General features: G+C 55.6%; 51 protein-coding genes and 1 pseudogene. 36 read left to right on the plus strand and 16 right to left on the minus strand.

Annotated elements, in window-relative coordinates; genetic code table 11:
- Window positions 1–121 precede the first annotated feature (121 nt).
- From ENI00_RS15825 to ENI00_RS15845, 5 genes are all read right to left on the minus strand, one after another.
- Entirely contained in the window at window positions 122–928 is an 807-nt protein-coding gene (locus ENI00_RS15825) for a peptidylprolyl isomerase (protein ID WP_304104468.1), read from the minus strand.
- A gap of 81 nt (window positions 929–1,009) precedes the next feature.
- Complete coding sequence (gene narI / locus ENI00_RS15830) at window positions 1,010–1,687, minus strand: respiratory nitrate reductase subunit gamma (RefSeq protein ID WP_304104564.1); 678 nt, start codon at window positions 1,685–1,687, stop codon at window positions 1,010–1,012.
- Window positions 1,688–1,713: 26 nt separating this feature from the next.
- Window positions 1,714–2,466: a nitrate reductase molybdenum cofactor assembly chaperone gene (gene narJ, locus ENI00_RS15835; protein WP_304104470.1), complete on the minus strand. Its 753-nt coding sequence runs from the start codon at window positions 2,464–2,466 to the stop codon at window positions 1,714–1,716.
- A 12-nt stretch (window positions 2,467–2,478) separates the two neighbouring features.
- Window positions 2,479–4,038, minus strand: a complete 1,560-nt coding sequence (gene narH, locus ENI00_RS15840) for a nitrate reductase subunit beta (RefSeq protein WP_304104472.1) — start codon at window positions 4,036–4,038, stop codon at window positions 2,479–2,481.
- A complete protein-coding gene (locus ENI00_RS15845; protein WP_304104474.1) occupies window positions 4,035–7,775 on the minus strand; it encodes a nitrate reductase subunit alpha in 3,741 nt (1,246 codons plus the stop codon). The genes narH and ENI00_RS15845 overlap by 4 nt, the downstream gene beginning before the upstream one ends.
- A 426-nt stretch (window positions 7,776–8,201) precedes the next feature.
- Here ENI00_RS15845 and ENI00_RS15850 point away from each other — a divergent pair, with 426 nt between their 5' ends.
- The 3 genes from ENI00_RS15850 to ENI00_RS15860 all read left to right on the plus strand — a co-directional run bounded on the left by ENI00_RS15850 (window position 8,202) and on the right by ENI00_RS15860 (window position 11,119).
- Window positions 8,202–10,061, plus strand: coding sequence for a histidine kinase (locus ENI00_RS15850; protein ID WP_304104476.1), 1,860 nt, complete (start codon window positions 8,202–8,204; stop codon window positions 10,059–10,061).
- Window positions 10,062–10,161: 100 nt separating this feature from the next.
- Entirely contained in the window at window positions 10,162–10,821 is a 660-nt protein-coding gene (gene narL, locus ENI00_RS15855) for a two-component system response regulator NarL (protein ID WP_304104567.1), read from the plus strand.
- Window positions 10,822–10,954: 133 nt separating this feature from the next.
- Window positions 10,955–11,119 carry a hypothetical protein gene (locus tag ENI00_RS15860; protein WP_304104478.1) on the plus strand — a complete coding sequence of 55 codons (165 nt, stop codon included), beginning with the start codon at window positions 10,955–10,957 and terminating at the stop codon, window positions 11,117–11,119.
- Between the two features lie 132 nt (window positions 11,120–11,251).
- Here the strand turns inward: ENI00_RS15860 and ENI00_RS15865 are convergent, their stop codons facing one another.
- Complete coding sequence (locus ENI00_RS15865) at window positions 11,252–11,377, minus strand: hypothetical protein (RefSeq protein ID WP_304104480.1); 126 nt, start codon at window positions 11,375–11,377, stop codon at window positions 11,252–11,254.
- A 253-nt stretch (window positions 11,378–11,630) separates the two neighbouring features.
- Between ENI00_RS15865 and ENI00_RS15870 the strand changes: the two genes are divergently transcribed.
- Complete coding sequence (locus ENI00_RS15870; protein ID WP_304104482.1) at window positions 11,631–13,163, plus strand: cryptochrome/photolyase family protein; 1,533 nt, start codon at window positions 11,631–11,633, stop codon at window positions 13,161–13,163.
- Between the two features lie 111 nt (window positions 13,164–13,274).
- Window positions 13,275–14,513, plus strand: coding sequence for a substrate-binding periplasmic protein (locus tag ENI00_RS15875; RefSeq protein ID WP_304104484.1), 1,239 nt, complete (start codon window positions 13,275–13,277; stop codon window positions 14,511–14,513).
- Here the strand turns inward: ENI00_RS15875 and ENI00_RS15880 are convergent.
- Window positions 14,510–16,198, minus strand: coding sequence for an HAD family hydrolase (locus tag ENI00_RS15880; protein WP_304104487.1), 1,689 nt, complete (start codon window positions 16,196–16,198; stop codon window positions 14,510–14,512). The genes ENI00_RS15875 and ENI00_RS15880 overlap by 4 nt on opposite strands.
- 65 nt (window positions 16,199–16,263) lie before the next feature.
- Between ENI00_RS15880 and ENI00_RS15885 the strand changes: the two genes are divergently transcribed.
- The 5 genes from ENI00_RS15885 to ENI00_RS15905 all read left to right on the plus strand — a co-directional run bounded on the left by ENI00_RS15885 (window position 16,264) and on the right by ENI00_RS15905 (window position 20,254).
- Window positions 16,264–16,407 carry a DUF2256 domain-containing protein gene (locus ENI00_RS15885; RefSeq protein WP_304104489.1) on the plus strand — a complete coding sequence of 48 codons (144 nt, stop codon included), beginning with the start codon at window positions 16,264–16,266 and terminating at the stop codon, window positions 16,405–16,407.
- Between the two features lie 10 nt (window positions 16,408–16,417).
- Window positions 16,418–17,956 carry an FAD-binding domain-containing protein gene (locus ENI00_RS15890; protein ID WP_414674272.1) on the plus strand — a complete coding sequence of 513 codons (1,539 nt, stop codon included), beginning with the start codon at window positions 16,418–16,420 and terminating at the stop codon, window positions 17,954–17,956.
- Window positions 17,957–18,069: 113 nt separating this feature from the next.
- A complete protein-coding gene (locus ENI00_RS15895) occupies window positions 18,070–18,975 on the plus strand; it encodes a cation diffusion facilitator family transporter (protein WP_304104493.1) in 906 nt (301 codons plus the stop codon).
- Window positions 18,976–19,057: 82 nt separating this feature from the next.
- Window positions 19,058–19,522 carry a Cd(II)/Pb(II)-responsive transcriptional regulator gene (gene cadR, locus ENI00_RS15900; protein WP_304104496.1) on the plus strand — a complete coding sequence of 155 codons (465 nt, stop codon included), beginning with the start codon at window positions 19,058–19,060 and terminating at the stop codon, window positions 19,520–19,522.
- Between the two features lie 84 nt (window positions 19,523–19,606).
- Entirely contained in the window at window positions 19,607–20,254 is a 648-nt protein-coding gene (locus ENI00_RS15905) for a cation transporter (RefSeq protein ID WP_304104498.1), read from the plus strand.
- 45 nt (window positions 20,255–20,299) lie between these two features.
- Here ENI00_RS15905 and ENI00_RS15910 read toward each other — a convergent pair whose 3' ends face one another.
- A complete protein-coding gene (locus ENI00_RS15910; RefSeq protein WP_304104499.1) occupies window positions 20,300–21,217 on the minus strand; it encodes an AEC family transporter in 918 nt (305 codons plus the stop codon).
- Between the two features lie 212 nt (window positions 21,218–21,429).
- Here ENI00_RS15910 and ENI00_RS15915 point away from each other — a divergent pair, with 212 nt between their 5' ends.
- Window positions 21,430–22,131: a Crp/Fnr family transcriptional regulator gene (locus tag ENI00_RS15915; RefSeq protein ID WP_304104501.1), complete on the plus strand. Its 702-nt coding sequence runs from the start codon at window positions 21,430–21,432 to the stop codon at window positions 22,129–22,131.
- An 18-nt stretch (window positions 22,132–22,149) separates the two neighbouring features.
- Here ENI00_RS15915 and ENI00_RS15920 read toward each other — a convergent pair whose 3' ends face one another.
- Window positions 22,150–22,713: a Yip1 family protein gene (locus ENI00_RS15920; protein WP_304104503.1), complete on the minus strand. Its 564-nt coding sequence runs from the start codon at window positions 22,711–22,713 to the stop codon at window positions 22,150–22,152.
- A gap of 428 nt (window positions 22,714–23,141) precedes the next feature.
- On the opposite strand from ENI00_RS15920, the gene ENI00_RS15925 reads away from it, so the two are divergent.
- The 4 genes from ENI00_RS15925 to ENI00_RS15940 all read left to right on the plus strand — a co-directional run bounded on the left by ENI00_RS15925 (window position 23,142) and on the right by ENI00_RS15940 (window position 27,544).
- Window positions 23,142–24,734 carry an antiporter gene (locus ENI00_RS15925; protein ID WP_304104505.1) on the plus strand — a complete coding sequence of 531 codons (1,593 nt, stop codon included), beginning with the start codon at window positions 23,142–23,144 and terminating at the stop codon, window positions 24,732–24,734.
- Between the two features lie 67 nt (window positions 24,735–24,801).
- A complete protein-coding gene (locus ENI00_RS15930) occupies window positions 24,802–25,164 on the plus strand; it encodes an MFS transporter (RefSeq protein WP_304104507.1) in 363 nt (120 codons plus the stop codon).
- A 45-nt stretch (window positions 25,165–25,209) separates the two neighbouring features.
- Window positions 25,210–26,577, plus strand: a complete 1,368-nt coding sequence (locus tag ENI00_RS15935) for a GGDEF domain-containing protein (protein ID WP_304104509.1) — start codon at window positions 25,210–25,212, stop codon at window positions 26,575–26,577.
- Window positions 26,578–26,713: 136 nt separating this feature from the next.
- Complete coding sequence (locus ENI00_RS15940) at window positions 26,714–27,544, plus strand: ion transporter (RefSeq protein ID WP_304104511.1); 831 nt, start codon at window positions 26,714–26,716, stop codon at window positions 27,542–27,544.
- Between the two features lies 1 nt (window position 27,545).
- On the opposite strand, the pseudogene ENI00_RS15945 reads toward ENI00_RS15940, so the two are convergent.
- Window positions 27,546–28,004, minus strand: a pseudogene (locus ENI00_RS15945) (SirB2 family protein); the annotation flags it as partial.
- Between the two features lie 252 nt (window positions 28,005–28,256).
- Between ENI00_RS15945 and ENI00_RS15950 the strand changes: the two are divergent.
- From ENI00_RS15950 to ENI00_RS15970, 5 genes are all read left to right on the plus strand, one after another.
- On the plus strand, window positions 28,257–29,921 hold the full coding sequence (locus ENI00_RS15950; protein WP_304104512.1) for an AMP-binding protein: 1,665 nt from the start codon (window positions 28,257–28,259) through the stop codon (window positions 29,919–29,921).
- Between the two features lie 44 nt (window positions 29,922–29,965).
- Window positions 29,966–30,733: an SDR family NAD(P)-dependent oxidoreductase gene (locus ENI00_RS15955; protein WP_304104514.1), complete on the plus strand. Its 768-nt coding sequence runs from the start codon at window positions 29,966–29,968 to the stop codon at window positions 30,731–30,733.
- 32 nt (window positions 30,734–30,765) lie between these two features.
- Window positions 30,766–31,548 (plus strand): 2-ketocyclohexanecarboxyl-CoA hydrolase, encoded by a 783-nt coding sequence (gene badI / locus ENI00_RS15960; RefSeq protein WP_304104516.1) that lies wholly within the window; start codon window positions 30,766–30,768, stop codon window positions 31,546–31,548.
- A gap of 24 nt (window positions 31,549–31,572) precedes the next feature.
- Window positions 31,573–32,712, plus strand: coding sequence for a cyclohexanecarboxyl-CoA dehydrogenase (gene aliB, locus ENI00_RS15965; protein WP_304104518.1), 1,140 nt, complete (start codon window positions 31,573–31,575; stop codon window positions 32,710–32,712).
- Window positions 32,713–32,795: 83 nt separating this feature from the next.
- The gene (locus ENI00_RS15970; RefSeq protein WP_304104520.1) at window positions 32,796–33,275 is read left to right on the plus strand and encodes a MarR family winged helix-turn-helix transcriptional regulator; all 480 of its coding nucleotides are present in this window, start codon (window positions 32,796–32,798) and stop codon (window positions 33,273–33,275) included.
- Between the two features lie 38 nt (window positions 33,276–33,313).
- On the opposite strand, the gene ENI00_RS15975 is transcribed toward ENI00_RS15970, so the two are convergent.
- On the minus strand, window positions 33,314–33,691 hold the full coding sequence (locus ENI00_RS15975; RefSeq protein WP_304104521.1) for a SirB2 family protein: 378 nt from the start codon (window positions 33,689–33,691) through the stop codon (window positions 33,314–33,316).
- Window positions 33,692–33,817: 126 nt separating this feature from the next.
- Between ENI00_RS15975 and ENI00_RS15980 the strand changes: the two genes are divergently transcribed.
- From ENI00_RS15980 to fabB, 3 genes are all read left to right on the plus strand, one after another.
- Window positions 33,818–35,002 carry an NnrS family protein gene (locus ENI00_RS15980; protein ID WP_304104523.1) on the plus strand — a complete coding sequence of 395 codons (1,185 nt, stop codon included), beginning with the start codon at window positions 33,818–33,820 and terminating at the stop codon, window positions 35,000–35,002.
- A 206-nt stretch (window positions 35,003–35,208) separates the two neighbouring features.
- Entirely contained in the window at window positions 35,209–35,718 is a 510-nt protein-coding gene (gene fabA / locus ENI00_RS15985) for a bifunctional 3-hydroxydecanoyl-ACP dehydratase/trans-2-decenoyl-ACP isomerase (protein ID WP_304104526.1), read from the plus strand.
- Window positions 35,719–35,729: 11 nt separating this feature from the next.
- Window positions 35,730–36,941 carry a beta-ketoacyl-ACP synthase I gene (fabB, locus tag ENI00_RS15990; protein ID WP_304104528.1) on the plus strand — a complete coding sequence of 404 codons (1,212 nt, stop codon included), beginning with the start codon at window positions 35,730–35,732 and terminating at the stop codon, window positions 36,939–36,941.
- 6 nt (window positions 36,942–36,947) lie between these two features.
- Here fabB and ENI00_RS15995 read toward each other — a convergent pair whose 3' ends face one another.
- Window positions 36,948–37,304 carry a helix-turn-helix transcriptional regulator gene (locus tag ENI00_RS15995; protein ID WP_304104530.1) on the minus strand — a complete coding sequence of 119 codons (357 nt, stop codon included), beginning with the start codon at window positions 37,302–37,304 and terminating at the stop codon, window positions 36,948–36,950.
- 339 nt (window positions 37,305–37,643) lie between these two features.
- Between ENI00_RS15995 and sufB the strand changes: the two genes are divergently transcribed.
- From sufB to ENI00_RS16030, 7 genes are all read left to right on the plus strand, one after another.
- Window positions 37,644–39,092: a Fe-S cluster assembly protein SufB gene (gene sufB / locus ENI00_RS16000; protein ID WP_304104532.1), complete on the plus strand. Its 1,449-nt coding sequence runs from the start codon at window positions 37,644–37,646 to the stop codon at window positions 39,090–39,092.
- Between the two features lie 70 nt (window positions 39,093–39,162).
- Window positions 39,163–39,951: a Fe-S cluster assembly ATPase SufC gene (gene sufC / locus ENI00_RS16005; RefSeq protein ID WP_304104534.1), complete on the plus strand. Its 789-nt coding sequence runs from the start codon at window positions 39,163–39,165 to the stop codon at window positions 39,949–39,951.
- Between the two features lie 12 nt (window positions 39,952–39,963).
- A complete protein-coding gene (gene sufD / locus ENI00_RS16010; protein ID WP_304104536.1) occupies window positions 39,964–41,250 on the plus strand; it encodes a Fe-S cluster assembly protein SufD in 1,287 nt (428 codons plus the stop codon).
- A gap of 5 nt (window positions 41,251–41,255) precedes the next feature.
- Window positions 41,256–42,509: an aminotransferase class V-fold PLP-dependent enzyme gene (locus ENI00_RS16015; protein ID WP_304104537.1), complete on the plus strand. Its 1,254-nt coding sequence runs from the start codon at window positions 41,256–41,258 to the stop codon at window positions 42,507–42,509.
- 13 nt (window positions 42,510–42,522) lie between these two features.
- Window positions 42,523–42,876 carry a HesB/IscA family protein gene (locus tag ENI00_RS16020; RefSeq protein WP_304104539.1) on the plus strand — a complete coding sequence of 118 codons (354 nt, stop codon included), beginning with the start codon at window positions 42,523–42,525 and terminating at the stop codon, window positions 42,874–42,876.
- Between the two features lie 13 nt (window positions 42,877–42,889).
- The gene (sufT, locus tag ENI00_RS16025) at window positions 42,890–43,432 is read left to right on the plus strand and encodes a putative Fe-S cluster assembly protein SufT (protein WP_304104541.1); all 543 of its coding nucleotides are present in this window, start codon (window positions 42,890–42,892) and stop codon (window positions 43,430–43,432) included.
- Window positions 43,433–43,891, plus strand: a complete 459-nt coding sequence (locus ENI00_RS16030; RefSeq protein ID WP_304104543.1) for a SufE family protein — start codon at window positions 43,433–43,435, stop codon at window positions 43,889–43,891.
- A gap of 16 nt (window positions 43,892–43,907) precedes the next feature.
- Here ENI00_RS16030 and ENI00_RS16035 read toward each other — a convergent pair whose 3' ends face one another.
- Together ENI00_RS16035 and ENI00_RS16040 are read right to left on the minus strand one after the other, a co-directional pair.
- Window positions 43,908–45,068, minus strand: coding sequence for a flagellar assembly protein T N-terminal domain-containing protein (locus tag ENI00_RS16035; protein WP_304104545.1), 1,161 nt, complete (start codon window positions 45,066–45,068; stop codon window positions 43,908–43,910).
- Between the two features lie 151 nt (window positions 45,069–45,219).
- Window positions 45,220–45,762, minus strand: coding sequence for an LPP20 family lipoprotein (locus tag ENI00_RS16040; RefSeq protein WP_304104547.1), 543 nt, complete (start codon window positions 45,760–45,762; stop codon window positions 45,220–45,222).
- Window positions 45,763–46,021: 259 nt separating this feature from the next.
- Between ENI00_RS16040 and ENI00_RS16045 the strand changes: the two genes are divergently transcribed.
- From ENI00_RS16045 to trmL, 4 genes are all read left to right on the plus strand, one after another.
- On the plus strand, window positions 46,022–47,143 hold the full coding sequence (locus tag ENI00_RS16045) for a multifunctional CCA tRNA nucleotidyl transferase/2'3'-cyclic phosphodiesterase/2'nucleotidase/phosphatase (protein ID WP_304104549.1): 1,122 nt from the start codon (window positions 46,022–46,024) through the stop codon (window positions 47,141–47,143).
- 9 nt (window positions 47,144–47,152) lie between these two features.
- Window positions 47,153–47,899: a pteridine reductase gene (locus ENI00_RS16050; RefSeq protein WP_304104551.1), complete on the plus strand. Its 747-nt coding sequence runs from the start codon at window positions 47,153–47,155 to the stop codon at window positions 47,897–47,899.
- A gap of 104 nt (window positions 47,900–48,003) precedes the next feature.
- Complete coding sequence (locus ENI00_RS16055) at window positions 48,004–49,182, plus strand: acetyl-CoA C-acetyltransferase (protein ID WP_304104552.1); 1,179 nt, start codon at window positions 48,004–48,006, stop codon at window positions 49,180–49,182.
- Window positions 49,183–49,188: 6 nt separating this feature from the next.
- Window positions 49,189–49,674, plus strand: coding sequence for a tRNA (uridine(34)/cytosine(34)/5-carboxymethylaminomethyluridine(34)-2'-O)-methyltransferase TrmL (trmL, locus tag ENI00_RS16060; RefSeq protein WP_304104554.1), 486 nt, complete (start codon window positions 49,189–49,191; stop codon window positions 49,672–49,674).
- Between the two features lie 113 nt (window positions 49,675–49,787).
- Here trmL and secB read toward each other — a convergent pair whose 3' ends face one another.
- Together secB and ENI00_RS16070 are read right to left on the minus strand one after the other, a co-directional pair.
- Complete coding sequence (gene secB / locus ENI00_RS16065; RefSeq protein ID WP_304104557.1) at window positions 49,788–50,291, minus strand: protein-export chaperone SecB; 504 nt, start codon at window positions 50,289–50,291, stop codon at window positions 49,788–49,790.
- Window positions 50,292–50,446: 155 nt separating this feature from the next.
- Window positions 50,447–50,863 carry a rhodanese-like domain-containing protein gene (locus ENI00_RS16070; protein ID WP_304104559.1) on the minus strand — a complete coding sequence of 139 codons (417 nt, stop codon included), beginning with the start codon at window positions 50,861–50,863 and terminating at the stop codon, window positions 50,447–50,449.
- 159 nt (window positions 50,864–51,022) lie between these two features.
- On the opposite strand from ENI00_RS16070, the gene gpmI reads away from it, so the two are divergent.
- On the plus strand, window positions 51,023–52,570 hold the full coding sequence (gene gpmI / locus ENI00_RS16075) for a 2,3-bisphosphoglycerate-independent phosphoglycerate mutase (protein ID WP_304104560.1): 1,548 nt from the start codon (window positions 51,023–51,025) through the stop codon (window positions 52,568–52,570).
- 20 nt (window positions 52,571–52,590) lie between these two features.
- On the plus strand, window positions 52,591–53,013 hold the full coding sequence (locus ENI00_RS16080; protein ID WP_304104562.1) for a hypothetical protein: 423 nt from the start codon (window positions 52,591–52,593) through the stop codon (window positions 53,011–53,013).
- The last annotated feature ends 3 nt before the right edge of the window (window positions 53,014–53,016 follow it).

Raw genomic sequence — 53,016 nt, forward strand, 5'->3', positions numbered from 1 at the left:
CCGTACCCCCCTCTTAAATCATGTATTCAAAATAATTCTTTAATATATTATAGGGCTCCTCCAAAAAAATCGCCCCTCTTTGGAGGTATACCCGTGGGCTCTCAAATCAGCGCTATGCCAACTACTGCATAAGCGGCGAATCGGACAATTCGAGATCCACTCCTTCCACGCCCGTGTCTGCCGCCAGCACTTGCAGGTATTGGCGGAATGCCCGCCGGGTTACGCTCTCACTCAAATACTGGCGAATTTTCGGTTTTACATACTCGTACGGCAGTTGCTCGCCATCAACACGCTGATCCACACGCACAATATGCCAGCCGTATCGGCTCTCGATCAGCTCCGGATTGAGCCCTTCCTGAAGGGTCAGAACCGGGCGCTCGAATTCCTCCACCGTTTGGCCCTTGCTGATCTGGCCAAGGCTGCCGCCCTGATGACGCGATTCGCAAGCAGAGTACTGTTTGGCAAGCGGTACAAACTGGGCACGACCTTCCAGCAGCGACGACAATATCTGTCGCGCGGCTTCTTCCTGATGAATGCGCTCTTGCGGGTCGTCGGGCGGCGCGGCCAGCAGAATATGGCTGACCGCCATCAGCGTCTGGCTGCGAAAGCGACCCGGATTGGCGGCATGGAAACGCTCACAGTCTTCGTCGCTTGGGGTTGGCACTTCCAGTTCCTGCTCCAGCACGCGGGCGATGGTGGCCTCTTCATCCAGACCGGCTGGCAGCTTCAGGGCTTTGGCCTGCAGCAGCAGAAGCTCGCGGATAACGAGGCTCCTGGCCGCTTGATGCCAGGCTTGAGCGACTTCCTCTGCCGGGTGATGTTGCATTTCCCGGGCGATGTCCTCTTCGGTTATCACGGTGTCACCCACGTAAACTGGCGGAAACTGGTTTCTGGGTTGTTCGGCTTCACCGGTGGGGATCAGTTGCATGGTAAGTCTCCGTCTATGTGTTCAATGCTGCCCCCATTCCCCGACCTTCTCCCGCCGGGGCACAGGGGGTTCTTTTTTCAGCTACGCCCGCTTGCGCACAATCTGATATCTGCGCCCAAAGTACTCCAGCGGCACGCTCAGCATGTGAACCAGACGCGTAAACGGAAACAGTACAAAGATTGTCAGGCCCAGGAACATATGAAGCCTGTAGATCCAATGTACGCCCGTCATGTAGTCGGCTGCCCCGCCCTGGAAGGTTAGAATGCTTTGCGCCCAGCCTGCCAACTGCAGCATGGTGGCGCCATCAAGGTGGCCTAACGTTGGCAGAATGGTCGCCAGCCCCAACACCACCTGAACCACCAGCACAATGATGATCATGTTATCGGCGAAGGTGCTGCTGGCTTTGATTCTGGGGTCCGTCAACCTGCGGTGGGCCAACATGACCCCGCCAATCAGACACATCACGCCGGCAATACCACCCACCACAATCGCCAGTATCTGTTTGGTACCGGCGCTCATGAACGGCTCATACACAAAGTGTGGCGTCAGCAAACCAACAAGATGACCAAAGAAAATCACCAGAATGCCCACATGGAACAGCACGCTTGCCAGCACCATGTTTTTCTTGCGCAGCATCTGGCTGGATTGCGCCTTCCAGGTGAACTGCCCGTGGTCGTACCTTGCCCAGGTGCCAATAATCAGCACGGCTATGGCGATGTAAGGATAAATCCCGAAAATCAATGTGTTCAGATAAGACATCATCCTGGTCTCCCCCCCCTATGCCGTCAGGCGTCTCTCACGGCAGCGCGCGCCTGAGCCGGCGTCACATCCGTCATCAGGTGGTCACTGAGATGAATGGTCTGGGTCTGTTCCAGCTCACGGCGGCGCTGGCCAACAACGCCTCCGGTGCTGCACGAGCTACCCTGGTCATCCACGAACTTCACCATTTCCTCTTCCCACACCTTGTCCAGGGCTTCGGGCGTATCGTCACGCTCTTCCGAGGCCACTATCCGGGCCAACTCCTGGCGATCGGTTTTCCGCCCTGACAGCTCCAGAAGTGAGTCCATCGCGACATGGTAAAAGCTCTCGCGCTGGTACAATCGCTCCCCAAGCAGGCCAAGAATGTGGTGGATATCTTCCAGCCAGTTGCGGATTTCTTCCCAGGGCCGGGTAGACAGGTATTCCAGAAACAGCGGCAGGTAGTCCGGCAGTTCCTTGGCGTCTATTTCCAAACCGTTGGCCCGATACTGCTCCATCAAATCAACCATCGCCTGCCCGCGATCGCGGGATTCGCCGTGCACGTGTTCAAATAACAGCAGTGAGGTTGCGCGGCCTTTGTCGAAAATGCCTGTGTAGGCCTCTTCCAGCTCCAGCAGATCACCGTCACACAACCGATCAATACACTGGAGCAGTTGCTCCTTGTTCTTCCGTGGCAGCCGGCTGTCTTCAAGAACCGCTTCAACCATGGCGTCTTTGGCGGTTTGAAGTTCAGCGCAGGGGTACTCCAGAATTCGTGCCAGTACTTTTAAAAGTTGCATCGTATTACCTCCTTAATCCTGCAGCTGTTTCGGATCAACCTGTTTCACGGTCGTGAGCTTCTGCACCATGGTGGTGGTCTGGCTTCGACCGCCAAACATGTTGAATTTACTGTCGCTGCCGCTGCAGCCGTCACCAAAGCTGAAGCCACAGCCGCCGCGTTCAGCGAAGGCTTCCTTTGCCAGCTCACGATGGCTGGTGGGAATCACAAAGCGATCCTCGTAGTTGGCAATGGCCAGATACCGGTACATCTCATCCGCCTGGGCTTTGGTAAGGCCTACTTCTTCCAGTGCCCGAAGATCCTCTATGCCATCGACGGTTTCTGCCCGCTTGTAGAGGCGCATGGCCATGATGCGTTTGAGCGCCCGCACAATCGGTTTCTCATCGCCTGCGGTGAGCAGGTTGGCAAGGTATTTCACCGGGATTCGCAGGCTCTCGATTTTCGGCAGAACACCGTCAAACTCAACCTTGCCGGCTTCGGCAGCCGACTGAATTGGGCTCAGGGGCGGCACGTACCAAACCATCGGCAGGGTGCGATATTCCGGGTGCAGAGGCAGCGCCAGTTTCCAGTCCACCGCCATCTTGTAGACCGGGCTGCGCTGGGCCGCCTGAATAACGTTCATGGGAACGCCATCTTTGGTTGCCTGCTCGATCACTGCGGGATCGTTCGGATCGAGAAAGATTTCCAGCTGTTTTTCGTACAGTTCATGTTCGCCCGGGGTGCTGGCCACTTCTTCAATGCGGTCGGCATCGTAAAGCAGCACGCCCAGATAGCGGATGCGGCCAACGCAGGTCTCGGAGCACACGGTGGGCATACCGGCTTCAATTCGCGGGTAGCAGAAGATGCACTTTTCAGACTTGCCGGTTTTCCAGTTGAAGTAGATTTTCTTGTACGGGCAGCCGGACACACACATACGCCAACCGCGACACTTGTCCTGGTCGATCAGCACAATGCCGTCTTCTTCACGCTTGTAGATGGCGCCACTGGGGCAGCTCGCCACGCAGCTAGGATTCAGGCAGTGCTCGCACAGGCGCGGCAAGTACATCATGAACGTGTTTTCGAACTGGCCGTATATATCCGCCTGCACATTGTCGAAGTTTTTATCCTTCCGACGCTTGGCAAACTCGGTGCCCAGAATCTCTTCCCAGTTCGGGCCCCACTCGATTTTTTGCATGCGTTTGCCGGAGATTAGCGAACGCGGCCGCGCAACCGGTTGGTGCTTGCTGTCGCCGGCGGTGTGCAAATGCTGGTAGTCAAAATCGAACGGTTCGTAGTAGTCGTCAATTTCTGGCAAGTCCGGATTGGCGAAAATATTTGCCAGCACCCGGAAACGGCCGCCAATGCGGGGTCGTATTTTGCCACTGGGCTCGCGCATCCAGCCGCCTTTCCATTTGTCCTGGTTTTCCCATTCTTTCGGGTAGCCAATACCCGGCTTGGTTTCGACGTTGTTGAACCAGGCGTACTCCATGCCTTCGCGGCTGGTCCATACGTTTTTGCAGGTGACTGAGCAGGTGTGGCAACCAATGCACTTGTCCAGGTTCATCACCATGCCAACTTGGGAACGGATCTTCATTTTACAGCCTCCTGAACAGTGTCGTTGCCTTCGCCATCCAACCAGTCCACGTTGTGCATTTTGCGCACAACAACAAACTCGTCGCGGTTGGAACCTACCGGCCCGTAATAGTTAAAGCCGTAGGAAAACTGGGCATAACCGCCGATCATATGCGTGGGTTTCGGGCACACCCGGGTAACCGAATTGTGAATACCGCCACGGGTGCCGGTTACTTCTGAGCCCGGAATATTCACAATCCGCTCCTGGGCGTGATACATCATCACCATGCCAACTCTTACCCGCTGGCTTACCACGGCACGCGCAGCGACAGCGCCGTTAGCGTTAAACAGCTCGATCCAGTCGTTGTCTTCAATACCCAAATCTTTTGCGTCGTCTTCGCTCAGCCATACAATCGGCCCACCGCGAGACAGGGTAAGCATCATCAGGTTGTCACTGTAGGTGCTGTGAATGCCCCACTTCTGGTGCGGCGTCAGGAAGTTCAACGCTTTCTCGGGGTTGCCATTAGGCTTGGCGTTCAACAGCGGTGCGGCTGTTTTGGTGTTGATGGGCGGCCGGTACAGCACCAGGCTTTCGCCAAAGGCCCGCATCCACTCGTGATCAAGATAGAACTGTTGCCGACCGGTCAGAGTGCGCCAGGGAATCAGTTCGTGCACGTTGGTGTAGCCGGCATTGTAGGAGACGTGTTCATCTTCCAGGCCAGACCAGATCGGGCTGGAGATGATCTTGCGCGGCTGGGCCACAATGTCCCGGAAGCGGATTTTTTCGTCTTCCTTGTTCAACGCAAGGTGGGTGTGATCCAGACCGGTAAATTCGCCCAGCGCCGCCCAGGCCTTCACCGCCACCTGGCCGTTGGTTTCCGGGGCAAGTGCCAAAATCACTTCGGCGGCGTCTATGGCCGTGTCAATTTTGGGGCGGCCAATATTGGCACCCTCAAGATGCTTGTGGTTCAGTTGGCCCAGAAGTTCGATTTCCTTATCGGTATTCCAGTGAATCCCTTTACCGCCGTTGCCAAACTTGTCCAGCAGAGGGCCCAGTGAGGTGAAGCGGGCGTAGGTGTTGGGATAATCCCGCTCAACCGTTATGAATTTTGGTGCGGTCTTGCCGGGGATCAGGTCGCACTCGCCTTTCTTCCAGTCCTTCACATCAAACGGCTGGCCGAGTTCAGCCGGCTCGTCATGAAGCAGTGGCAGCGTGACAACATCTTTTTCCACACCAAGATGGCCTTCAGCCGCTTTGGAAAAGGACTTGGCAATGCCTTTGTAAATTTCCCAGTCGCTGCGGGACTCCCACGCGGGATCGGTGGCTGCGGTCAGTGGGTGAATGAACGGGTGCATGTCTGAGGTATTCAGATCGTTCTTTTCATACCACGTCGCCGTCGGCAAAACGATATCCGAATACAGGCAGGTGGTCGACATGCGGAAATCCAGCGTTACCAGCAGATCGAGCTTGCCTTCGGGCGCTTCGTCATGCCACTTCACCTCTTCAGGCTTTACACCATCGTCGCCCAGATCCTTGCCCTGCAAACCACTCTTGGTGCCAAGCATGTATTTCAACATGTACTCGTGGCCCTTGCCGGACGAACCCAACAGATTGGAGCGCCAGATAAACATATTGCGGGGATGGTTTTCCGGCGCCTCCGGGTCTTCTGAAGCAAACGCCAACGAGCCGTCTTTCAGGGATTGCGCCACATAGTCTGGCACCTCCATCCCGGCCGTTTCTGCCTCGGCCGCAATGCCCAGCGGGTTACGATTCAGTTGCGGGGCGGAGGGTAACCAGCCCATACGTTCAGCGCGAACGTTGTAATCGATCAGGCTGCCACCAAACTTTGATTTGTCTGCCAGCGGCGAGAGAATTTCGTCTACGCGCAGTTTCTCGTAGCGCCACTGGCCTGAGTGCGCATAGAAGAACGACGTACCGGCCATCTGCCGGGGCGGACGACACCAGTCCAGACCAAACGCCAGTGGCTGCCAGCCGGTTTGCGGGCGCAGCTTTTCCTGCCCCACATAGTGGCTCCAGCCACCACCACTCTGGCCCACACACCCACACATGATCAGCATGTTGATCAGGCCACGGTAGTTCATGTCCATGTGGTACCAGTGGTTCACACCGGCGCCCACAATCACCATTGAACGGCCTTTGGTTTTATGGGCGGTGTCGGCAAACTCCCGGGCAATACGAATCATCTGTTCAGCGGGTACGCTGGTGATTTTTTCCTGCCAGGCCGGCGTGTAAGGCTTGATCTGATCGTAAGACGTAGCGCCGTCGTCATCGCCAAGGCCCCGGCTGATGCCGTAGTTGGCAATCATCAGGTCATACACCGTCACCACATGGCCTGCCGTGCCGTTTGCCAGATCCACTTTCCGGCAACCCAGTTTATGGGTCAGCGTATCGCTGATTTCCACCGAGCTGAAATGCTCGTGTTCAATACCGCCAAAGTAAGGAAAGGCAACGTCGACTATGTGGTCGTGCTTATCATGCATCGACAGCTGAAGGCTTACATCATCACCGTTGGCTGTTTGCTTCAGGTTCCATTTACCCTTCTCACCCCAGCGATAGCCAACCGACCCGTTCGGTGCTGTGAGCTCCCCAGACGCTTCATTGATGGCAATGGTCTTCCACTCAGGGTTATTTTCCTCCCCAAGCCCGCCAACCAGATCACTGGCGCGCAGGAACCGGCCCGGCACATATCGGCCGTCGTCCCTTTTCTCCAGCATCACCAGATAAGGCATGTCGGTATAACGACGCACATAATCCGTGAAGTACGCGCTGGGGTTATCAATGTGAAACTCTTTGAGAATCACGTGCCCCATGGCCATGGCCAGCGCGGCATCTGTGCCCTGTTTGGGGCTTACCCATTCGTCAGATAATTTGGACACTTCGGCGAAGTCGGGGGTAATGGCAACCGTTTTGGTGCCCTTGTAACGAACCTCTGTAAAAAAGTGCGCATCCGGCGACCGGGTTTGGGGCACGTTAGAGCCCCACGCAATGATGTAGCTGGAGTTGTACCAGTCTGCGGATTCGGGAACGTCGGTTTGCTCACCCCAGGTTTGGGGCGAGGCCGGTGGCAAATCGCAATACCAGTCATAGAAACTGAGGCAGGTGCCGCCAATCAAAGACAGGTAGCGGGCACCGGACGCGTAGGAAACCATCGACATGGCCGGAATCGGAGAAAACCCGATGATTCGGTCCGGGCCGTGCTTTTTGGCCGTATACACGTTGGCCGCACCGATTAATTCATTTACTTCGTCCCAGCTGGAACGAACAAAGCCACCCATACCTCTGCGCGGTTTATACTCGGCGGTTTTCGTGGGGTCCTCAACAATAGACGCCCAGGCCTCTACCGGATCGTTAAATTGAACGCGGGCGGCACGCCAGAGTTTCATCAGATGCGTTCGCATCAGCGGGTATTTCAGGCGGTTGGCGCTGTACATATACCAGGAATAGCTGGCGCCACGGGGGCAGCCACGGGGTTCATGGTTGGGCAAGTCCGGGCGGGTACGGGGGTAGTCGGTTTGCTGGGTTTCCCAGGTGACCAGGCCGTTCTTGACGTAAATCTTCCAACTGCAGGAGCCGGTGCAATTTACGCCATGGGTGGAGCGCACAATTTTGTCGTGCTGCCAGCGCTGGCGATAGGTGTTTTCCCAGTCACGATTTTCTTCGTGGGTTTCGCCGTGGCCGTTCGCAAACGGTTCGCGCTTTTTGCTGAAATAGCTCAGCTTGTCGATCAAATGACTCATGGTCTCTCTCCCTCAGCCCGTCTACCGGATCGCTTTCCGATTCGGGACCATTGTGTGGGAGAAAAACCCTTAAATCTGCGGGGTTACTACCACATACCCGGGCTCTACCACCGAGGAGGTAGACCGCTTATATCTCTGGTTGGAGAAGCGCCTGGCGCCGGGCGCCACCTGCAGCTCAAACTGCGCGGCTGCGTTAATTATCCAAACAGAATCCTGCCTGAGATTTTGGTGCTCAGGTCCACAGAGGCATCTTCTGGCTCCGTAAGTAGCAACAGAAGCGCACATAAGCAGAAGAACAATTACGATCTTTCAGTGTCGGCTTTTACCCCGATTTGGATCAAAGACTATGAGGGGATATCAACCATTGGGGTAATTGACTATCCTCTAGGAGCTACCAAACCCTGGCGATTGCCTAAACGAGACGTCATGAAATCCAGAAGCCCTCTTGTTAAGCGGATTGCTATTATTGTCAGCGCTTTGGTGCTGATCTCCATTGTCAGCATGGCCGCAACGTATGCGGTTTCAAAAAGCATTGAAGGCAATGCCACCGCAATCAACCTGTCTGGCGCATTACGGATGGGCGCCTTCAGGCTGTTGGCTCAAGTGGCACAGCCTGCGGAAGGTAACGCGTCTGCTGGCAACATTAGCCGCCTTGCGGCCCGTTATGAATCCAACCTCACGAACAGCTTGATTACCCAGACGATTCCGAACACCGCCGATCATCCGCTGGCAAAGCAGTACAGTGCGATCCGCGCCTACTGGGACCAGACCTTACGACCACGCCTGGAGAACCACCCGCAAGGCACGCCGGTCGGCGCAGACATGCTTGCTGCCACCGAACGCTACGTGGATTCCGTCAGCCAGTTGGTGACCATGCTCGAACGGCGTACCGAAGCGCGAATCAGCCTGCTGCATCTTATTCAACTGACCAGCCTCGCGTTCTCCGTACTGATTATTATTGCGTTGATTATTGACCTGAAAAATCGGGTTCTCCGGCCGCTGCGCAAACTGGTCAGCATTGCAACCGCTGTTGGCGAACAGGACTTTTCCCGCAAGGCAAACTTGCAGGGTAACGACGAACTGGCGCAGTTGGGCTGCGCGTTTGATAAGATGAACAGCGAGCTCACACTGACCTATTCCAACCTTGAAGAGCGCGGGCGCAGCAAGACCGAGGAACTCGAAAAGAGCCACGCCGCCCTTCAGTTGCTCCATACTGCCAGCCGCAACCTGTTTGCCAACCACGATCTTTGCAATGGCGCGGTTCCCATGTTGCAGGAGCTGGAGCAGCTTTTGGGCATAGGCCCGATTTTGCTTTACCTTCACGACAAAGAGTCAACGGAACCCGTGCAGGCGGTTACGACAGCCTCAACGGCAAGGCCCTTTTACTGCCGGGACCACCACTGCAATGCCTGCCTGGTCACTCCGGAAGTCTATGACGAGCTGCCCATAGACGAATACGACGGTCGCCGGTTGTTGTTACCGATAAGAACGCAGAGCTTGCTCCTTGGCACACTGGAAGTGTGGTACCCAGCCGAAAAAGGCCTTTCGGACATGACTCGCCGCCTACTGGAAACACTCAGCGATCAACTGGCAACCGCCATTTTTCTGGAGCGCCAAATTACCGAAGAACAGCAGCTTACGCTGGCCGAAGAGCGCACGGTCATCGCCCGGGAACTGCACGACTCCCTGGCGCAGTCCCTGTCTTATCTGAAAATGCAGGTCGCCCGTTTGCGCCGGCTCGACATTCAGGGCGACCAGAAAAACGCCCATGTTGCGATACTGGACGAGCTGAGTACGGGGCTGAACAGTGCCTATCGCCAACTCCGGGAGTTACTGGCCACGTTCCGCTTGAAGCTCGATACGCCGGACCTGGCCGCCGCGCTGCGCAAAACCGTCGAAGAGTTTTCAGGGCAACTGGGTAAACCCGTGGGGCTGCATTACAATCTGCCACCCCAGGCACTGTCCCCCAACGAAGAGATTCACACGCTGCAGATTGTGCGAGAGGGCCTTGCCAACGCCGTCAAACATGCCGATGCCACAGAAATTTCCGTGGATGTGTTGTTTGAATCTCCCCAGGTAACGGCAAAAATACGAGATAATGGCAAGGGCTTACCGAAGGGCGATCAGCCGGTCAATCATTACGGCCTGATTATCATGCGGGATCGCGCCCGCACGCTGGGCGGTCAGGTTGCCGTGCAAAATCGCGATGAAGGCGGTGTTGAAGTTATCCTGACGTTCGTCCCAAAAAGCCGACACCTGATTCCATCAGAAATGTCGAGTACCTGATCACGACAAAAGCGGCAACCCTGCCGTGCCGCTACGCAACCGAGAGAGGGATCGAGGCATTATGTCTGAAATATCGTCTGAAACCGTGTCGAATAAAACAGTGTCGGATGAACCCGCTAGCATAGTGTTGATTGATGACCACCCGTTGCTGCGTCAAGGTATCAAGCAACTCGTAGAGATGGAGGATGACATTGCGGTGGTAGGCGAAGCCAGCAACGCCACTGACGGCATCCGGCTGGCCATCGAGCTTGAGCCTGACCTGATTCTGATGGACCTCAACATGCCGGAAATGAACGGCATTGAGGCACTGAAAAAACTGCGCGAACTGAACGTAAGCTCACGAATCATCATGTTCACCGTGTCTGATCAGGAAGACGACGTTGTTGCGGCCCTGCGCGCTGGCGCCGACGGCTATCTGCTGAAAGACATGGAGCCGGAGGACATGATCACCCAACTGCACCAGGCTGCAGTGGGTAAAATGGTGATCAGCAACCGGCTAACCACGCTGCTTGCAGAGGCCTTGCGTTCCAACAAGCCGCAACAGACGTCCCGACCGGATTTCGACAGCCTGACACCGCGGGAGAAAGACATCCTGCGGCTGATTGCAGAGGGCCTTTCCAACAAGATGATCGGTCGCAAGCTGGACATCAGTGACGGCACGGTAAAAGTACACGTAAAACATCTGCTGAAAAAGCTCGGCCTGCGCTCGCGAGTGGAGGTCGCCGTATGGGCGGTGGAAGGCGGCCTGCATAAGGCCTGAGGCGGTCCAGTCGGAATTGGCAAATCAGTTGACCAATCACCCAGCGTCGCAAACGGTCGTCCCGGCTCAGGTTTAGGCCTTTGGTAATCGCCAGCTCGCCGGCGTCTATGGACGCCTCCCAAGCAGGCAGATCGTGGTTGTTCTGAAAGTAGGCGTCGTCAGTCTGGCCGATGGCAGACACCCCCAGCGACACCAGATCGCAATCCGAGTGGGTGGTGTAGCCTTGGAAGTTCCGGTGCAGGCGGCCGGCGCGCTGCGCCACGGCAAGGCTGTCATCCGGTTTGGCAAGTGCGCATAGCTGAATACCGACAGCCTGTCTGGCAACATTTCAATCACCGCTTTGCAGGTTGAACAGCTCGGCGTAGCCTTCCATCAGTTCCTGCATCACAGCCTTGGGCAGCCAGGTGGGCGTACCGCCGCCCCGGTGCAACTATTTTACCGGGCGTTCGGCGCCAAAGAATTTTGACTGCAAGGCCGCTTCCTTCAGCAGCCGCTCAACATAGGGCATCGCATTGTCGCGCTTCTTGGTAATCACCTTGCTGCGCGCTGAGGTCATAACGTTTGATCAGCGCATCATCCCAGATGAATTCCGGAAGGGTGGATTCGGCAGTCTGCGGTGCGGGATTGGAAACCATAGTAAAAACTCTGAGCGTGTAATGTGATGCGGGCCATCTTCGCGGATATCCACATTTTATCAGCCCGGTGCCTGAACCACCCTTGTGCACAAGGCGTATCCTCACTATCTGCTTTGGGTAAATGCCTGCATGACCCCAGGGGCACAATCCGCCACACACCGGAGCTCACCGTTCATGGCAAATCTGATACTGATTCTTGGTGATCAGCTGACAACCGACATCAGCGCGCTTGAGGGAGCTGATGTCGGGCGCGACAGAATCGTTATGGCGGAGGTTCATGAGGAGGCCAGCTACACCAACCACCACAAGAAAAAGCTGATTTTGCTGTTCAGCGCCATGCGCCACTTTGCCCGGCAGTTGGAAAAAGACGGCTGGCAAGTTCACTACCAGCGCTACCACCCGGACAACGCCCAACAAAGCCTCGAAGGCGTTGTATCAAGCGTGATGGCAGACGTTCGCCCGGATCGAATCGTTACAACAGAATGTGGAGAATGGCGCCTCCACGATCAGATCAGCCAGTGGCGACAGCGCCTGGACGTTCCTGTAGACATTCGCACCGACACCCGCTTTATTGCCAGCAAGCAGGAATTTTCCGATTGGGCGGAGGGACGCAAGCAGTTGCGCATGGAGTACTTTTATCGGGAAATGCGCCGCAAGACCGGCCTGATGATGACACCCGATGGCAAACCTGAAGGTGGCAACTGGAATTTCGACGGGGACAACCGGGAAAAATGGGCCGGCAAACCGCCGGCTCCCGCGCCGTTCAGAATAGAGCCGGATGCCATAACCCGCGAGGTTATTGAGCTGATTGAACAACACTTCGCTGACCATTTCGGCACCTCCGACGATTTTCACTTCGCGGTGACGCCGGCGGATGCGCAAGAAGCGCTGGATTATTTTATCGAGTTCGCCCTGCCTTGTTTTGGCGATTATCAGGACGCCATGTCCGACAACGAAGACTGGCTGTTCCACTCCATTCTTTCGCCCTACATTAACTGCGGCCTTCTGGACCCCCTCGCCGTATGTGAAGCGGCTGCCAGAGCCTGGTACGCCGGGCAGGCGCCGATTAATGCGGTAGAAGGTTTTATTCGCCAGATCGTTGGCTGGCGGGAGTTCGTGCGGGGCATCTATTGGTTACACATGCCGGGCTACGCCAAGGAAAACCGTCTTGGCAATACCCGCACCCTGCCCTGGTTCTACTGGACCGGCGATACCAAAATGCGCTGTATGCACAAAGCGATCGATGCCACCCGGCGCAACGCCTACGCCCATCACATTCAGAGGCTGATGGTTACGGGTAACTTTGCTTTGCTCACAGGCGTAAAACCGGAAGAAATCTGCGATTGGTATCTTGCGGTCTATGCCGACGCCTACGACTGGGTAGAGCTGCCCAACGTGCTGGGCATGGTGATGCACGCCGATGGCGGCTACCTGGGCTCAAAGCCTTACGCCGCCAGCGGCAAATACATACACCGCATGTCTGACCACTGCGCCAACTGCCACTACAACGTTAACAAAAGCACAGAGCCAGATGCCTGCCCGTTCAACTCACTTTACTGGCACTTCATTGATCGGCACCGGGCTGACTTCGAGCGCAACCCGCGCATGGGCATGATGTACCGGAACTGGGAAAAGCAGAAGCCCGAAAGGCGCGAAGCTCTGCTCGCCAGGGCCAACGATGTTTTGGCGCAGCTGGAACACCTTTGACATGACGGCTGTGTGTACGCATCAAAACCGGAGGAAAAAAACCATTTCAACTGCTAGTCTCGTATATCGTTATACTCCGAATCTCGCTGACGAATGGAATGAACGGTCACCATGGGATACCGACCACTTGTGCTTGGCGCGCTAGCGTCGTTTATGTTCCAAGTCTGTCAGGCACAGCCCTCCGACCTGGACCTCGTAACCTTTGAAGCCCCGCCCTATCAGACCACTATGCTCAACGGGCGTGAAAAGGCACGCATAGAGGGTGAGACGGTTGAAACCGTCACCTGTGCAGCAAAGCAGGCTGGACGGCCAGTGCACGTCACCCCTGCACCCCAGAAAAGAGCGATGTACTCGCTCGAACAGAACAGCGTAGACGGCTATTTTGCAGTGGGCCCCTCCGCAGAGCTGGATGCCATCGCCACCCGCAGCGATCCCGTGGCCCTGGAGCAGTGGTATTTCTTCATGCTTGACCCGCAGATCAGGCCAGACCAGGCCAGAATAGGGGCCGTTGACGGCAGTAACGAAGAAGCCTGGCTCGAAGCAAACGGCTACGACATCTACCTGCGTGTTACCTCACCCGGCCAATTGGCTGCACTGCTTGAGCGCGGACGAATTGATATGGCGTTGATGGACAAGCGAGTGATGGACGGATTAAATACCACAAACAAAACCAACACAGACCGCCTGCATTCGCTTTTCCTTCGCTACGCCCCGCTGTACTTGTATATGAGTAAAACCTTTCAGGAAAACCATCCCGAATTCCTGCCCGCATTCAATCACGCTCTCCCGGCTTGCACGAAAAAAACGTTGACACTTAACACCTGGGAACGGAGCCATATTGAAGCGCTGACTAACCGATTATTAGCGGAACTGACGCTGCGGCTAGACCTGCAACGCGCTTTGAACGCAGGGCCGCAGCCAAAAACTCTCGCCGAGGTGCTGGCAATCGACAGCAAGTGGCAGGCCTCAGCACCCATGACAGCGCCGCCGTTGGCGGCGCATATCCTGTCACTCCCCGCATCACACATCCTGAAAACCTGGCAGCAATCCCATCAAGGCCTGGTCACCGAAGTTCTGCTGATCAATAAAATGGGAACAATCGCCGCCATGAGCCAGCTCACCTCGGATTTCTGGCAGGGTGACGAGCCAAAGTTTCTGAACGTTATTGGCAGCGAACCGTCGGACGACCCACAGCTGCGGAAAACATTGTTTATTTCGCCCATTCGTTACGATCAATCAACCGCACGGTTCCAGGTGATCGTCAGCGTGCCGGTTTTTCCCGACGACGGCGACGCAGCCATCGGAGTGATTGCAGTGGGGCTGGATATTGAGAAGGCCATAGACCTTTAGGGCGGGCCCACCTCACAGGCAAGCACAAGCGCCCAGAATTCCGAGAAATCATTCACCACCACATCGGGTTTGTCCGGATGCTTGTGGGTGGCCGGAAATATCTGGTTCAACCATGGCTGATCCCACTGCGCACCGTTAAAAAACACTGAGGTCATGCCAGCCCTTTTAGCCGCAATCACATCGGTGGTGCTGTCACCCACGTACCAGACGCTGGGGTCAGGCGGGTAGTCGAGTTTCTGCACCGCCAGCAAAAGCTGATCCGGGTGGGGTTTACGCAGTGGTGTGTCGTCGCCACAAACATCTACATCAAACAGGTCCACCCAGCCGGTGCTTTCAACTGCGGCCAGCTCATGTTCGAAAAACTCCCGGTCGCGGTTGGTAATCACGCCTACCTGAATGTTCAGGCGTCGCAAACCTTCCAGCACCGCGCGAACGTTTGCTTCAAACGCTTTTACTGTGCCGTAGTGATTACGGTAGTGGTGATTGAACGCCTTGTGCGCAACCTGCTTTGCTTCCTGATCCTCACCGAACAGCACTTCAAAAATATCCGTGCGCGAGATCTTCCGATCGGCCTTCACCTTGGGATGAAGTTGGGCAAACTCGCGCACGTAGGCCACCAGTTTTGCGTCTTCCGGCGTTTTGCTGTCTTCCGGCGCGACCATTCGCGGCATCAGCCCGAGTTTGTGGAAGTCCGGGAACATGTCATCCGCCGCGTGATACATGGCATCGAGCGTATCCACAAGCGTTGCGTGCCAGTCGAACAGCACCACGTGCGGGCGTATAAGCCTGACCACAGCCGGGTGCCAATCAGGCTCTATTCTGGGCTCCGGTCGATCAGGCGCAGGGAAAGGGCGTGGGCGAGCTTCTGCCGGAGCGCATCGGAAAGCCTCTGGCTCATGGCGCTCTATCAACGCCAGAAGATCCATCAGCTCTTCAAAACTGTCCAGCACGGCCAGAGGCGCATCACGGTGGGAAAACCAGCTGCGTATGCGCTCCGCCTCCCATTGGGCACCGTTGTAAAAAATACCGGAAACCCCGGCGCGGCTCGCGGTGAGCATGTCTACGTAACTGTCACCGATATACCAGGCGTGGGCATCCGCCGGCAGGCCAAGCTTCTTCAGAACGCCGCTGATGACCTGCGGATCCGGCTTGTATTCCGTGACGTCGTCGGCGCACACGGTGGCGTCAAAAAGATGCTGCCAGCGTCCCTCATCAACGATTTTCAGTTCCTTCTCGAGAAACTCACGGTTTCTGTTCGTTGCGACCGCCAGGCGGATGCCCATTGCTCGTAGTGCACAGAGGTACTCGTAGGCCCCTGGCTGGAAGGGCCTCACTTGTCCAAAATACCGCCGATAAGCCTGGTTGTAAGCTTGATGAGCAATCAGCCTGGCCTCTTTGTTGTCACCAAAAATCGCGTTGAAAATGTCGGTTCGCGATACCCGCCGCTCCGCAAGAATGCGCGGGTGCAAACGCCGAAAAATGCGAATGTAGCGAACCAGCCTTGCGTCATCCGCATTGCGGCACTGGTGTTCCAACAGCAGGTGCTCCACTAGCCCGAGCTCTTCAAACTGTGGCAGCGTATCTTCCATGGCGCTGAACATGGCGTCGTGGGTGTCTACCAAGGTTCCGTGCCAATCAAAAATCAGCACAGAAGGCGCAGGCAAGCGGTCACTCACACGGTCCATAAACAGTCCTTTGGCGTTTCATCTACGTAAAAGCGGTATCAATCAGTTAAAACCATATTGGCCCAATGCACAAAAAACCGCACCTTCCCGAGAAAACATGCCCAGTTTGCCAGCGCCCTTTCGCCTGGCGTAAAAAGTGGGCGAAAGACTGGGAGAGTGTTCGCTACTGCAGCGAACACTGTCGGCGCAACCGGAGTACTGCCCCATGAGAGCAACGTTTTGAGTACCGTGGTCTGGTTCAAACGCGACCTTCGAGTGCGGGATCATGGCCCGCTGCACTATGCTGCGGAACTGGGTGAATCCGTTATTCCGCTGTACGTTATCGAGCCGGAATACTGGCAGTTGCCCGACACGTCCCAACGCCAGTGGCTGTTCATCGAAGAGTCTCTGGTGGAGCTGAATCGGGAGTTGAAAAAGCGCGGCAGCCGGCTGCTGATCTGGCACGGCAAGGTTACCGATGCGCTTGGGGCTTTGCGCGAACACTTCAACGTAAAGCGGGTAGCCTGTCATCAGGAAACCGGAGGCCAGTGGACCTATGAGCGTGACCTCGCCACGATCGACTGGTGTCAGGAGCACGGTGTTAAATTCCTCGAATGGCAGCAGTTTGGTGTGGTCCGGCGGCTGAAAGACCGTGATCTGTGGGACCACGCCTGGAACCAAATTATCAAAACCGATCAGCTTCGGGCTCCCGCAGTTGTGCCGTCTCTGGAGGGCTTTGCGGCGTTTCAGCCAGCTCAGGCAAGTAGCGGTGCGCCCAATGCCCGCGACGCTCGCCCCTGCCCTGATCGTCAAATCGGCGGCAGCCAACAAGGTGAAAAGCTACTGGCTTCGTTTCTGGAACGGCGCTGCGTGGGTTATCAGTACAACATTTCAAGCCCGAATACCGCGCCTCGAGCCTGCTCGCGCCTAAGCCCGCACATTGCTTACGGCACCCTGAGCCTGCGCGAAATATATCAGCAGGCGAAAGCCACGGGGCAGCACGGCAGCAGCCTGCCCCGCAAACAGAAAAGCCTCACCAGCTTTCGCTCCCGCCTGCACTGGCACTGCCACTTCATTCAAAAGCTTGAGGACGAGCCAGAGATGGAATTCCGCGCCATGCACCGGGAACTGGAAAACCTGAAATCGGGCACGGACAACACCGAAAGGCTGCAACGCTGGCAGGAGGGCCAAACCGGCTGGCCTCTGGTAGACGCCTGCATGCGCGCGCTGCACCACACCGGCTGGATCAACTTTCGCATGCGCGCCATGCTCATGGCGGTCGCCAGTTACCAACTGTGGCAACACTGGCGCGATCCGGCCTTGCATCTGGCAAAACTGTTTACCGATTTTGAACCGGGCATTCATTACCCCCAGGTTCAGATGCAGTCGGGCCTGACCGGTATAAACGCCCTGCGAATCTACAATCCGGAACTGCAGAGCCGCAAACTGGACCCTGAAGGGGAGTTTATCCGCCGTTGGATTCCCGAACTGGCTGGCCTGCCGGCAGACTGGATTCACACCCCCTGGCTGATGACCCGCGCCCAGCAAGAGCGATTTGGCGGCAACACCTACATCTCACCGGTTTGTGATCATGAGCAGGCGGCCCGCGTCGCGCGCAAGGCCATGGGTGATTTTCGCCAAGCACACGTCAGCCGTAACGAAACCAGCCGCGTGCTGGACAAACACGGCAGCCGCAAAGGCCCGATTCAAAAGCGCCCGCGCTCAGGCGCCGGCAAAAAGAACGCGAATGACAACCAGCTTTCTCTATTCGACAATTAGGCTGGTTGCCAGATTTGGCTGCCAGGTTTTATCGGAATTAATGCGGCTTGACCTTGTAGTTACTACAGGGCTTTTACTGCCCAACATTCATTTCACCCGTTCAGGGCACGTTTATGCACAACCATAGCCACGGTCACAACCACGCGGACCACTTCGATACGCACAACCGTGCGTTTGCCATTGCGGTTTTTCTAAACCTGGCATTCGTGCTTATCGAGGCCTTTTACGGCGTGCTGGCAGGCTCTCTGGCACTGCTGGCAGATGCCGGGCACAACCTTAGTGATGTTCTGGGGTTGGTTATGGCCTGGGCCGCAAGCTGGTTAGCGGGCCGCAAGACAACAGACCGTAATACCTACGGCCTCAAGAAAACCACCATTCTGGCGGCGCTGTTCAATGCCTTGTTTCTGATTGCCGCCGTGGGCGGTATCGCCTGGGAAGCCATTCGCCGGTTCAACGACCCTGCCAGCGTGGCGGGGTTAACGGTGATTGTTGTGGCAGGCATAGGCGTGCTGATCAACGGCGCTACCATGCTTCTGTTCATTAAAGGCCAGGAAGGCGATCTGAACATTCGCGGGGCGTTCATGCACATGGCGTCTGATACGCTGGTCTCCGTGGGCGTAGTGATTGCAGGCGCCGTCATCATGGTTACAGGTGTGCGCTGGATTGATCCGTTGGTCAGCCTTTTGATCGCCGTGGTGATTTTTATCGGCACCTGGCGACTGCTGAAAGACTCCGTCAGCCTTGCCGTAGACGCGGTACCCAAGGGTATAAACCCGACGGACGTTTATGAATACCTGCAATCATTGCCCGGCGTGGAGTCGGCGCATCACCTGCATATCTGGGCGCTCAGCACCACGGAAAATGCGCTAACTGTGCACCTGATAAAACCGGAATCAGGTGACGATGACCGAGTGATCGAACAGGCTACCCAAATGCTGAATCACGATTTCAACATCCAGCATGTGACCATTCAGTGGGAGCGGGCCGCGAGCGGCTGCCCGAATACCTCCGGATGTTAGCGCTCACAAAAACGACCGTGTATCTGTACGGAACCAAAACGATGCCATCCCAACACGATAATAACCAGGAAGAGCACATACGATGAAAATCGGCGAAATATCCAAAAGCTCTCTGGTGCCCGTGGAGACTATCCGTTACTACGAAAAAATCGGTTTGTTACCCAAGCCTGATCGCGACGCCAGCGGCTACCGGGCCTATCGAAACGTCCACCTTGATCGTCTGTTATTCATCAAACGCTGTCGCAATCTCGACATGGCTCAGGATGAGATTCGGGAACTGCTTCGGCTTTCCGAAAATCCCGAAGCTGACTGCCAAGAAGTCGATGCCCTTCTGGCCCGCCACCTGAACCACGTACGCGACCGGTTAACAGAACTCGCAAATCTGGAAAAAAACCTGCAGCAACTGCAAAAAGCCTGCTCGGATGCCGGCACCGTTCAGGACTGCGGTATTCTGGGCGGGCTCAGCTCCGAGTTGGACGATCTACACAACACGCGCAGCGACCACGGCAATCACGTGCCGGGAACCCACGGGCCAGGCAAAAGTTGAGATTGCGTTAAAGGCGCTTGTTTAACGTTGACACTGTAGTTACTACAGGGCTCTAAATACGAGCTCGTCTATGAAGGAGGATTTATGGCTTGCAGTTGCTCTGGCCCCGAACCACGTTCCCCGGCTCCGGGTTTTCGTCGCGCACTCTGGATTGCCCTGTGGGTGAACCTGGCCATGTTTTTTGTGGAGGGTGTTGCCAGCCTGCAGTCCGGCTCGGTTTCCTTGATGGCAGACGCCATCGACTTCTTTGGCGATAGCGCCAACTACATTCTGTCACTTTCGGTTCTGTCACTGGGCATGCTCTGGCGCGGCCGCGCGGCCATGGCGAAAGGCATTACCATGGCCGTCTTCGGCACCGTTGTCTGGGCACGCGCTTTGTGGGTAATGGAGCAAGGCATCACGCCCGAACCTTTTACTATGGGAACGATTGGCCTGCTGGCTCTGGTCGCTAATCTGGGCGTTGTGTTTGTGCTATTCACGTTTCGGGACGGTGACTCTGATATGCGCTCGGTATGGCTGTGCAGCCGGAACGACGCCATCAGCAATCTCGCCGTAATTGCAGCCGCTCTGGGCGTTTTCGGAACCGGTAGCGCCTGGCCGGATCTGATCGTCGCCGCTATTATGGGCACTCTGGCAATAACGGCGGGCGTCAGCGTGATGCGGCACGCCCGGAAAGACATTGATGAGGCAAAACAGGTATCAGTCGCCGGCGCCAGCCCGGAAATCCGATAACTCATACGGGCATTCGTCGTCGGCATCGTAAGATTGAGAAACGTGCTAGAAAGCCCATGAAACCATCACCGGAATAAACACCAGTGCAAAGAGCGTACTCAGCATTACCGTGCCTGCGGCCTGCCGGGGAGAGGTATCCAGCAAGGTCGCAATAACCACGGTATTGGCTGCGATGGGCGTAATTGAAATCAGGAAGATCGCCTTGTGTACCGCCGGCTCATAAACCCCCAGAACCTGAGAGTCCAGCCACCAAAAGGCGGTTGCAAGCAATGGCCAGGCTACGAACTTGCCGAAGAATGCCAGCGCGGTAAACCGCAGGTTGCCGACCAGCCCACGGAAGCTGCTAATACTCATGCCAATAATCATCATGCCCAGGATGCTGTAGGCACCGCGCAGATTGTCAAAAAGCGGCATAAACACATCTGGAATGCCGATGCCTGAAAGATTGAGCGCTACTGCCGCCAGAAATGCGTAAACCGAAGGTAACTTTGCAACCCGCCACAGAGATTCTTTCAGATCATGCCGGCCGCGAGCTGCCAGATAGTACCCCACCGAGCTTTCAAACAGGGTGACACCCAGCATGCACACAATATAAAGCGCCAAGCCTTCCTCACCGAACAGCAGCAGTGCTACCGGCACCCCGAAATAGCCCGTGTTGCCCGACCCCACACACAGCGGCATGATGCTGGCGCTGCCATCTGTGAGCACCCGCCGCGCCAGTCTCAACTGAACAATTGCCAGCACCGATGCAAACCCGAACACCAGAAACGGCAGGAAGATTACCTCGGGTGAAAGCGGCGCTGCCATCACCCCGGAGAACACCACTGAGGGCGTCACAATGTAGAGCATGATGCCTGCAATGTGCCGTCCACTCGCGTCCAGATAGCGTCCCGCCACCCAGCCGAGAGCGACCGTCACGTAGAGCGGAATCAGTTTGATAAACAACGCCAGCGCTGCGGCCATGGTGGCTCCGGGCATTCGGATTCAGAAAAGCAAGTCGGGGAGTCTACCACCTACCCCCCCAGAGGTAACTCCACGCGCCAACGAGACCACCCCAAAGTACAAAGTCTGTGTGCAACTCGATTACCCAGTAAAACACATATACTGTATATTGGTTAACTCAGCCGGTATTTCTGTTACGCTAATCCATACATTATTTTTGCAGCATCGACACCATGACCCGCATCGTAAGACCCAACGTGTCTTCCTCTCCCTGCATGCTGGGAGAAGCCAACCCGGACATTATCCAATACGAAACAGCGCCGCAATCAGTGGCCTTGCTCAACGGACTGAGCCGCGTATTCGGCATAAGGCTGACCGAAAAGCCAGACACGCCCGATACGAAATTTTTAACCGATTTGACGCATCTTTTTCGCCAGAAAAGAGTCGAAGCCGATGCCCCGATGGAAAAGCACGACACCCCCTGGGCCAACGTTTACCTGATTCAGTACGGCATCATGCGTTTGTTCCGTGAGTCGCCCGGCGGCAAGGTTGCCGTGCATCACTTTTTTACCGAAGGCGATATGGTCTGGCCGGTGTTTGGCCGCAGCCGCACAGTGCGCAACACGCTTTGCCTGACGGCCGTTACGCCCGCCACCGTTTGGGTTGCGGATTTTGCCGCTTTCCGCCTTGCTATTCAGTCTCACAGCGAAGGGCTCTGGCCACGATTTGCAATGGCCCTGACCGAAGAGCTGGCAGAACTGGCCAGCATGCGAGAATTCCGCAAACACACCCTGTCTGCAAAAGAACGTTATCAACTGCTGCTTGAAGAGTACCCGGAGCTTGTAAGACGAGTGCCGGACAACCAGCTAGCCTCTTGGCTGGGCGTAGTACCTGCGACCTTCTCCCGACTTAAAACCGGTGCCCTAAAGGATTGACTAACTGTCGAGCGGCTCTCAAAACGCCCAGACCATAGCCATCAGCACGCCCCAGGCGAGCAGAGACGCCGCCATAACCGTGTAAGTGACCGACATGGCGAGCACATCGTCGGGGCTGCGATGGCACAGTGATCTCAGGCCCTGATACACAAGGGTGCAAGAGAGCGCCATAGCGGCCAGAACCGCAATTAAACTGACTACAACGGCCGGCACGAGCAACGCCAGTGAAGATATCCAAAGTGGCAAAGGTGCAATCGCTGCCAGCAAGTAGGCGTTGTTATAGCTGATCTCCAGCTTATGGCTTTCGACCACCGCGTGAATCAACCACCCCATTACAAAAAACGTCAGCAGTTCCGCGAGGAAGAGAATGGTGGTGATGAAACGCCATTCCTTGCCTGCGAAGCCGGTAATGAAGTCATCGCCGTAATGGGTTCCGGCGTAATAAAGCAAAACCGGGGGCAGGAGCGACATGGGCACCACAACAAACCACGCAAGCACGGGTATGGATAGACCCCTGCGTTGCAGTTCGCCCCAGCCTCCATTGCTGGAAAACGGAAGTTTAAACAAACTTGAAACGTTCATGGTGAATCTCCTTGTTCTCTGACGAAGGCGTTTGCCTCTGGAGGCAGCGTCTGTTCTGTTATAATAACTCCTAATTACTCTTTTAGGCACACCTCGCCAAGCCGTCAACCAATCAGGATGATTTTGGACAGCTCCGGCGGGAGTGAAAGTGGTGCCAATCGCCGGAAATGAATGGCTACCTCTCCTGCGCCGGCTGCGGGAATGATTACCTCTTTAGTGATATCCCAACCGTATCTTATTGAAAAACATGAGCTAAAAAGCCCAAAACTCCGTTCGAACAAGACGTAATCAATACGCCTGCGCCTGCACAACCTCTATCTTGATAAATATCATGAATGAACACGTGCTCCACTTTGCACAATGACCTCAATAGGCCCAAAGGCCGCGCCCGATGCGGATCAAGGCACGCTAATGGAGGGAGCATTGTTATGGCGAAAACCAACGCCGATATCGAGCACTGGGATGTCGAAAGCGATGAATTCTGGGAGCAGGAAGGCAAGCATATTGCCTCCCGAAACCTGTGGATATCCATCCCCAGCCTGCTTTTGGGTTTTGCGGTATGGCTGATGTGGGGAATGATCACCACTCAGATGCAGAACCTGGGCTTCGCCTTCAGCATAGAGCAGCTTTTCTCGCTTTCAGCGATCGCCGGCCTGTCTGGTGCCACCTTGCGCATTCCTGCCTCGTTCATGATCAAGATTGCCGGGGGCCGCAATACTGTCTTCCTCACCACAGCCTTGTTGATGATTCCGGCGGCCGGCACCGGCATTGCCCTGATGAACCCCAATACGCCGTTCATTGTTTTCCAGGCGCTGGCGCTGCTCTCCGGTATTGGGGGCGGGAACTTCGCCTGCTCCATGAGCAACATCAGTTCATTCTATCCAAAGAGCAAACAGGGCTACGGCCTGGGGATGAACGCTGGTCTTGGTAATTTCGGCGTCACCACCATGCAGATTCTGATTCCGCTGGTGATGACCATGGGCGTTTTCGGCTTTCTGGCGGGCGACTCAATGCAATTGCAGAGCCCCAGCGGCACGCTGATCGGCCGTATTGAAGCAGGCACGGAAACCTGGATTCAGAACGCAGGCTTTATCTGGCTGGTGTTCCTGATCCCGCTGGCATTCGCGGGATGGTTCGGCGTGAACAACCTGAAAGTTGTTACCCCGAATCCGGGCACCCCTGCGTCGGCTTTCAGCAAGATACTCGGGCTTTACGGGGTTGGCATCTTTACGTCAGTAGTCGGGATCTGGGCTCTGAGCATTATGAACATGTGGCTCGCCCTGCCGCTGACCATTGTGCTCACGGTGGTTCTGCTACGCCTGATTCCGGGTGATATCAAACCCAACATCAAAAACCAGTTCACCATTTTCAGCAACAAGCACACCTGGTCCATGACCGTGCTTTACATCCTGACCTTCGGCTCATTCATTGGTTTTTCTGCCGCCTTGCCGCTGTCTATCAGCGTTATTTTCGGCAACATGATGGACGTTGCAGCCGACGGCACCGTTACCCGCGTTGTTAATCCGAACGCGCCCAGCGCTCTGACCTGGGCGTGGATGGGGCCATTCGTGGGAGCCCTGATTCGCCCAATCGGCGGCTGGATCTCTGACAAGATGGGCGGCTCTATTGTTACCCAGATCATTTCCGTGGTGATGGTGATTGCCTCCGTGGCAACCGGCTACGTCATGATGCTGGCCTACAACGCCACCGATCCGAACAGCTACTTCGCACTGTTCCTGATTCTGTTCATCCTCATGTTTGCCGCCAGCGGCATCGGCAATGGTTCCACCTTTCGCAGCATTGGCTATATTTTTGATCCACAGCAAAAGGGCCCGGTACTGGGCTGGACCAGCGCCATTGCCGCCTACGGTGCTTTCATTGCCCCCAAACTGCTGGGCCAGCAGATTCAGGCTGGCACCCCGGAATTGGCCATGTATGGCTTCGCCGTGTTTTACGCCCTGTGCCTGGTGGTGAACTGGTGGTTCTATTTGCGCAAAAACGCTTATATCAAGAACCCGTAATAACGCACGTCACGAACGCACGTTGTTCCTGTAAACGTGCCTATAAACGCAAACAGAGAACACTATCATGAGCACGCCAGCCAGATCGCAGCAACATCGTGCACTGGGCCTGTCCACATTGGCCTTTACAACATGTTTCGCTGTGTGGACAATTTTCTCCATCATTGGCATCCGCATTGCTGAAGACCTTGGGCTTTCGGATACCCAGCTTGGCCTGCTTATGGCCACACCCATTCTGACCGGCTCTATCAGCCGATTGTTCCTGGGCATCTGGACGGACCGGTACGGCGGGCGTTGGGTGTTCGGCATACTGATGCTGATCACCGCTGCCTGCGTTTATTTGCTCACCTATGCCACAACCTATCTGATGCTACTGGTTGGCGCTCTTGGTTCAGAGTCTCATTACTTGTATTTAATTGTATTTAATTGATGAGACCTGCTGTGATTCGCCGCCACACTGTCTATGAGTAAAATAATGCTGAATCTACCAGAATGGATCTTGGCCAATATGGAGGCTGTTCTTCAAGAATGGGAGGATAACGCCAAAGATCTTTTGCCCGATAAATCCGCCTCGAAAGTAGAGCGTCGCGATCACGCCAAAGCCATGCTGGTCACAATCGTTCGTGAAATAGAGCGACCCCGAGCTGAGCAGCAACGCGATGGTCAGGCAGCAACTGCGACGAATCCTTCTGAAACCAGCAAATCCGCGCGCGAGCACGGGCAGGAGCGCCGGAAGCTGGGCCTGGATATTGTCGACTTGGCGAGCGAGTTCTTTGCCCTGCGACGCAGCGTGGTTGAACTATGGACCAAGGGTGCTCAAGAGTTAACCCTTCCAGGTCTGAACGAACTGGTGTTGTTTGACCAGGCCATTGACCAGGCGCTTCTTGGGTCGATTGAGAGCTTCACCAAAGAAAAGGAAAAGCAGGAGCGGAGCTTCGTTTCCATGCTGTCCGAGTCTCCCGACCCCACCTATCTGGTCGACGTCAGCGGCCGTATCGTGTTCGCAAACATCGCTACCTCCGTTCTACTGGGTAAGCCTGTGGAGCAACTGCCGGGCGTTGCCCTGGCTGACTTGTGGCCAGAGGCGCATCACGATCTGCATAGTCAATTCGAGACCGTCATAGAAATGAAGAAAACCCTTCGCGGGGAAGTCACGGCTGGGACAGGGTCAGAAAAACACTGGTACGAATATATCTATTCACCGGTATTGGATGCGCGCGGTTCGGTTGAGGCCGTCGCCGGAGTGGCGCGGGATATTACCAAGCGACGCAACGCTGAGCTTGAGGTCTGGCACCATGCCAACTATGACCTTCTCACCGACCTGCCCAACAGACGACTGTTCCGCGACAGACTTGATCAGCAAACCCGGCACTCTGAGCGCACCGGCGCGCCTTTCACATTGCTCTTCATAGATCTGGACAATTTCAAGGAGGTCAATGATGTAATGGGGCATGAGGCGGGCGACCAGCTTTTGAAACAGGCTGCCAAACGCATTCTTGGCAGTGTGCGTGATGAAGACACAGTTGCCCGACTTAGTGGTGACGAGTTTACGGTTATCCTGCTGGATACAGCTGACCTCGGGCAGATAGAGCTGTTGGCTCAGGGGATCATCAATGAGTTGGCAAAACCTTATGATCTTGGCGGCGGCACTTCCCGGATCTCAGGCAGCATCGGTATCGCGCGGTACCCTCAGGACGGAGATAGACCCGATCAACTCCTTCTGCACGCTGATCAGGCTATGTATCGCGCAAAGAAAAATGGGCGGAATCAGGTTCACAGCTTCACCCAGACTCCGCCTCACCATCAAAAGCCGGATCTACCCCAATCTGTTACCAGCGCCTGAAAAGAAAAGAATCTCAAAGAGCCCTTTTTATTAATACTGGTCGAGGGCTCGGAGTTTTTTCTTACGTTTCTTGAGCGAAACGGGGGCCGGGCCATTAGAATCCACGCACCCGATTTCACTTGGAGCAGCAAACATCATGTCCCCGGAAATGTCCCCGGTTGCCGGTTTCAACCAATTACGCCGAATTGAAACCAGCACGCTCTTTCAGGGCGTGGTTATTGGCATTATCATTCTGTCTGCTCTGACCATAGGCGCTAAAACCTATGAGCTGCCGCCTCTTGTCGAGCAATCCCTGAGCGTTATGGATACGGCCATCACACTGTTTTTCTTGGTCGAAATTCTGTTCCGCTTTGCCGCCAGCCCCGTGAAACGGCGCTTTTTTCTGGACGGCTGGAACCTCTTTGACACGCTCGTTGTTGTTGGCAGCCTTATCCCTCTGGACAATTCTGAAGCCGTTCTGCTTGGGCGACTTTTGCGGGTATTCCGGGTGCTGCGTCTGGTTTCCGTGGTGCCTGAACTGCGCTTTCTGATCAATTCTCTGCTCAAAGCCATTCCGCGAATGGGCTATATCGCGCTTCTGATGTTTATCATTTTTTATATTTACGCCGCGATGGGGTCCATGTTCTTTGCCAGCGTTGACGAAAAGCTATGGGGCGATGTCGCCATTTCCATGCTCACACTTTTCCGAGTGGCTACGTTTGAAGACTGGACAGACGTGATGTACGCAACCATGGACCAGTACCCGTTGAGCTGGATCTACTACCTGACCTTTATTTTCCTCACCGCGTTTGTTTTTCTCAACATGATGATTGGCGCGATTCTGGATGTAATGAGCGAAGAGCAGAATGCCAAACAGGCCCAGCAAGCTCACGATGAGCGTGATGAGATTACCCGTCAGCTGCGGGATGTGCAGAGCCAATTGCAAGAGCTGAACCGGCAGCTGAAGCGTCGGGATTTACCGGACTGAGTCAGAACATAACGAGCTTGGTCATTGCCAGATGGAAGATAAACGAGACCTGAAACAGGGCCAGAACAGCCGCAATTATGCGAACGGGGCGCGCTACGGTGAGTTTCAAAGCGAACAGCCCGGCTGCGATATAGCCCAACAACCGCAATATTTTAGCCATCAGCCAACCTTGATCAAGCGGGTTCCAGCCTCCCACAAACAGGGGGCTGATGGCAGCGATCAGCAAGTCACACATCATCGCCAGCTCACAACCACCGCCTAGAGCCAAGCCGGCCACTGCAGCAATCACTGGCTTTTGGCACCTGGCCACTGATTCCCAATTGCTGAAATAAAACGCTCCATAGGCCCGCAAGAAGCTCAGTGCTTGCACCTCTGAAATATCGGCGCCAGCGGCAAACGCTTTGTCATTACCGGTGATCACGATGACACGAATGGCTTCGTCCGCTTCCAGTGTAGCGAGGGTCGCCGCTTCATACTTTTAAGGCAACATATTGCTATAAACCATAATTACCTCGACTAAAACACGGCTTATAATCCCTAAAAATCTCATTCTTAGAGCTTAATAGTAAAGGCAATTTATACCGATGTATTTTTTAAGGCAACATGTTGACATAATATTCTAGCAAGGCGTATCTTGAATGAGACGGAACAGCGGTCTGCCTCTTAAGGTCAGACATCCAACAACAAAAACCGGACACAACAGGTGAATCAGATGGATAAAGGCATCATTCTCAATCTGGAACGCCGCACAGCCATGATGGAAAGCGGCGCGTGGAACGACAAACTCATCACCGACTATCTGGATGAGGCGGTGACCAACACCCCGGACCTTGCAGCCATCGTCGGCTATCAGGTCACCAGCGATACCCGCACCGCACTTACCTATCGGGAACTGAATGACAAGGTCACCCGCATGGCTGCCGGCCTCGCAGGAATGGACATTGCAAAAGGTGACGTGGTGGCTTGCCAGTTACCCAACTGGTGGCAGACCACGGCTCTTCACTTGGCTTGCATTCGCATCGGCGCCATCCTTAATCCGATCATGCCTATTTTTCGCGAGCGGGAGCTAAGGTTCATGCTCAGCCACGGTGAAGCAAAGCTGCTGGTAATTCCAAAGGTGTTCCGTAACTTCGACTACGAGGCCATGGTCGATGGCATCCTGCCCGAACTGCCAAACCTGGAGACTCTGCTGGTGATCGGCGGTGAAGGAGATCGCAACTTTGAACACCGCTTGCTCAACACCGCGTGGGAAGAACAGCTCGATACCGGCGCCCTGTTCCGCGAGCGCCAGCTCAACGCTGATGACGTCATCCAGACCCTCTACACCTCCGGCACCACTGGCCAGCCCAAAGGCGTAATGCACACCTCCAACACGCTGCTTTCCAATGTGCGCCCATACGCCGACAGGTTGCATCTGACCGCAGCCGATAGCGTACTAATGGCTTCCCCTGTGGCTCATCAGACGGGCTTTCTTTACGGCATCATGATGCCGATTTATCTCGGCACTACAGTCGTTCTCCAGGACATATGGGATGCCGATTACGTGTGCAAGGTGATCGCCGCTGAGAAGCCCACCTTCACCATGGCGTCCACGCCATTTCTTGCGGACTTGGTGAAAACCGCTCCCAGACATGAAGGCGAACTGAATTCCCTTCGCATCTTCGTCTCCGCCGGGGCGCCAATACCCACTGCCGTGGCGGAACATGCGGGCCAGGCGCTGAACGCGAAAATCGTCTCCGCCTGGGGCATGACTGAAAACGGAGCGGTAACCATGACCTGCCCCGAAGACCCAATCGAGCGCGCCAGCCAATCCGACGGCAAGGCTCTGCCCTGGATGGAAGTCAAAATCACCGACTTCAATGACAACGATCTGCCTGCAGGAGAAGAGGGCAGCCTGATGGTTCGCGGTGCGAGCCTGTTTGTCGGCTATCTGAAATGCCCGGAACTCTACGGCGTGGATGAAGATGGCTGGTTCAACACCGGAGACCTCGCCCGCATGGATCGGGATGGCTATATACGCATCACCGGTCGCACCAAGGATGTCGTAATCCGCGGGGGCGAAAACATCCCCGTGGTCGAGGTGGAAAACCTGCTTTATAAATTCCCCGGCATCTCCGATGTAGCCTTGGTGGGCTGCCCGGACGAACGCCTGGGTGAGCGCCTATGTGCCTATGTAACGCTCGACGAAAACGCCACCAATGTGACTCTGAACGAGATCAAGGATTACCTGGCAAAACAGCAACTGTCCAAAATCTACCTGCCGGAATACCTGGAAGTAATCGAGGCCATGCCCCGCACCGCCTCCGGCAAAATCCAGAAATTCAAACTGCGCGAGCAGGCGAAAGAGGTACGTCTGGAGCCGACCAAACGCGGCTGACCCACTCATCAACACTATTCATCGAAAGGCAGGAGCTCATCATCATGAGAGGCCTTAACGGAAACACAGTCATCGTAACCGGCGGCGGTGGCGGAATTGGCCGCGCAGTGAGCCTTCGCTTCGCCGAAGAAGGCAGCCTGGTAGCTGTTCTGGATCGTGACGAAAGCGCGGCTCAGGCCACGGTTGACCTGATATCACAAGCCGGCGGCAAAGCCAAAGCCTACGCCGCCGACATTACCGATTACGCAGCGATCATCGACACGGTGTCCGCCATCGAGAGTGACTTGGGGGTGCCGACAGTGCTGGTCAACAATGCCGGTTTCGATCGTTTCATGCCGTTTCTCAAAACCGAACCGAAATTGTGGGATCAACTGATTGCGGTGAATCTGACCGGCGCCTTGAATATGCACCATGTGGTGCTGCCCAAAATGATCGCTGCCGGCGGTGGCAAGGTCATCAACGTGGCCTCCGATGCCGCCCGGGTCGGCTCGTCCGGTGAGGCGGTCTACGCAGCTTGTAAGGCCGGCCTGATAGGTTTCAGCAAAACTGTAGCCCGTGAACTTGCCACCAAGAACGTGTGCCTTAACGTCGTCTGCCCCGGCCCTACCGACACCGCGCTGCTCAAAGGGGTCGCGGACACCGCTCCGAATCCGGAAAAACTGCTGGAAGCGTTCCGTAACGCCGTGCCCATGAAGCGTCTGGCCCAGCCGGAAGACTACCCCGGCATCATCGCCCTGCTTGCCAGTGACGATGCCAATTTCATCACCGGCCAGGTCATCAGTGTATCTGGTGGTCTGACGATGGCTGGCTGATTGCCAACCCTAACGAACACGGAGAACACACCATGAATTACGAAGATATTCTGTACGACGAAACCGATGGTGTCGCCACCATCACCATCAACCGCCCAGACCGCTACAATGCCTTCCGTGGCCAAACCTGCATGGAGCTGCTGGATGCTTTCAATCGCGCTGGCTGGAACAAGGATATCGGCGTCATCGTATTTACTGGCGCCGGTGACAAGGCATTTTGTACCGGTGGCGACCAGAGTGCCCATGAAGGCCAATACGATGGTCGCGGCCTGATAGGCCTGCCCGTAGAAGAGCTGCAGCGGACAATCCGGGAAGTGCCCAAACCGGTGATCGCTCGGGTGAACGGTTTCGCCATCGGCGGCGGCCACGTGCTGCACGTGATCTGCGACCTGAGCATTGCCTCGGAAACCGCCGTCTTTGGTCAGGTGGGCCCGAAGGTTGGCTCCGTTGATCCCGGTTTCGGTACCGCCTACCTGGCACGGGTCGTGGGTGAGAAGCGTGCCCGGGAAATCTGGTACCTGTGCCGCAAATATTCCGCTCAGCAAGCGCTGGACTGGGGGCTGGTGAACGCTGTAGTCCCGCCCGAGCAACTGGATGAAGAAGTTCGTAAGTGGTGTGACGAAATCTTGGAGAAGAGCCCTACCGCCCTGACCATCGCTAAGCGTTCGTTCAATGCAGACAGCGATAACATTGCCGGTATTGGCGCCCTGGGCATGCAGGCCCTGAGCCTCTACTACGACACAGACGAATCCAAAGAAGGCGTAAATGCCTTCAAGGAAAAGCGCAAACCTGAATTCCGCAAATACTACAAGTAACGGCCTGTTTGCCCGGAGAACGCCATGAATTTCGCATTTAATGAGGAACAGAACGCGATCCGCGAAGCAGTGGCCCGTTTCAGCGCCGAAGTGCTGGCTCCGGGCTACCGCAAGCGGGATAAGGAAGGAATCATTGAAAAAGAGGTCATCCGCCAGCTTGGCGAGATGGGCCTGCTTGGCGGCGAACTGCCTGAGGAGTTCGGCGGCAGCGGCATGAACTGCATCACCAGCGGCCTGATCATCGAGGAGATTTCGAAAGGAGACTTCAACGTCGGTTACATCCCTCTGCTGACTTCTCTGAATGGCCAGATCATTGCCAGCCATGCTGCGCCGGACCTGGCGCAAAAATGGCTGCGCGGCATGACCAGCGGGCAGAAAGTGGCCTGCATTGCTTTAACGGAACCCCACGGCGGCTCCGACGCTGCCAACCTGCGCCTGAAAGCGGAGAAGAAAGACGACGTTTACGTACTTAATGGCGAAAAAACTTCCATCTCTATGGCCGATCAAGCCGATGTGGCGGTTGTATTTGCCCGCACGGGCACAGTGGAGCAGCGGGCTTCCGGCATAAGCGCCTTTCTGGTACCGATGAACACCCCGGGCATCACCACCACGCGTTTTGAAGACAACGGTCAGCGCGCCATTGGCCGTGGCTCCATCTTCTTCGACAATGTGGAGGTGGCTGCCAGCCACATGCTGGGTGACGAAGGCAAGGGATTCAAACAGGTGATGCAGGGCTTCGACTACAGCCGTGCGCTAATTGGCCTGCAATGTCTGGCAGTGGCTCAGCAATCTCTGGATGAAACTTGGCAATGGCTAACCGAACGCACTGCTTTCGGCCAAAACCTCTCGGCCTTCCAGGGCCTGACGCACCCACTGGCGGAATACCAAACGTACGTTCATGCTGCCCGCATGCAGTGCTACCATGCGCTCTGGCTAAAGGACAACAACCTGCCTCACAACGCCGAGGCCGCAATGAACAAATGGTGGTGCCCGAAACTGGCGTTCGACGTGGTCAAGCAATGTCTGCTGGCTCACGGCCATACCGGCTGGGGTGAGGATCTGCCCTTCGCCCAGCGTCTGCGTGATGTCTTGGGTCTGCAAATAGGTGACGGCACCGCTCAGATCATGAAAAATATCATCGCACGGGAATATCTACCTAAATGATGCGCGTCCTTTCCTCCGTGGTTCGGGGCGCTGTTGCCGAACCGCTCTTGACAGGGGGCGAGGCTGGCCAGACAGGAGTACAGATGATCGTCAACGAATCCGGAGGCATTCCGAACCGGCTATTTTTCCGCCTTTTCCAGACCGGAAACATCCTGCAGCGGCAGGTTCAGAACGAAATGGGTATCAGCGCTGTTCAGTGGGCAGTGCTTGGCGCACTGTCACGGGAGGGGCTTGAGGAGGGGACTTCGTTCTATCAGCTAAAGGAATACTTGTATGTGAGTCGTCAGAGCCTTGACGGCGTACTTAAGCGCATGGAGCGTGACGGCCATGTGGTGCGCATCGAAGATCCGAAAGATCGCCGGGCGCGATTGGTAAAACTTACAGATCAAGGTCGTGAATTCTGGGAGCAGCTCCAGATCACCATTGCCGAGTTCTATCAACAATCCCTGCAAGGTTTCAGTTTTGACGATGGCGTCAGCTTTTTACACTTGCTAAAGAAACTGCAACATGACATGACCGAGATATCCCTGCCTTCCAGGAACAGCGGCAATCAGGAGAGCTAGGCCGTCAAAAGTAAATGAGACAGGTTTGCCGGACTGAGTCAGAACAGAACGGGCTTGGTCATTGCCAGATGGAAGATAAACGAGACCTGAAACAGGGCCAGAACGGCCGCAATTATGCGAACGGGGCGCGCTACGGTGAGTTTCAAAGCGAACAGCCCGGCTGCGATATAGCCCAGCAACAGCAATATTTTAGCCATCAGCCAGCCTTGATCAAGCGGGTTCCAACCTCCCACAAACAGGAGGCTGATGGCAGCGATCAGCAGAACCGTGTCATTGGCGTGGGGAATCCAGCGCAACGGCGTTTGACGCCAGCCAGGCCGCCCAACAGCATCGAGCACCAGCCGCAACGTGAACAGGATGACCGTCAGGTAAGCTGTGGTCATGTGGAGGTGCTTCAGGATCACGTACGTACTCATAAATCATTCCATTGTGAATCAAAACGATAGCGGCATTGTACGCAAAAGTACCCCCTACCGGGTATGTTATTTGCAGCCGCAGGCGTTTAACATATACTTAACATATATGTATTAACAGGAATCAACATGCAGGCCACCCCCTCATCCGCTCAAGCCCATTCCGCCAGCGTCGGTCAACTATTTGACTACCCATTCCGCATTTTCTTTCTGTCGATGACGGTGATGACGCTGCTGGTCATCCCCCTGTGGGTACTGCAGGTAACCGGGGTGATCAGCCTGCCACTGGCTATGCCCGGGCTATTCTGGCACCAGCACGAGATGCTGTTCGGCTTTCTGTCTGCGGCCATAGCCGGCTTTTTGCTGACCGCTATCTGCGTATGGACGCAAACCGAGCGCACTCACGGCTTGCGGCTCGCCTTGCTGTGGGGTGTATGGCTGGCCGGCCGGTTGCTTCTGATGCTGGGCGCCGATTTGCCTTACTGGCTGGTTCAGGGTTTTAATCTGGCCTTTTTGCCGCTAGTGATACTGGATGCCGGGTGGCGCATCTGGCACGCAAAGCAGTGGCGCCAACTCATGATTTTGTTGGTGTTGAGCTTGTTGTGGCTGATGCAGATAGGATTTGTTGTCAGCCTGGACATGGCGTTCAGCCATGGGGCGTTGATTATGGCCATGGCATTGATCAGCATTATAGGCGGCCGCATCACGCCGGCATTCACCACTGGCTGGCTACGCCAGCGCGGGCTGGATGCCAACGCCGTTAAAACGTTTCCTGCGCTGGATACGGCCACGCTATTTTCCATGATCCTGCTTACCGCATCGCTGATTACCGGTTGGCAAACCGTTACCGGGGTTTTGGCGATCGTTGCGGGCACGCTCATGCTGGTTCGCCTGGCTAACTGGAAAGGCTGGCTGGTTCGCAAGGAACCGCTACTCTGGGTTCTGCACCTTTCCATTTTGTGGGTGCCCATCGCCCTGTACCTTCTTGCTGGCACTCTGTTTGCGGGCTGGCCATCCAACGCCTGGAGCCACGCGGCGGGAACAGGCGCCATCGGTTGCCTTATTCTGGGCGTCATCGCCCGTGTGACACTGGGCCATACCGGCCGACCGTTAGTGTTGCCCAAAGGCATGGTTATGGCATTCGTTGCCATCCAGTTGGCGGCGTTAATCCGCGTGCTTACGGCGTTTGATATTATTCCCTGGCACCCGGGAATCGGCAGTAGCAGCCTGCTTTGGGTTTTCGCCTACGGTATGTTTCTGGTGCGCTACACAAAAATTCTCGCAAGCCCCAGGCCAGACGGCCGAGCAGGCTGAACCACCGGGCTGTCTTTCCCGGTGCCGCCAAAAAGAGTAGGTTCGTACAGAACCTGCTCTTTTTTATTCCAAGTCGCATCAGGGAGGCAACAAGACACTTGCGTCCGCATGGTTTAAAAGTTAATCATCCACTAATGGTCAATAGCGACTCGCGAAATAACGGCTAGAGTACCCATAAATCATTTTGTAACAGAGACGACGGCACTATGAACCCGGATCATTTTGACAAAGAAGACCTGATTAAATGCGGTCATGGCAAACTTTTCCCGGGCGCCACGCGGCTGCCCATCGACGAGATGTTAATGGTTGACCGTGTAACCCACATAGGCACAGACGACGGCCTTTACGGTAACGGCAGCCTGATAGCGGAGCTGGACATCAATCCGGATCTCTGGTTTTTTAAAGTGCATTTTGTCGATGACCCCGTGATGCCTGGCTGCCTTGGCCTGGACGCCATGTGGCAATTGGTAGGTTTTTACCTGGCGTGGGGCGGCAGTGAAGGCAAAGGCCGCGCACTGGGCGCCGGAGAAGTGAAATTCACCGGTCAGGTTCTGCCTACCGCCAAAAAAGTACGCTATCAACTCGACATCAAACGAGTGATCCGTCGCAAACTTACGCTGGCCATTGCCGACGGGCGCATGGAAGTGGATGGCAAGGAAATCTACACGGCGAAAGACCTGCGGGTTGGCGTATTTACTTCCACCGATGATTTTTAGGAGCTAGCAAGATGCGGCGTGTTGTCATCACCGGTATGGGGATTGTCTCCAGCCTTGGCACCAATCAGAAAGAAGTAACTCGCTCCCTGAAGGAGTCCATACCTGGCATCGGTTTCAGTGAAGAAGCCCGTGATAACGGTTTGCGCAGCCACGTTTGTGGCCAGATTGACCTGAATCTGCCGGAATTGATTGATCGCAAACTTTTGCGCTTCATGTGTCCTGCTGCGGCTTACACGTATCTGGCAACCTGCGAAGCCATTGAACAAGCTGGCCTGAGCAAGGAACACCTCACGGCCAACAGCACCGGGGCGGTATTTGGCACGGGCGGCGCATCCACTGTCGAGCTACTGGATGCTATAGACACCCACCGTGAAAAAGGCATTCGCAGGGTTGGTCCATATCGCGTGCCCCGCACCATGGGCAGCTCCATAAATGCCACTATCACCACAGCATTTGGCATTACCGGCATTAACTATGGCATTACCTCGGCCTGCGCAACCAGTGCTCACGCCATCGGTCATGCGGCAGATCAGATCGCCCTCGGGCGCCAGGATGTCATGCTGGCGGGCGGCGGAGAGGATATCCACTGGACCCTGAGCCTGATGTTCGATGCCATGGGCGCGCTCTCTACCAAGTACAACGACACCCCGGGAATGGCATCGCGCACCTACGATAAAGATCGCGATGGCTTTGTTATCTCCGGCGGCGGCGGCACACTAGTGCTTGAAGCTCTGGAACATGCGGAAGCGCGTGGCGCGACCATTCTTGCGGAACTGGTTGGCTTTGGTGCCACCTCAGACGGCGCCGATATGGTTGCGCCCAGTGGCGAAGGCGCAGTGCGCTGCATGCAGCAAGCCATGAAACATCTCGATGGCGACATCAGCTACATCAATACCCACGGCACCAGCACCCCCGCCGGTGACGTGACCGAGCTGAAAGCACTGAAGCAGACCTTTGGCGATAAAATCCCGCCACTCAGCTCCACCAAGCCCCTGTGCGGTCACGCACTGGGCGCAGCCGGCGTGCACGAAGCCATCTACAGCATCATTATGCAGCGGGATGGTTTTATCGCACCGTCAGCCAATATCCAGAACCTGGATGAGGGCGCAGAGGGCTATCCGATCGTGCGCGAACGGATGGACAACCAGACGCTCGATCTCGTTATGAGCAACAGCTTCGGCTTTGGCGGAACCAACGCCACACTGGTGTTCAAGAAATGCTGATGACCGTCAGGAGCGCCTGATAGAGCGATATTCAGCCGGGGAAGTGCCCATCCAGCGCTTGAAAGCCCGGCTGAATGCGCTCAGTTCTGAAAACCCGAGCTGCTCGGCGATTTCTACCAGCGGCTTGGTTTTATCCTGCATATACGTCAACGCCTGCTTACGGCGCACATCTTCCAATAAGCGAGCAAAGGTTAAACCCTCTCGTTTCAGTTTCTTGTGAAGCGTGTAGCGACTCATATGTAACTGTGACGACACCACGTCAACGCCCACCTTGCCGCGGGCAAGTTGAATGCTGATCAGTGAACGCACCTTGTTACTCAATGAAACCCGCACCACCTCTGAGTCCAGAGGTTCTGATGCCATCTTACCGCTCTCCTCATTCATCAATGCCGACCCACTCTCTTCGGTTTACTTCGACTTGCAGCGTACACATGTTAGCTGAAAATAATCAAAAAGTCGTTTGGGCGGAATCAAGACCCTCGTACAAACTCGTATCCCAGGCGCGCTGCGCCCGTCAGGTTTGGCCTCGGCCGGTTGTATTACGTTATAATCAGCGTTCCCGCAATTTAATACCTGACTAATTTAGTCTGGTATTGTACAATCACGAACCAGAAGTAACATATCAGCCGCCGCGATCCCACAGGGTTGCCGGCAAACTAAAGGGCCTCAGAGCCCCCGATGAGAGAATACGGAGCGACGATCATGGCGACCACCGAACAAGAGGTGAACGAACTGATCAAACGGGAATACGAACACGGTTTTGTAACAGAAATCGAAACGGATACGTTCGAGCCTGGTTTGAATGAAGACGTTATCGCCCGCCTTTCTGCAATCAAGAAAGAGCCGGAATTCATGCTGGAGTGGCGCCTGAAAGCCTATCGTCGCTGGCTGGAAATGAAAGAGCCGAACTGGGCGCATGTGGGCTACCCGAAAATCGATTACAACTCGATTTCCTACTACTCAGCCCCCAAGCGCAAAGAAGACATGCCCCAGAGCCTCGACGATATTGATCCCGAGCTCCTCAGAACCTACGAAAAACTGGGCATTCCTTTGCATGAGCGCGCTCAGCTCGCAGGCGTGGCAGTAGACGCAGTATTTGATTCCGTTTCCGTAGCCACCACCTTCAAGGAACCGCTGGCAAAAGCCGGCGTTATTTTCTGCTCCATCTCCGAAGCCGTGCGCGATTATCCCGAGCTGGTTCAGAAATACCTGGGCTCGGTTGTGCCCCACACGGACAACTACTTCGCCGGGCTGAACGCCGCCGTCTTCTCCGACGGAACCTTTGTCTACGTTCCCAAAGGCGTGCGCTGCCCCATGGAACTGTCTACCTACTTCCGCATCAACGCGGCAAACACCGGCCAGTTCGAGCGCACGCTGATCATCGCCGACGAAGGCAGCTACGTCAGCTATCTCGAAGGCTGCACAGCACCCATGCGCGACGAAAACCAGCTGCACGCAGCGGTGGTCGAACTGGTCGCGTTGGACGATGCCCAGATCAAATACTCCACGGTACAGAACTGGTATCCGGGCGATGAAAACGGCAAAGGCGGCATCTTTAACTTTGTCACCAAACGCGCGGCCTGTATCGGCAAGAACTCCAAGGTGTCCTGGACGCAGGTTGAAACAGGTTCCGCAGTTACCTGGAAGTATCCCAGCTGCATCCTGCGCGGTGAAAACAGCGTTGGCGAGTTCTACTCAGTGGCACTCACCCACAATTACCAGCAAGCAGACACAGGCACCAAGATGATTCATCTGGGCAAAAACACGTCCAGCACCATCATCTCCAAGGGTATTTCAGCGGGCAAAAGCTCCAATACCTATCGCGGCCTGGTTAAATTTGGCCCCCGTGCCGAGGGCGCGCGTAACTTCACTCAGTGTGATTCGCTTTTGATTGGCGACCGCTGTGGCGCGCACACCTTCCCGTACATCGAGAGCTTGAATAAATCCGCGATCGTGGAACACGAGGCGACCACATCCAAGGTCAGCGACGAGCAGATGTTTCTGTGCCGGCAACGTGGTATCGATCCGGAACAGGCCGTTTCCATGATTGTGAACGGTTTCTGCAAAGAAGTTTTCAAGGAGCTTCCCATGGAGTTTGCGGTTGAAGCCGGCAAGCTACTGGAAGTGAGCCTGGAAGGTTCGGTCGGTTAACACCGAAGGAACCCGAAGCATCGCGCAAGCAAACAGAATTCAGACGGTTAAAAAAGAGAGAAGCCTACACATGCTGAGCATCAAAAACCTGCACGCATCCGTTGAGGGCAAAGAGATCCTCAAAGGCATCAACCTGGAGATCAACGCCGGGGAAGTCCATGCCATTATGGGCCCGAACGGCTCGGGCAAAAGTACGCTCGCCCAGGTGCTCGCAGGTAACGACGCATTTGACGTTACCTCAGGTGAGGTCACGCTGAACGGCGACAACCTGCTTGAAAAAGAAACCGAGGCGCGCGCCCGCGATGGCGTATTTCTGGCGTTTCAATACCCGGTCGAGATTCCCGGCGTCAGCAACTTGCAGTTCATGCGCACCGCAGTGAATTCCATGCGCCACCATAGAGGTGAGTCGGAAATGAACGCGGCTGAATTTATGAAGCTGGCCCGGGAAGTATCAAAGCAAGTAGACCTGGACCCCGCGTTTCTCAAGCGCGGCGTAAACGAAGGTTTTTCCGGCGGCGAGAAGAAGCGTAACGAAATCATGCAGGCCCTGTTGCTGCAGCCAAAGCTGGCCATTCTGGATGAAACCGACTCCGGGCTTGATATCGACGCCCTCAAGGTGGTTGCAGACGGCGTTAACGCCCTGCGCTCCAAAGACCGTGGCATTCTTATGATCACGCACTACCAGCGCCTGCTTGATCACATTGTGCCGGATTATGTGCACGTTCTGGCCGAGGGGCGGATCGTGAAATCCGGTGGTCGCGAACTGGCCCTGGAGCTTGAAGACCGCGGCTATGGCTGGCTTGGCATAAAAGACGAAGCAACGGACGCCGATTCAGCGCTCTCCAATTCAGCCCACTAAGGAGACCGGGGAATGAAACCAGCACCAACTCTTTCCACCGCGTTCCTGCACCCGGCCGGTCAAGCGCTTCCAGAACCGTTGCTCGCCCTGCGCAAGCAACGGGGAGCCGCTTTGGTCGACATGCCCCTGCCAACGCGTAAAACGGAAAACTGGAAGTACTCCAGCAAGTACCTCAAGCTGACCGACGAAATGGCCAGCTCCTTGCCGATCAATGGCAAAGCGGGCAGTGCACTGGCGGTTCCGGGTTACAAAGTTGTATTCATCAATGGCATGGTGATTCCGGAAGCTTGTGAATACCCGGACTTGAACAACATTCTCATCCAGCGTTTTGGCGACCTTTCCGATGCCGAAGCCAGCGAACTGGCTGAGCGCCTCGACAGCACCCTGGACAAAAAAGCCGTGCAACTGGCCGGCTTGAACTCGGCCCGCTTTGAAGATGGCCTGGTGATTCGCCTGAAACCGGATGCGGTGCTTGACCAGCCCCTGTTTATTATTCATGAGGTGACCGCAGGCCACAGTGGGTCGGCGTTTCCGCGCATCTTTGTCGATGCGGGTCGCAACAGCAAGATCACTCTGGTTGAAGAGTATATTTCCAGCGGCCAGGAAGCGGTCATGGTGAATACGGTCACCGAGTTTAATCTTGCGGAAGGTGCGAACGTTACCAATATCCGTCTGAGCATGGACGGTGAGAACGTGCAACACATAGGCGCCACGGGCGTGCTGCAGCAGCGCAGCTCACGCTTTGAAAGCCACTGCGTAGGCTTTGGCGGCCCTCTTCGGCGCCATGATCTGCAAGTGCGACTTGAAGGTGAAGGCGCTGAATGCAAGCTCAACGGCGTGGTCGTTACCCAGGGCACCCAGCATTACGACAACCACACCACCATTGAGCATGTGGCACCCCACTGCGACAGCGAAGAAACCTATCGCAACATTGCCGCAGACAAGTCCCACGCTGTGTTCAACGGCCGGATTCATATTCATCAGGACGCACAGAAGTCCAATGCGAATATGAACAACAAAAATCTGTTGCTTAACACAGGTGCGGAAATAGACACCAAGCCTGAACTGGAAATTTATGCAGACGACGTCAAATGTGCCCACGGCGCAACCATCGGCCAGCTCGACGAAGAATCACTGTTTTATCTGGTGTCACGGGGCATTAGCCGCCGCGAAGCCAACGTGCTGCTGACTATGGCTTTCATCAACGAGTTGGTGGCCCAGATTCCGGTAGACGCCGTAAAAGACACGGTGCAAACCCATCTTAACCAGTTCTTTGATCAGACATTTCAGGAGGCCTGACCGGTATGAACGACCTGTCTGTGGCAAACACAGCAACCCGCAAGGCGTTTGATGTACACGCCATTCGCCGGGATTTTCCGATCCTGTCTCAACAGGTGAACGGAAAGCCGCTGGTGTATCTGGATAACGGTGCGTCGGCGCAAAAGCCAACGGCCGTTCTGGATGCCATGGATCGCTATTACCGGGAAATGCACTCCAATGTTCATCGGGGTGCTCACACCCTGGGCGACCGTGCAACCACGGCGTTTGAGGGTGCCCGGGAAACCGTTCGCAGCTTTTTGAATGCGCCTAGCACGCAGGAGATTATCTGGACACGGGGCACCACCGAAGCCATCAATCTGGTGGCGAACGGTCTTGCGCCCCGCCTCAATGCCGGTGATGAGATTCTGGTGAGCTGCATGGAACACCACGCCAACATTGTGCCCTGGCAGATGATCGCCGAGCGCACTGGCGCAAAAGTGGTTCCGATTCAGGTGACGCCAGAAGGCGAACTGGATCTCGACTCGTTCAACAGCCTGCTGAACGATCGCACCCGAGTGCTGGCCATTACCCATGTTTCCAACGTATTGGGCACGATCAACCCGGTTGTCAATATGGTTAAACAGGCCAAAGCCCGTGGCATCATCACGCTGCTTGATGGCGCTCAGGCGGTTCCGCACTTTCAACCAGACGTGCAAGCCCTGGGCTGCGATTTCTACGTGTTTTCGGCCCATAAACTGTTCGGCCCCACGGGCATTGGCGTGCTCTACGGCAAAGCTGCGTTGCTCGAAGAAATGCCCCCGTACCAGGGCGGCGGCGAGATGATTGAGCGAGTATCCTTCGCAGGGACGACCTGGAACACACTGCCCTACAAATTTGAAGCCGGCACACCGGCTATCGCTGAGGCCGTCGGCCTTGGCGCGGCTATCGACTACGTGAGCCGTCTAGACCGAAAAGCAATGGAAGCGGCCGAAAACGCCTTGCTGGAACGCGCCAATCGCCTGATTGAAACCGTTCCGGGCATGTCGGTTATTGGCACCGCAAAGCTCAAAGTTCCGGTGATGTCCTTTAAAATTGAGGGTTTGCACCCCAGTGATATAGGCACGTTGCTGGATCAGCAAGGCATCGCCATTCGCACTGGCCATCACTGCGCCATGCCGCTGATGGATTTCTACGGAGTTCCCGGTACAGCCCGGGCCTCTTTCGCGTTCTATAATACGTTGGACGAGGTGGATCAATTGTTTACCGCCTTGCAAAAAATCCAGCGCCTGTTTGCCTGACGGAGGTAGCACTATGACAGCTGAAGTCTTTACTCCAATCGTTGGCGTTACCATGACGCCCAGTGCCGTCAAGCACGTGCGCAAGCAACTCGACAAAAAAGCCGATGCCAGCGGCATTCGTTTGGCGATTCGGAAAAGCGGGTGTTCGGGCTTTAAATACGAAACCCAGTGGGTTGATGAAGCCGAATCCGACGACAGGGTGTTTCACATCGATGGCGTTGACGTGTTTGTGAAAGAAGAACACCTGTCCATGGTGAACGGCATCGAAATCGACTTTGTTACCGAGGGTGTGAACTCGATGTTCCAGTTCCGCAACCCGAACGCCACCGCCGAGTGCGGGTGTGGTGAGAGCTTTACCGTAACTTGAGGTTTAACCAGGCATGCAAGAACGTGAAGTCGTCCTGACCAAACGCGAGGTGGAAGCTCGCCTTGTTCCGACCGGAACGGAAATAATGATTCCGGTCGACAGCTTCGTGACCATTACCCAGTCGCTGGGTGGCACTTTTACGGTTGCGGTTAACGGCAACCTTGCCCGCATTGAAGGCCACAACGCCGATGCCCTGGGCAAAAAGCCGCTGGAAAGCAGTTTCGATACGCCCGCCGACGGTACCATCAACGAAAACCAGGTTTGGGAAGCCATACGCAACTGCTACGATCCGGAGATTCCGGTCAACGTTGTGGATCTGGGCCTGATTTACGAATGCCGGATAGAAAACGATACAGCCGAAGGCAACCATGTTTTCATTCTGATGACGCTCACAGCCGCGGGTTGTGGCATGGGCCCGGTCATAGCGGATGACGTGAAGGTCAAAATAGAGCACGTACCCAATGTGGACAAAGTAACGGTAGAGTTAACCTTTGATCCACCCTGGAATAACGACATGCTCACCGACGAAGCCAAGCTTGAATTGGGAATGTTGTAAATGCCGGCGACAGAACAGGATTTTCTGAACAACCCACTCGGGAAAAACCCCACGATTGAAGACGTGCTCGACGGCTTCGAGTTTCTGGATGACTGGGAAGAGCGGTATGCGTTTATCATCGATCTTGGTAAACAACTGCCGGCGTTTCCAGACGACGCTCGGATCGAAGAAAACTACGTTCACGGGTGCCAGAGCCAGGTATGGCTCATTTCCCACTACGACGAAGCCAGCGGAAAGCTCTATCTGCTCATTGATTCCGACGCCATCATCGTTCGCGGTCTCGCCGCCATGATTCTGGTTGCGCTGAATGACAAGTCACCCAGGGACCTGTTGGCAACGGACATCGACGAGTTGTTTGAGCGGTTGGACCTGTTCCGCCATATCTCACCGACACGCGGCAACGGTTTACGCGCCATGATCGGCAAAATCCGCGATATAGCCTCTACCCAAGCGGCCTGAGCGATTCACCTTTCAGCTACCAGATAATCGCAATGTCGTCCCGTTGAATATTAACCTGCCCGCCAACCTGGGGCATGAGGCCGTTGCTGAAATCCGGATGAACGTTGTTGAGCGTGACTTTCATCTGGCTGTCGCTGAGCTCTGGCGTTCCGCCCAACGAGTCGAAATAACGGGCACTGCGATAAAGATGCAGTTCATCCCCTGGCCGCAAGCCGGCGGTGGCGCCCGATGCCAGCGTCACCCGTTGGCCGTCTACCCGGGTAATTCGGGTCATGAACGGCTGGCACGCAAGCGCTTCGGTGACCGCCTGCGTCATATCAGAGATCGCACCGGCAACCGCCTCGCCATAATGTGTTTTCCGAAACCCTGCTGAGCCAAAACCCGTAGAACTGCCCGGGCCGGCATTCCAGTCTGCCGCTGCCTCGAACCGCTGCTGGTAAACCGGTGAGCCACTGAAGCCGTCCAGAACCACCATATCCACCGCAAAACGACGGCGCATATCAGACGCACCCATGCCCCGCTGCATCTTGTCCAGAACCGAGGAACCCCAAGCGGCCGGGTCTGCAACACCGACATCCCGAATAACGCCGGTCACCACAAACTGAACCCCCATTTCCCGGGCTACCTGAATAACATTGGTGAGGCGATTGCTACCTTGCTGAACAGTGGGAGCATTCAACAGATCGGAAAACAAACGCGAGGAGGTGGCCGAAAAAACCTGAAGATCGCCGGATTCGCGCAGGCCTTGTTGAAGCCGTTGCGGCAGTATTTCACCCGCATCATCAATACGCCCCACACGGGCCTGATCCGGGTACAAAAGCGGAAATCCTGTGACGGCCACTCGCTTTTTCAATCGGCCAGCCTCACCGCCACTGCAGCTTCCCTGCCCGGCAGAAATATCCCCACGCACAGTGACGCGCAGCATATCGCCGGTACGATGTTCATCGATAATCTTTACGTTTCGCGCTTTGGCGCTGGAGACCAAGCGCATTCTGGACTCGGTCAGAACGCCGTTTTCCATCGTATCTCTGGTGCTTACCTGCGACTCATACTGCAGGGCAAGATCGCGCATGGCCGCATTGCGAGCCTCAGCACGGGCAGACGCAAGATCTTCATTATAAATGCTGGCGTGGCCCACACCTTCCAGAACAACCGCCTGAGCACTGACAACCAGCATCAGTTGCACCAGTGAACACCAAAGTGACAAGCCCACCCACCGCTTTATAAACCCGCGCATCATTTCCTACCCGTGTTATCGATCAATTTTCCATGCTCTGGAACCGGTCTGGCCTGAAATTCTGGAGACAGCCTTTCATCCAAACCAGGTTCTAGTCCAGATAATAAAGGGAATCGACGCTTTTGCTCTGAACATCACCAACACCGTCGTTGTATCTGGGCAAAGGCATGGGACAAAGATCCTGCACCTGTTCATCCGATACCTTGGACACACACGCCCGGAACCGTGGCTCCAACTTTAACTCCATCACCGTTTCAATAACGCCGTCACTGTGTTCGTTGACCGCCACCATTTTGGCGCCACGAATGTAGCTGTCTACGTAGGTGCGGAACGTATCATTGCGAAGAACAAAATCGTTCACCGTAGCGCTGCCGTAAATCACCGTGCCGTAAACCCGCTCCGCCAGATTCCGGTAAGCGTCCATTTGCGACGCCCTGCGCGCCATCAGGCGCTTGCGCGTGTTCAGCCTGTCCGCACTGACATCTTCATAAGTGCCAAAACCGCTGACCCGAACGGTAATGGGCTCGAACTGCCGGTCAGATTGCGCGCTGAGCCTGTCCCGGTCACTACCGTTCGTCGAGCAGGCCGCCAGCGTGAACGCCAAAAAGGGGATTATTAACCAGCGAGTGGCCATTTTTTTGATCTCCAGAAATCGTTTCAAGCACACCATGAAAAATTCACGCCAGCTTTTATAACACCCTGATCAAGATACCGTTTTTTTAAAATATACAACGTCAGCGGCAAAGACCGGCAAAAACATGCCTCTACCCGGGAATAGTGCGCCGCTGTCATTCCAACTCAGGAACCCAAATAAGGAGCCCAACTCAGGTTTGCCTGACCCGCTCAGGCAACGGATAATTCCCGAACGCCTCAAAAAAGGAATCACAACGTTCATGCAAACCTATCTGGTTGGCGGTGCAGTCCGCGACGAGTTGCTGAGTCTGAAAGTCAAAGACCGGGATTGGGTAGTGGTCGGCGCAACGCCGGATGAGATGCTTGCCCAAGGCTTTACCCAGGTAGGCTCAGACTTCCCTGTGTTTCTGCATCCGAAAACCCACGAAGAATACGCGCTGGCCCGTACCGAGCGTAAACAGGGGCATGGCTATCATGGCTTCTCCGTTTACAGCGCCCCGGACGTTACTCTTGAAGACGATCTGCTGCGCAGGGATCTGACCATCAACGCCATGGCGCGTTCCGAACACGGGGAGCTGACAGATCCGTTCAATGGCAGAAAAGATCTTGAAGCGCGAGAACTGAGGCACGTTTCTGAAGCCTTCAAAGAAGACCCCCTGCGTATTCTGAGAACCGCTCGCTTTGCCGCACGTTTTCAACCACTCGGATTTCGCGTCTGTGCAGAAACCATGGAGCTTATGCGCACCATGGTTTCTGCAGGTGAAGTGGAACATCTTGTGCCCGAGCGAGTGTGGCAGGAAATCCAGCGTGCGCTGCACGAGCAAGCGCCGGGCGTCTTTTTTAGCGTGCTGCGTGATTGTGGCGCCCTTGCGGTACTGATTCCCGAATTGACGGCAGAAACCCACTTCCGCGCAGCCACTGATGCGCTTCAATGCGTTCACTTCAGCGCAGGCTCAACGGTAGAACGTTTTGCGGCAATACTCTGTACGCTTGATGAGCCTGCTTGCAGCGCCAGGGCGAACGCCTTGAAAGCGCCCAATGACTGCCAACAACTTGCCCGCCTAGCCGCGGCTTTTATGCCGGTGGTGAGGCAGTTCAACCATACAAAACCGGACGCAGGCACGCTGCTCGGCTTGCTGGAGAAGGCAGACGCGTGGCGCCGACCCGAGCGCTTCTCGCACCTGATTAACGTGCTGGGATGCGCTCTTGAACCTGCCGCGCAGCGGCCACTTGAAACCCTCAGAAAAGCCGCTGAGGCCGCATCAAACGTTGCCCCACAAGCGCTGATAAAACAGGGTTTTACCGGCAAAGAGCTGGGCGAAGCAATCCGGGCCCAGCGCCTGGTTCGTATAGCTGAAGCAGTCTCCCACGCATCTTTATAAGGACCATGCATGTCTGCGAACACACCTGTTGCCCTGATTACTGGTTCGGCTCACCGTCTAGGCGCTCGCACGGCGCAATTGCTCCATGAGCGCGGGTGGAATCTGGTTATTCATTACCGAAGCCGTGAAGAACAGGCCCAAAGCCTTGCAATGGCGATGAACCAAAAGCGTGAGAACTCCGCCATTGTGCTGCAGGCTGACCTGACCGCGCTGGCCAATACACAGCGTCTGGGCCATGAGGCAGCTGCGCATTGGGGCCGGTTGGATGCGCTGGTGAACAACGCATCGGTGTTCTACCCAACCCCCACTCCCGACGCAACGGAGGACGATTGGGCGACTATCATGAACACCAACCTCAAGGCCCCGTTTTTTCTGCTGCAAGCATGCCTGCCTGCGCTGCGGAAAAGCGCCGGCAGCGTTGTGAACCTGATCGATATCTACAGTGAAAAACCGTTGCCGGAACACCCGCTTTATTGCGCCAGTAAAGCCGGTCTCGCCGCCCTGACCCGCTCCTGGGCTAAAGATCTTGCACCGGAAGTTCGGGTAAACGGCGTCTCCCCCGGCGCCATTCTCTGGCCGGAAGGTGACGCAAACGTTGATTCGGATTACCAGAACAGAATTTTGGCAAAAACGCCCCTGAACCGCACCGGCACGCCAGACGACATTGCTCGAACCATTGTGTTTTTGTTGACTGATGCGCCGTTTATTACCGGGCAAATTCTGTCTGTCGACGGTGGGCGAAGCCTGAACATGTGACTGCAGAGCTGGTGCGGGGCTGATACAAGACAGACGCCCGCTTTTGCCCGTTCGGGCTTTCCGGCTACAATGCCGGCAGCAAAACACACTAACCGGAGAAACCCATGCGTGATGTCGTTATTGTTGCCGCCCGACGCACTGCCATCGGAGCATTTGGCGGAGGCCTTTCCAGCCTTCGTGCAGACCAGCTTGGCACCGCCGTTCTCAAGGCCCTGCTGGAAGAGACCGGCGTTGCTGGCGACCAGATCAATGAAGTGGTGCTGGGCCAAGTGCTGACCGCAGGCTGTGGCCAGAACACCGCGCGCCAGTCGGCCATTAATGCCGGCATACCCGCCTCCGTACCTGCGATGACTATCAACAAGGTGTGTGGCTCAGGCCTGAAAGCGGTGCACATGGCGGTGCAGGCAATTCGCTGCGGCGATGCAGACATGATCATTGCCGGCGGGCAGGAAAGCATGAGCCAGGCTCCCCACGTTTTGCCCAACAGCCGCAACGGCCAGCGCATGGGCAACTGGACAATGATCGACACCATGATTACCGACGGCCTGTGGGATGCGTTTAACGACTACCATATGGGCATCACTGCCGAGAATGTTGCACAGAAATACAACATCAGCCGCGAAGAACAGGATGAGTTTGCCGCAGCGTCCCAGCAAAAAGCCGTTGCAGCCCGCGAAGCCGGGTATTTCGATGGCGAAATCGTGCCGGTTTCCATTGCCCAGCGTAAGAACGACCCCGTAATCGTCAACAAAGACGAAGGGCCTCGAGACGGCGTAACCAGTGGAGGCCTTGGCAAACTGCGCCCGGCTTTCAAGAAAGACGGCACCGTAACCGCTGGCAACGCCTCGTCCCTAAACGATGGTGCGGCTGCGGTTATGGTGTGCAGCGCCGAAAAAGCCAAAGAGCTGGGCCTGGCGCCACTGGCAACGATCAAAGCCTACGCCAATGCGGGCGTTGACCCGGCCATCATGGGCACCGGACCGATTCCCGCCAGCCAGCGCTGTCTGGATCTGGCCGGCTGGAGCGTTACCGATCTGGACCTGATTGAAGCCAACGAGGCGTTTGCGGCCCAGGCGATTTCCGTTAACCGCGAACTGGGCTGGGACACCCGCAAAGTGAACGTGAATGGCGGCGCCATTGCCATGGGCCACCCCATTGGCGCTTCTGGCTGCCGTATACTGGTTTCTCTGCTGCACGAAATGGTTCGTCGTGATGTTAACAAGGGCCTCGCAACCTTGTGCATTGGCGGCGGCATGGGTGTTGCCCTGGCTGTGGAGCGCTGAAGCGCGATGCTGAATGTGGTGCTGTATGAGCCGGAGATACCGCCGAACACCGGTAATATCATCCGGCTGTGCGCCAACACCGGCTGCCGGCTGCATCTGATTAAGCCTCTGGGGTTTACTCTGGAAGACAAACAGATGCGCCGTGCGGGGCTGGACTACAGTGAATACGCTACGGTAAAAGTGCATAAAAGCTATCAGGCATTTCTCGACAGCGAACAACCCCGGCGGCTGTTCGGCCTCACCACCAAAGGCCATCGTTACTACCATCAGGTGGCCTATCAGGAAGGCGATTATCTGATGTTTGGCCCGGAAACCCGGGGCCTGCCGTCAGACGTGCGCGAAGGGCTGTCGGCAGAGCACTGCCTTAAAGTCCCCATGCGCGCCCAGAGCCGCAGCCTGAACCTGTCCAATACCGTCGCCCTGGTGGTTTACGAAGCCTGGCGGCAACTGGAATTTTTGGGAGCTAAGCCCGAAGGCGAAGATCTCTCATAAATTGCTGCCCATCATTCAACTGAAAATCCAGATCTCGGACGGTATAAACACGATAGCCCGGCATTGCCGGGCTATCGTTTGGTGTGGCCAGAGCTGAACTGTTGGCCGGCCTTCTAGTGAGTCTTCTGCTCTTCGTCAGAATTACCAGCCGTCTCTTCCTGCTTGCGCTGCAGCGCCTGCGCGTAGATCGCATCGAAGTTAACCGGCGCCAGCATCAACGCCGGGAAACTGCCTTTGCCAACGACGCCGTCGATGGCTTCACGGGCATACGGAAATAAAATAGTCGGGCAGTAAGCACCGAGCATCTGGCCCAGTTGCGGCCCTTCAATGCCGGCCACGAGAAACACGCCCGCCTGTTGGATTTCAACAATATACGCCACTTTCTCGTTTATTTTTGCCGTAACGGTCAGTGACAACACAACCTCATACTGGTTCTCAGTCACGCTCGTGTGCGCCGTGTTCAGATCCAGGTTCACCTGCGGCTTCCATTGCTCCTGAAACACCATAGGCGAATTCGGGGATTCAAAAGAGAGATCCTTCACGTAGATACGCTGAAGGGCAAACTGGGCCTGGTTCTGGTTCTCATTGCCTGCAGCGGCTTGCTCATTCTCAGCCATGTTAAGTCCTTTCGTTTTTGTAGAGAGTCGTAGAGTGGACTAAACGCCCATTGTTATGATTGCGTCTGCCGGAACAATTTCCTGCAGGGCATTAACTACAGATCTGAAACAGTGCGTCAGATCAGCATTCAGATCAAGCCAGGTTGTCGCCGACGCTATTTTTTCACCAGCGGCAGGTTACTGGCTTTCCAGTCTGCCACACCGCCGTTCAGGCGCACCACGTTTGCATAACCTTCAGCGTTGAGCTGCTTGACCGCCATGGCGGAATGCTGGCCCATTTTGTCCGCTACAATAATTTGTTTGTCTTTGTGCTTCTTTAATTCAGCAGCGCGACCTTTCAGGTTGCTCAACGGAATATTGATTGACCCGGTGATGCGACCTTCAGTGAACTCCTTGCGATCCCGGATATCAACAACAATGGCCTCATCCCGGTTGATCAGGTTAACCGCGCCCTGGGCAGAGATTTTGGCGCCCCCGCGTCGGGATTCCAGAATCAGAATGGCGACCAGAAAGGCCACAAACAGCGACGCGAGAATGTAGTGGTTAACGACAAATTCAAACATCCGATCCATGAGGTTACCCTGATAATAAGTTTGGCCGGATTATACACAGCCTGCCCGCCAGACAGAAGGTAACGCTATAGGTGACGACTGTGGCCCCAACGTGCAAAAATAGATAAACTCCACAATTAGTTTCGTAAACTTACTAACATTTTACCTCCGGACTGACCAATGACAGAACTGCGCAAGCCAACAGCATTGATTATACTTGACGGCTGGGGACACCGTGAGCCCTCCGACGACAACGCCATCAGCAACGCTAAACTGCCGTTCTGGAACATGCTCTGGCAGACGCGACCGAAGGCGCTGATCAACACTTCCGGCATGTTTGTGGGCCTGCCGAAAGGCCAAATGGGCAACTCGGAAGTAGGGCACATGAACCTGGGCGCAGGGCGCGTGGTTTACCAAAGTCTCACGCGCATCGACAAAGATCTGGAAAACGGCGAATTTAGTAAAAACAACGCCCTTTGTGCCGCAATCGACAAAGCCGTAACCAATGGTGGCGCGGTTCATCTTATGGGCCTGTTGTCACCTGGTGGGGTTCACTGCCATGAAGATCACGTGCTTGCAGCCGCCGAGCTTGCCGCCTCAAGGGGTGCAAAAGAAGTGTACGTTCACGCCTTTCTCGATGGCCGTGATATGCCGCCCCGCAGCGCCCGAGCCTCTCTGGAAAAGGCCGCCGCAAAACTCAAAAGCCTGGGCGTGGGCCGCGTAGCCTCGATTGTGGGTCGTTATTTTGCAATGGACAGGGACAACCGTTGGAATCGTGTTGAGAGCGCCTACAACCTGATGACCCAGGGTGATTCCGAGTTCACCGCGCCCGATCCGGTAACCGGTCTTGAACAAGCCTACGAACGCGGCGAGAACGATGAGTTCGTGAAGCCGACCCGCATTCAAAACGCCGGCGAATCTGCCGCCACCATTAATGATGGCGACGCCGTGTTGTTCATGAACTTCCGCTCCGACCGCGCGCGGGAAATGACTCGTTCTTTTGTAGACGAAAACTTCGAAGGATTCGATCGAAAAAAACAGCCGAAACTGGCCGACTTTGTCACGCTCACCGAGTATGCAGCCGACATAAAGGCGTCGTGCGCCTATCCGCCCCACAAGCTGGTTAACGGTTTGGGCGAATACGTGGCGGACCTTGGTAAAACTCAGTTGCGTATTGCGGAAACCGAGAAGTACGCACACGTAACTTTCTTTTTTAATGGCGGCGTGGAAACACCCTTTACCGGCGAAGACCGGATTCTGGTGCCCTCACCCAAAGTGGCAACGTACGATCTGCAGCCTGAGATGAGCGCTCCGGAAGTCACCGACAAACTGGTTGAAGCGGTGAAGAGTGGCAAGTACGACCTGATAATCTGCAACTATGCCAACGGGGATATGGTAGGGCATACCGGCAAACTGGACGCCGCTATCAAGGCAGCAGAATGCATTGATCACTGTGTGCAGCGGGTTGTGGAAGCCCTTGACGAGGTGGGCGGTGAAGCACTGATAACCGCCGACCACGGAAACTGCGAACAGATGGCCGACCCTGACTCTGGCCAGGCCCACACAGCGCACACTATTGGGCCGGTACCATTGGTATACACAGGCAGCCGACGTGTCAGCCTGAACGACGGCGGCAGCCTGAGTGACGTAGCACCCTCGTTGCTGACATTGATGGGCCTTGAACAACCAAAAGAAATGACCGGGCACAGCCTGGTCAAAATTGATTGACCAGGAGCCAGACCATACCGGTGCGATTCGCGGCAGCACTGGCGTTGGCACTCATGTTTATGCTGAGTGCCGCGCCGGCAGCGTTCGGACAAGAGGTCACACCCGCCCAGATTGAAGCCCTCAAGGACCGCATTGAGGGTATTGATGACTGGCTGGCAGACGCCGAAAAGGATCGCTCCGCTGTGGAGCGACAGCTTGTCGATGTTGAACGCACTATTAGCAGGCTGACCCGGGAACGGAGGTCTTTGCGTGAGCAGGTGAAAAAACAGCAGCAGCGTCTTGTTGAACTGCAAGGTGAAGAACAGACACTGACGCAAACCCTGGAACGTCAGCGGGAGAGCTTGAAAAAACAGATCCGCACCGCCTGGATGGAAGGCGATGCGCCAGCCTTGAAAGTGCTGCTTAATGAAATCGATCCGGACCTGTCTCTTATACACATCTGACGC

Origin of the sequence: Marinobacter antarcticus, from assembly GCF_011049865.1 — a bacterium.
Lineage (GTDB): Bacteria > Pseudomonadota > Gammaproteobacteria > Pseudomonadales > Oleiphilaceae > Marinobacter > Marinobacter antarcticus_A.

Coding starts and splice junctions, on each gene's coding strand:
- narH (WP_304104472.1), bottom strand. CDS start 4,038: ATGAAGATCCGTTCCCAAGTTGGCATGGTGATGAACCTGGACAAGTGC.
- ENI00_RS16035 (WP_304104545.1), bottom strand. CDS start 45,068: ATGCTGGTTGTCAGTGCTCAGGCGGTTGTTCTGGAAGGTGTGGGCCAC.
- ENI00_RS15870 (WP_304104482.1), top strand. CDS start 11,631: ATGGCAAATCTGATACTGATTCTTGGTGATCAGCTGACAACCGACATC.
- ENI00_RS16030 (WP_304104543.1), top strand. CDS start 43,433: ATGCCGGCGACAGAACAGGATTTTCTGAACAACCCACTCGGGAAAAAC.
- ENI00_RS15865 (WP_304104480.1), bottom strand. CDS start 11,377: ATGACCTCAGCGCGCAGCAAGGTGATTACCAAGAAGCGCGACAATGCG.
- ENI00_RS15925 (WP_304104505.1), top strand. CDS start 23,142: ATGGCGAAAACCAACGCCGATATCGAGCACTGGGATGTCGAAAGCGAT.
- ENI00_RS16045 (WP_304104549.1), top strand. CDS start 46,022: ATGCAAACCTATCTGGTTGGCGGTGCAGTCCGCGACGAGTTGCTGAGT.
- ENI00_RS15970 (WP_304104520.1), top strand. CDS start 32,796: ATGATCGTCAACGAATCCGGAGGCATTCCGAACCGGCTATTTTTCCGC.
- ENI00_RS15975 (WP_304104521.1), bottom strand. CDS start 33,691: ATGAGTACGTACGTGATCCTGAAGCACCTCCACATGACCACAGCTTAC.
- narI (WP_304104564.1), bottom strand. CDS start 1,687: ATGTCTTATCTGAACACATTGATTTTCGGGATTTATCCTTACATCGCC.
- ENI00_RS16050 (WP_304104551.1), top strand. CDS start 47,153: ATGTCTGCGAACACACCTGTTGCCCTGATTACTGGTTCGGCTCACCGT.
- ENI00_RS15915 (WP_304104501.1), top strand. CDS start 21,430: ATGACCCGCATCGTAAGACCCAACGTGTCTTCCTCTCCCTGCATGCTG.
- ENI00_RS16040 (WP_304104547.1), bottom strand. CDS start 45,762: ATGGCCACTCGCTGGTTAATAATCCCCTTTTTGGCGTTCACGCTGGCG.
- aliB (WP_304104518.1), top strand. CDS start 31,573: ATGAATTTCGCATTTAATGAGGAACAGAACGCGATCCGCGAAGCAGTG.
- sufB (WP_304104532.1), top strand. CDS start 37,644: ATGGCGACCACCGAACAAGAGGTGAACGAACTGATCAAACGGGAATAC.
- ENI00_RS15950 (WP_304104512.1), top strand. CDS start 28,257: ATGGATAAAGGCATCATTCTCAATCTGGAACGCCGCACAGCCATGATG.
- ENI00_RS15940 (WP_304104511.1), top strand. CDS start 26,714: ATGTCCCCGGAAATGTCCCCGGTTGCCGGTTTCAACCAATTACGCCGA.
- ENI00_RS15875 (WP_304104484.1), top strand. CDS start 13,275: ATGGGATACCGACCACTTGTGCTTGGCGCGCTAGCGTCGTTTATGTTC.
- sufT (WP_304104541.1), top strand. CDS start 42,890: ATGCAAGAACGTGAAGTCGTCCTGACCAAACGCGAGGTGGAAGCTCGC.
- secB (WP_304104557.1), bottom strand. CDS start 50,291: ATGGCTGAGAATGAGCAAGCCGCTGCAGGCAATGAGAACCAGAACCAG.
- ENI00_RS15930 (WP_304104507.1), top strand. CDS start 24,802: ATGAGCACGCCAGCCAGATCGCAGCAACATCGTGCACTGGGCCTGTCC.
- badI (WP_304104516.1), top strand. CDS start 30,766: ATGAATTACGAAGATATTCTGTACGACGAAACCGATGGTGTCGCCACC.
- ENI00_RS15905 (WP_304104498.1), top strand. CDS start 19,607: ATGGCTTGCAGTTGCTCTGGCCCCGAACCACGTTCCCCGGCTCCGGGT.
- cadR (WP_304104496.1), top strand. CDS start 19,058: ATGAAAATCGGCGAAATATCCAAAAGCTCTCTGGTGCCCGTGGAGACT.
- ENI00_RS15895 (WP_304104493.1), top strand. CDS start 18,070: ATGCACAACCATAGCCACGGTCACAACCACGCGGACCACTTCGATACG.
- narJ (WP_304104470.1), bottom strand. CDS start 2,466: ATGCAACTTTTAAAAGTACTGGCACGAATTCTGGAGTACCCCTGCGCT.
- ENI00_RS15935 (WP_304104509.1), top strand. CDS start 25,210: ATGCTGAATCTACCAGAATGGATCTTGGCCAATATGGAGGCTGTTCTT.
- ENI00_RS16015 (WP_304104537.1), top strand. CDS start 41,256: ATGAACGACCTGTCTGTGGCAAACACAGCAACCCGCAAGGCGTTTGAT.
- ENI00_RS15920 (WP_304104503.1), bottom strand. CDS start 22,713: ATGAACGTTTCAAGTTTGTTTAAACTTCCGTTTTCCAGCAATGGAGGC.
- ENI00_RS16020 (WP_304104539.1), top strand. CDS start 42,523: ATGACAGCTGAAGTCTTTACTCCAATCGTTGGCGTTACCATGACGCCC.
- ENI00_RS15885 (WP_304104489.1), top strand. CDS start 16,264: ATGCACAAAAAACCGCACCTTCCCGAGAAAACATGCCCAGTTTGCCAG.
- ENI00_RS15850 (WP_304104476.1), top strand. CDS start 8,202: ATGAAATCCAGAAGCCCTCTTGTTAAGCGGATTGCTATTATTGTCAGC.
- sufC (WP_304104534.1), top strand. CDS start 39,163: ATGCTGAGCATCAAAAACCTGCACGCATCCGTTGAGGGCAAAGAGATC.
- ENI00_RS15910 (WP_304104499.1), bottom strand. CDS start 21,217: ATGGCCGCAGCGCTGGCGTTGTTTATCAAACTGATTCCGCTCTACGTG.
- trmL (WP_304104554.1), top strand. CDS start 49,189: ATGCTGAATGTGGTGCTGTATGAGCCGGAGATACCGCCGAACACCGGT.
- ENI00_RS15980 (WP_304104523.1), top strand. CDS start 33,818: ATGCAGGCCACCCCCTCATCCGCTCAAGCCCATTCCGCCAGCGTCGGT.
- ENI00_RS15845 (WP_304104474.1), bottom strand. CDS start 7,775: ATGAGTCATTTGATCGACAAGCTGAGCTATTTCAGCAAAAAGCGCGAA.
- ENI00_RS15955 (WP_304104514.1), top strand. CDS start 29,966: ATGAGAGGCCTTAACGGAAACACAGTCATCGTAACCGGCGGCGGTGGC.
- ENI00_RS16070 (WP_304104559.1), bottom strand. CDS start 50,863: ATGGATCGGATGTTTGAATTTGTCGTTAACCACTACATTCTCGCGTCG.
- ENI00_RS15995 (WP_304104530.1), bottom strand. CDS start 37,304: ATGGCATCAGAACCTCTGGACTCAGAGGTGGTGCGGGTTTCATTGAGT.
- ENI00_RS15825 (WP_304104468.1), bottom strand. CDS start 928: ATGCAACTGATCCCCACCGGTGAAGCCGAACAACCCAGAAACCAGTTT.
- fabB (WP_304104528.1), top strand. CDS start 35,730: ATGCGGCGTGTTGTCATCACCGGTATGGGGATTGTCTCCAGCCTTGGC.
- ENI00_RS15880 (WP_304104487.1), bottom strand. CDS start 16,198: ATGGACCGTGTGAGTGACCGCTTGCCTGCGCCTTCTGTGCTGATTTTT.
- gpmI (WP_304104560.1), top strand. CDS start 51,023: ATGACAGAACTGCGCAAGCCAACAGCATTGATTATACTTGACGGCTGG.
- fabA (WP_304104526.1), top strand. CDS start 35,209: ATGAACCCGGATCATTTTGACAAAGAAGACCTGATTAAATGCGGTCAT.
- sufD (WP_304104536.1), top strand. CDS start 39,964: ATGAAACCAGCACCAACTCTTTCCACCGCGTTCCTGCACCCGGCCGGT.
- ENI00_RS16055 (WP_304104552.1), top strand. CDS start 48,004: ATGCGTGATGTCGTTATTGTTGCCGCCCGACGCACTGCCATCGGAGCA.